Raw genomic sequence first — 57,671 nt, forward strand, 5'->3', positions numbered from 1 at the left:
ACTTGGAGGCCGACCTCGGAGTCGACTCCATTAAGCGGGTTCAGGTCCTAGGTGTGGTGCAGGAGCGCTTCCCCTCGCTGCCCAACATTGGCCCGGAGCAGCTTGGTGAGCTTCGCACGCTGGACCAGATCGCCGACTTCCTCTCCGCCGCCGCTCCAGCGGCCCCCCAGGCCGCCGCTCCCACCACGTCCGACGTCCGGACCGTCCTGATCAGCGTGGTGTCGGAGAAGACCGGCTACCCCGTGGAAATGGTCGACCCGTCGATGGACCTCGAAGCGGACCTCGGTGTGGACTCGATCAAGCGGGTTCAGGTGCTCGGTGTGGTGCAGGAGCGGTTCCCGTCCCTGCCGAGTATCGGCCCCGAGCAGCTAGGGGAGTTGCGCACGCTCAACCAGATCGCCGACTACCTGGAAAGCGCGGGTGGTGTCGCCCCAAAAGCGCCTGAGGCTGGGGCGACCGCGCCCCGGCACCGGGTCGGGCTCGTGGCGCTGCCCTCGATCGACCTGACCGACGCGCCGTATGCCGCCGAGCCGGTGGCGCTGGTGGTCGACCGCGGCGGTGTCGACGGCGACGCCGTGGTCGCGGGGCTGGAAAGTCGCGGGTGGACAGTGCGGCGGGCCGCCAGTGTCGAGGCGGCGCAGGAGGGCAGGCTCGACCTGTGCCTGGTGCTGTGCGACGCCGACCCGGACTGGGCGGTGGCCGCCGCGCGGCTGGCCGAGCCGATTCTGCTGGCCAAGCACGTGCTTCCGGCGCTGACCGCCACGGCGGCCACCGGAACTCGGGCCGCGTTCGTGACCGTGACCAGGGTCGACGGCGCGCTCGGGTTGGGCGGGCTGCGGTCGATGGCCGAGTCGCTCATCGGCGGTGTCGGCGGTGTCGTCAAGACGCTCGCCGCCGAGGCGCCGACGCTGTTCTGCCGGGCCGTCGACGTCGACCCGGGCTTGGACGGCGCGGCGTTCGCCGACGCGGTGCTGGCCGAACTGCACGACAGCGCGCGGGACACCCTGGAGGTGGGCGTCGACGCGGACGGCCGCCGCACCCTGACGCCCAGCGGGCACGCCCCGGCGGCCGAGCGGTCCACAGTGGACACCTCGGCCCCGGTCCCGGCGGTGTCGGTGACCGAGGACGACCTCCTCGTGGTCACCGGCGGCGCCCGCGGCGTCACGGCCCTGTGCGTGCGGGCCCTCGCCAGCCAGGCCGCGGCCGGGTTCCTGCTGCTGGGCCGCACCGCGCTCGCCGACGAGCCGGACTGGGCGCGGGGCGTCGCCGACGCCGACCTCAAGCCCGCGGTGATCGCCGGACTGCGCTCGACCGGTGCCAAGGTGACTCCCCGCGACGTCGAGCGCGCCTATCAGAACGTGTTGGGACAGCGGGAAATCCGCGCCACCCTCGCCGAACTGGGCGACCGCGCGACCTACCTCGCGGTCGATGTGACCGACGCGGACGCCGTGCGGGCCGCGCTGGGCGAGTACCGCGACCGGGTGACCGGCGTGGTGCACGGCGCGGGCGTGCTCGCCGACGCGCTGCTGCCCGACAAGACCGCAGCGCAGGTCGACCGCGTGTTCGGCGCGAAGCTCGGCGGGCTGCGCGCGGTGCTCGACGCCCTCGACGGGGCGCCGCTGCGGCACCTGGTGCTGTTCACCTCGGTGGCGGGCCTGCTCGGGAACCCGGGCCAGGCCGACTACGCCGCGGCGAACGAGGCGCTGTGCCGGGTCGCCGCGGCGTGGCAGGCGGCCAACCCCGGCCACCACGTCACCGCGATCGACTGGGGCGCCTGGGATGGCGGCATGGTGACCGCGGAGCTGCGCGAGCTGTTCTCCGCGCGCGGCGTGCCGCTGCTGCACCCCGACGCGGGCGCCCGCGCCTTCGTGGAGCAGTTCGACCCGGAGCGGGCTGCCGAGACCTGCGTGCTGATCGGCGCGGACGTCTCGCTGGCCGGGCACGCCACCGTGGCGACGCCCGCGTTCACCGCGCGCCGCGAACTCGGGGCGCTGGCTGAGGACCCGGTCATCCAGGCGCACCGGATCGGCGCGCACCCGGTGCTGCCCGCGACGTTCGGGCTCGGGTGGCTGATCAACGTCTTGGAGCGGGCCCACCCGGGACTGCGGGTGGTCGAGGTCCGCGACTACCAGGTGCACAAGGGCATCATCTTCGACGGGACGCCGCGCACTGGCCTGCGGGTCGAGACCGAGCCGTCCACAGTGGACGGTGACCGGCTCGTGGTCGCCGCCGCGGTCCGGTCCGACTCCGGCGGCGCGCTGCCCACCTCGCACTACGCGGCCACCTTCGTCCTCGCCCCGGCCCCGGCCGAGGCCCCGACCGCGCGGGCGCACCGCTTCGGCGCGGGCCCGGAGGACGGGCTGGAGATTTACCGGGAGGCGACCCAGTTCCACGGGCCCCGGTTGCAGGGAATGCGCCGCGTGCTGGAAAGCGGCGAGCACGGCATGGTCCTGGAGTGCGCGCTGGCCGACGCCGCGGTGGCGGGCGGAGCCTTTGCCGGGGCGCTGCACAGCCCGGTGCTCGCCGACGTGCTGCTGCAAGGCCCGCCGGTGCTGGGCAAGCGGCTGCTCGGCGCGGCGTGCCTGCCGCTGGGCATCGGGCGCGCGGAGTACTTCGCCCCGCTGCCGGACGGCGAGCCGTTCGCCCTGGTGCTGGACGACGTCCGGCGGACCGGCGGCGGCCTGACGGTGACCGCGACCGCCTGCGACGGCGCGGGACGCGTCCTGCAGCGGTTCGCCGAAGTCGCGGTGGTGTCCACGCCGGACATGGCCGCCAAGTTCCGGGAAGCGGTCGCGGGCTGGCTGGACCGGCCCGCGCCGACCATCGAGGAGACGAGCACACGATGAGCGATGTCCTGGAGTTCGTCGGCGAGCCGTTCGACGCGGCCGCGTTCACTGAGCCAGCGCCCCCACCACCACCGGCGCCTGCGCCGACCGCGCCGGTCCGGCCCCGCGGCGGCAGCGGCGGCGGAGTGGTCGAGGCGATCCGCGACCTGCGCTCGTCGCTGGTCGACGCGCACACCAGCGCCCTGGGCGCGCAGGCCGCGCTGCAACGGCTGATGCTCGCGGGCCACCGCCCCCTCGCCGCCGACCAGGCGCAGGCCACCGCCGCGACAGCGGGCTTCGGCCAGGCCGCGGCCACCGCCCCGGGAACGGGTTTCGGTCCGGGCGCGGCCGCCACCCCGGCGGCCGGTTTCGCCCCGGCGGCGGCCGCCGCCCCGGCGCTGGTCGTGGCCGCGGAAGGTGCGTTCAAACCGTTGGCGCGCACCGGAGTCACCCGCTTGGACGGCGGGCAGCTCGCCCGCCTCGCCGAGGGGGACATCGCGGGCGTGTTCGGCTCGGCCTACGACCAGGACGGCGTCAACCCGGCCGTGCGGCTCGCCGCGGGCGGCCCGCTGGCGCTCACCTCGGTCGAGGCCATCGAACTGCGCGGCGGCGCGCACGGCATGGGCCGGATCGCGGCGTCCTGCGCCGCGGCCGACCTAGTGGCCGCCACCGTGCAGGCCGCGCAGCTGTTCGCCCTGCACACCGGGCTGCACCTGTGCCTGGCGGGCGCGACGTTCACCGTGCGCGAGGCTGGCCGGGTCGACGCCCGGGGGACCGAGCGGGCGGGCACGGTCGAGGTCGAGGTCACCGGCATCGACCTGCTGCCCCGCCCCTGGGTCCGGGTCGACGCCACGTTCTCCGACGGCGGGCAGGTCCGCGACCTGGTCGTCGCGCTCCAGGAGACCCCCGGCGCCCTCGTCGGCCCCGCGCGCGGCGGCGTGCCGTCGGCGTGGCTGGGCCGCAAGAGCGCGGCGGGCGAGCGGGCCATGCTCAGCGAGTTCCACATGACCCACCTCTCCCGCGGGGACCAGGGCATCGCTCTCGGCCCGGAGTTCGCGCACTACACCGGCCGCAAGGCGACCCGGCTCCCGACCGGCGGCCTGCTGCTGGTCGACCGGGTGATCAGCGTCGATGGCACCCGGGGCAAGCTGGACGGCGCGACGTACGAGACCGAGTACGACGCGCACGCCGACTCCTGGTACTTCGCCGACACCGCGAACGCCTCCATGCCCAACTGCGTCTACATGGAGACCTCGTTGCAGGCGGCGCTGCTCATCGGCTACCACCTCGGCCCGACGCTGACCGCGCCGGAGGCCACCATGAGCCTGCGCAACCTCGGCGGCACCGCCTCCGTGCTGCGCGAGGTCGACCTGCGGGACAAGACGATCCGGCAGCGCTCCGAGCTGCTGGCGACCACGATCCTGCCCGGCTCCTCGCTGCAGAGCTTCGCCTACGAGCTGTCCGCGGACGGCGAGCCGTTCTACCGCGGCGAGACGATGTTCGGCTACTTCAGCGACGAGGCCCTGGGCAACCAGACCGGCCTCGACGCGGGCAGGCACCGGCCCACCTGGCTGGACGAGCAGTCGCCCCGGCCAGCCACCCGGCGCATCGACATCGCCGGTCGGCGCGCCGACCCGGCGGCGCGGCTGACCTCGCGCGGCACCCTCGCCCTGCTCGACCACGTGGACGTGGTCGACGGCGGCGGCCGGTACGGGCAGGGCTACCTGCACGCGGTGCGCCCCATCGACCCGGACGACTGGTTCTTCCAGCGGCACTTCCACCTCGACCCGGTGATCCCCGGCTCGCTCGGCGTGGAGTCGGTGATCCAGGCGATGCAGGAGTGGCTGCTGGCCTCCGGGCACGCCGACGCGCTCGCCGACCCGGAGTTCATCGTCCCCGCCGACCTGCCGTTCACCTGGAAGTACCGCGGCCAGTTCCTGCCGACCGACGGCGAGTCGACGCTGGAGGTGCATATCAAGGAGGTGCGGCATAGCCCCGGCCGGGTGCGGGTCGTCGGCGAGGCGAGCATGTGGAAGCCGGGCCTGCGGATCTACGAGCTTGACGACATCGCCATCGAGCTCCGCTCCGCCGAGCTTCGGGGAGTCCAGCGATGACCGCGGCGACGACGGGAGCGGCTCTGGCCCGCGACGACGACTCGATCCGGCGCGCGCTGCTGCGGCTGGACCGGCCGCTGTTCGTCGCCCGCGACGGCGCGGGCGTCGGTGTGACGACCGACGACCAGCAGGCCAGGGCGGCGCGGGTTTTGGCCGCGGTGCCCGCCCTGACCCCGGATTCCCTGGGCGACCCCGGTTTCCGGCACGCCCACGGTGTGCGGTACGCCTACATGGCGGGCGCGATGGCCAACGGGATCGCCTCCGCCCGGATGGTCGTCGCCCTGGCCCGGTCCGGTTTCCTGGCCTCGTTCGGCGCGGCCGGGGTGCTGCCGGACCGCATTGACGACGCGCTGTCGACCATCACCAGGGAAGCGCCCGGCCTGCCGTTCGCGGTCAACCTGATCCACAGCCCCAGCGAGCTGGCCCTCGAACGCGCCATCGTGGACCGCTGCCTGCGGCACGGGGTGCGGTGCGTGGAGGCGTCGGCGTTCCTCGACCTGACCCCGGAGGTGGTGCGCTACCGGCTCGCCGGGCTCGCCAAGGACGCCGAGGGCACTGTGGTGGCGCACAACCGGGTCATCGCCAAGGTGTCCCGCGCGGAGGTCGCCGAGGTGTTCCTGCGCCCGGCCCCGGAGCGGCTGGTCCGGCCCCTGGTCGAGTCGGGCGCGGTCTCCGCCGAGCAGGCCGAGTGGGCGCGGCGGATCCCGATGGCCGACGACGTCACCGCGGAGGCCGACTCCGGCGGGCACACCGACCGGCGCCCGCTGCTGGTCCTGCTGCCGGAGCTGCTGGCCGTGCGCGACCGCGTGCAGCGCGAGCTGGGCTATCAGCGGCCGGTGCGGGTCGGCGCCGCGGGCGGCATCGGCACCCCGGCGGCGGCAGCGGCGGCGTTCACCCTCGGCGCGGCCTATGTGGTCACCGGCTCGATCAACCAGTCCTCTGTGGAGGCCGACCAGTCCGACACCACCAAGCTGCTGCTCGCGGGCGCGGGTGTGGCCGACTGCGAGATGTGCCCGTCGGCGGACATGTTCGAGATGGGCGTGGACGTGCAGGTCCTCAAGCGCGGCACGCTGTTCCCCGGCCGCGCCAAGAAGCTGTACGAGACCTACCGGCGCTACGACGGGATCGAGGCGATCCCGGCCGCCGAGCGCGCGGAGCTGGAGAAGCGCGTCTTCCAGCGCCCGATGGCGGACGTCTGGCAGGACTGCCTGACCTACTTCGCCGAGCGCGACCCCGAGCAGATCCACCGGGCGCAGGACAATCCGCGCCGCCGCATGGCGCTGGTTTTCCGCTGGTACCTGGGCCTGTCCTCGGGCTGGAGCATTCGGGGCGTCCCCGAGCGGACCGGCGACTACCAGATCTGGTGCGGGCCCGCGATGGGCGCGTTCAACGCCTGGGTCGCGGGCACCTACCTGGCCGCGCCAGCCAACCGGCACGTGGCCGACATCGCCGCGCACGTGTTGCGCGGCACGGCGTTCGCGAGCCGGGCCGCCCAGTTGCGCCTCGCCGGGGCCCGCCTGCCCGCCGGGTGCTCGACGTACGTGCCCGCACCGACGCGAACCGAGGAGGAGTCATGACCGCGACCCTGCCCGACCTGACCGACCGCGCGGGCGACGTGCCCGCCTGGCTGGTCTGCGGCGGCTGCCGCGCCATGCTGTACGGCAAGCGCTTTCTGCGCGCGGGCCGGGTGTGCCCGGACTGCGGCTGGCACGCCCCGCTGACCGCGGCGCAGCGCCTCGACAGCCTGCTCGACCCGGGCTACCGGCCGCTGGAAGTCGCCGTGTCCGACAGCGACCCGCTGGGCTTCGCCGACACCCGCCCCTACCGCGACCGCCTCGCCGACGCCCGCGCCGACACCGGCCTCGCCGAGGCCGTGCTGTGCGCGCGGGGCCGCATCGAGGGCAACCCGGTCGTCGTGGTGGCGATGGACTTCCGGTTCATGGGCGGCAGCCTCGGCGCCACCGTGGGCGAGGTCGTCACTCAGGCCGCCGAGATCGCGCTGCGCGAGCGGACCCCGCTGCTGCTGGCCACCGCCTCGGGTGGCGCGCGGATGCAGGAGGGGGTGATCGCGCTGATGCAGATGGCCAAGACCAGCCAGGCCCTGGCCCAGTTGGACGAGGCGGGCGTGCTGACCGTCTCGCTGATCACCGACCCCACCTTCGGCGGAGTCGCGGCGTCGTTCGCCACCTCGACCGACGTGATCGTCATCGAGCCCGGCGCCCGGCTCGGGTTCGCCGGGCGGCGGGTGATCGAGCAGACGATCAAGCAGACCCTGCCGCCGGAGTTCCAGACCGCGCGGTTCCTCGAAGAGCACGGGGTGGTCGACATGATCCGCCCGCGCGCCGAGCTTCGCCCCACCCTGGCCAGGCTGCTCTCAATCGCGACCCGCCGCCCGGACGGCGTGCCGCACCAGGCTGGCGGCGGGCCCGCGATGGTCACCGACGCCGACCGGCTGCCGGAGCGGGAGCCGTGGGAGTGCGTGCGCGCCGCCCGCAGGCTCGGCCGTCCGACCACTGTGGACTACATCTCGCTGCTGATCGAGGACTTCGACGAGCTGCACGGCGACCGGATGTCGGCCGACTGCCCGGCGCTGGTCGCCGGTCTCGGCCGGTTCGAGGGCATCCCGGTCGTGGTGATCGGCACCCAGAAGGGCCACACGGCGCGGGAGTTGCGCGACCGCAACTACGGCATGCCCACTCCGGCCGGGTATCGCAAGGCGGCCAGGGCGATGCGGCTGGCGGCCAAGCTGGGCCTGCCGGTGATCACCCTGGTCGACACCGCGGGCGCCTACCCCGGCATGGAGGCCGAGCGGCAGGGCCAGTCCGTGGCGATCGCGGAGAACCTCAAGCTGATGGCCGGCCTCCCGGTGCCGGTGGTGGCCGTGGTGACCGGCGAGGGCGGCAGCGGCGGCGCGCTGGCGCTCGCCCTGGCCGACCGGGTGCTGATGTGCGCCAACGCGGTGTACTCGGTGATCAGCGCGGAGGGCTGCGCGGCGATCCTGTGGCGCGACCCCGCCGCCGCGCCCAAGGCCGCCGCCGCGCTGCGCGTGGACGCCCGCTCGCTGCTGAGCATGGGCGTGGTCGACGGCGTCGTGCCCGAGCCAGGCGAGGGCGCCGAGACCGACCACGTCGCCGCCGCAGCGGCCCTGCGCGCCGCCCTGGCGAGCAGCCTCGCCGAGCTGCTGCCGCTGGACCAGATGAACCTGGTTACCGCGCGGCACGCCCGGTTCCGCCAGTTCGGCACCGACACCTCGGTGCTGCTCGACTCCCAGCCCCGCGATTCCCAGCCGTCCGAACCCCGTGACCCGGCCCCCGACAGGGAGGATGCCCGATGAACGCGACCGCGAACGGCGGTGTGGCGGTGTCGGTTCCCGCACGCGACACCCGAGCCGACCAGGCTGTCCAGATCGATCAGGCGGCGCAGGCCAATGGTGGCCACCTCGACCACCTCGACCACATTGGCCAGGTCGACCAGGTCGTCACCGTGCTGCGCGAGCAGGCGCTGGCCACCTACGCCCACGCGTCCCACGCGCCGACCGTGGTGCGGGTCAGCGCCCACGACGTCGCGGTGGAGGTGCGGTGGACCGCCGAGGCCCGCCCCGCCGAGCCCCGGCAGGCCGACACCCGGGCAGCCGAGCCCCGGGCGGCCGCTCGGGCACCGGAGTCCCCCGCGCGGGCGCCGGAGGGCGGCGCGGCGGCTGAGGACACCGCGGGCCGGTTCCCGTTGTGCGCCAACACTGTTGGCGTCTTCTACCGCGCCCCCGAGCCCGGCGCTGCGCCGTTCGTGGTCGAGGGCGACGTCATCGCCCCCGGCCAGCAGGTGGCGATCGTGGAGGCGATGAAGCTGATGATCCCGGTCGAGGCCGACCGGGCGGGCCGGGTCGTGGAGTTCCTGGTGCCGGACGGCGCCCCCGTCGAGCACGGTCAGCCGGTGCTGCTGCTGGAGCCCGCCCGATGATCTCCAAGCCGATCTCCAAGGTGCTGATCGCCAACCGCGGCGAGATCGCGGTGCGGGTCGTCCGCACGTGCCGCGAGATGGGCCTGCGCACGGTCGCCGTGCACTCGTCGGTCGACCGGGACTCCGCGGTGGTCCGGCTGGCCGACGAGTCGGTCCAGATCGGCCCCGGCCCGGCCAAGGAGAGCTACCTCGACATCCCCTCGGTGATCGAGGCGGCGCGCATCCGCGGCGCGGACGCCATCCACCCCGGCTACGGCTTCCTGTCGGAGAACCCGGACTTCGCCGAGGTGTGCGAGGCCGAGGGCTTCACGTTCGTCGGCCCGCCCGCCGAGGTGATGGCCCGCCTTGGCGACAAGGCGAGCGCGCGGGCGATCATGGTGGACGCGGGCCTGCCGCTGCTCCCCGGCAGCCGCGACGCCATCGACAGCGCGGAGAAGGCCGCCGCGCTGGCCGACGAGATCGGCTACCCGGTGATCGTCAAGGCCGTCGCGGGCGGCGGCGGCCGGGGCATGGCGGTGGTGCGCTCCTCGGCCGACTTCCCCCGGGCGTGGGCGAAGACCAAGGCGACGGCGCAGGCGGTCTTCCGCGACGGCCGCCTCTACGTGGAGAAGTACCTCGACTCGGCACGGCACGTGGAGATCCAGGTCCTCGCCGACGCGCACGGCGCGTGCGTGCACCTGGGCGCGCGGGACTGCTCCCTGCAACGGCGGCACCAGAAGCTGGTGGAGGAGTCCCCGGCGCCCCGGCTGCCCGAGGACACCATCCGCGAGATGGGCGAGGTCGCCGTGCGCGGCGCGCTGGCCGCTGGCTATGTCGGCGCGGGCACGTTCGAGTTCCTGGTGGACCCGGACGGCCGGTTCTACTTCATGGAGGTCAACTGCAGGCTCCAGGTCGAGCACCCGGTCACCGAGATGGTCACCGGCATCGACCTGGTGCGCGAGCAGCTTCGGGTCGCCTCCGGCGAGCCGCTGGGCTACGGCCAGCACGACGTCGCCCCGCGCGGGGTGGCGATCGAGTGCCGGGTCAACGCCGAGGACCCGGCCCGGGACTTCGCCCCCGCTCCCGGCCTGCTGACCGAGTGCGCGCTGCCCGCCGGGCCGTTCGTCCGCGTCGACACGCACGCGGCCCCCGGGTACCGGATTCCGCCGCTGTACGACTCCCTGCTGGCCAAGGTGATCGTCTGGGCCCCCGACCGCGACCAGGCCATCGCCCGGATGCGCGGAGCCCTGGCCGAGACCAGGATCAGCGGCCCCGGTGTCGCCACCACCGCGGGCTTCCTGCGCGACGTGCTCGACCACCCGCGCTTCCGCGCCGCCGAGCACGACACCGGCCTGATCGGCGACCTCACCGCCCCCGCGGTCGCCTAAGGGCCAGTGCGCCCTCCGGCGGGCACGACCGCCGGAGGGCGCACTGCGCGTGAACCTGTTACTGGGACATCACTCCGCGGCTACTTCGGCGGCGGGGGAACCAGGCAGCTCACCGGAGCGGACTGGTTGCCCGACGCGTCCACCGCGTAGACCAGGGCGTCGCCGTTGAGGGTGATCTTCCAGTCGATGTCGCCGGTCCCCGGCTTCTGCGTGGGCTGCGCCCCGGGCGCCTGCACCAGCTTGATCTTCGTCCCGCTCGGGAACCCGCCGAACACCGCCGGGCTGGCCGAGTCGGACACGAAGACCTGCGGGTTCGGGTCGACCGCGTCCGTCGCCGAGAGCACGAAGAAGCCGTCCTCGTTGTCCGCGGGCGGGACGTTGCCGCCGCCGGGGTTGTTGGTCGGCTCGCACGTCACGGCCGGGGGAGTGGTGTCCACCCAGTCCTTGAGCACGTCGTCGCACACCGGGGTGCCCGCGGCGTTGGTGAAGCAGCCCCGGATCGAGTCGGTGCCCAGGCCGATTAGGCCCTGGGTGGCCGGGTAGGTGAAGTCCACCGAGCCGGTCGCCGCGGTGGCGCCCGCGCCCGCCGCGCCCGCGTTCGGGCCCGCCAGGATGTCGAAGGACACGCCGACGCCGCCGACCGGGTCGCCGAAGTCGTCGGTCACCGTCGCGGTGACGGTGTGCGTCTGCCCGGGGGTGCCCAGCTCGTTGACCTCGTGCTCGGGCTCGACGTCGATGAACGCCGCGCAGCCGCGCACGTTCACCGTGGGGTTCGGGAAGGGCACGGTGTGGCCCTCGGCGTCGCTGTAGGCCACGGTCGGGTTCACCGCTAGCACACCGCCGCCCGCCGCGGGAATGTGCGTGGCGAGGAAGGTCAGCGTGACGGTCTCGGTGCTCAACTCGTCAATGGTCCAGGTGAGCTGGTTGCCCGCCTGGTTGACGCTGCCCTTGGAGACCGCGGCGCCGCTGACGGTGAACTCGGGCCCCACCGTGTCGACCACCGTGACGTTCGTGGCCGCGGGCACGACGATCGCCGCGCCGATGGACTGGAACACCTGCTGGAGCTGGCCCGCGTCCGGGGCGTGGAAGTAGTGCACGCCCTCGTCCGGGTCGGTCGTCCAGTCCATGATCTCGGCTTCGTCCACGTTGTCGCCCAGCCCGATGCCGAAGATCTCGGTGCCCGCCCCGCGCGCCGCGGCGGCCGCGGCGCTCGCGTCCGGCGGCACGGTCGTCTCACCGTCCGTGAAGATGATCATCTTCTTGGCGTTGGTCGGCACCGAGCCCGCCAGTTGCGCCTGCGCGGTGGTGATCGCCTCGTGGTGGTTCGTGTCGCCCGAGGCGCTCAGGGCGTCGATCGCGGCCTTGAGCGCGGCGGCGTCCCCGGTGAGCCCGACGTTCGGCGTCGCGTCGGACGCGAAGCTGACCAGCCCGACCCGGCTGCCGTTGGCGATGACGCCGTCCAGCGTGCCGTCGGTGGCCTTGTCGATGATGTCCACGAAGGTCTTCGCGGCGTCTTTCATGGCGCCGATCGCGTTCGCCATGCTGCCGGACCGGTCCAGCACCAGTTCGATATCCACCGGGTTGCCCGCGATCCCGGTCTGCGCGTCGAGCGTCACGGTCACCGGGACCGAGCCCCCGCACGCGATATCGGTTGCCCCGAGCGACTTTCCGCCCGCTACCGTGCCGTCTGCCGCGGCCCCAGCCGATCCGGCCAGCGGCCCGGCCAGCGCGGCGACCGCCACCAGCGCGCTTGCCCCGGCTAACGCGCCCCGTCTTCGAGTTGTCCGCACGTCAATCGCACCTCCCTGTGTCGACCGACGCGCGCGGGTCCCACGCTGGGACCGCGTTGTGGTGAAGCCAGAGCCAGGCGGACAACTCATTCCCCGAGCCGCACGGCGCTTTCTCCCGTGCCATGATTCGCCCGATGGGAGCAGGCTTCCGCATCGGCAGGACGACGTTAGCCCGCTGCCGAGGCGGACCAGCGGGCTTCTGGCCGAACGGCCGCTTTTCCCGCCCGAAGGGGCGAATCCGGGACAAGACGCTAACGGCCGCCTGCCCAAGGCGCGGGGCAGGCGGCCGTTAGCGGTCCCGCTACTTCAGACCCGAACGCACGAACCCGTTCACGATGTGCCGTTGCAGCACGAGGTAGAGCAGGAACACCGGGAGGCAGGCCAGCCCGGCCAGGGCCATCAGCGGCCCCCAGTCGTTGCCCTCGGTCCCCATGAAGCTGCGCAGGCCGAGCTGGAGCACGTCGTTGCTGCGCTGGAGCACCATCGCGGGCCAGAAGTACTCGTTCCAGCCGTTGACGAACAGCAGGATCGCCAGCGCGGCCAGGGCGGGCCGCAGGTTCGGCACCACCACCGTCCACAGTGTCGTCCACGACGACCGGCCGTCCATCCGCGCCGCCTCCAGCAGCTCCTTCGGGAAGCTCTCCATGTGCTGGCGCAGCATGAGCACCGCCAACCCCGAGCACAGGGTCGGGATGATCACGCCAGCCAGCGTGTTGAGCAGGCCCATCTGGAACAGCAGCACGTAGTTGGGCAGCATCGTCACCTGGAACGGCACCAGCCAGGTGCCCACGAACGCCAGGTACAGCAGCCGCTGGAAGCGGAACCGCCACGCGGCGAACGCGTACGCGGCCAGCAGTCCCGTCAGCAGCTGCCCGAGCGCGGTCAGCAGCGCCACCAGCGTCGTGTTGGCCAGCAGGCCGACGACGTCGACCTTGGCCGCGGCGTCGGTGAAGCTCTGCGTGGACAGCGGCCAGGGCAGCGGCGACAACTCGTAGACGTCCTCCGGCCGCCGCAGCGAGGTCGCGTACAACCAGTAGATCGGGAACACGCACAGCAGGCCCAGCACGGCGAGCACGGCGTGCCCCCGGATGGTCCGCCAGCGCGCCGCCCCGCCGACGGTCTCGGTCCTGTCATCCACTTTGCCGTCAGCCTTTCAGTTGTCGTGGAAGCTCAGGCGCTCGGCGAGCCAGACCAGTCCGGCCGCGATGATGCCGAACCCGGCGAAGAGCATCATTCCGGCGGCGGCGCCCAACCCCGCGTCGTAGCTGTGGAAGCTGTAGTCCCACAGCAGGTAGTAGACGTTCGTGGTCGAGTCCGCAGGCCCGCCCTGGGTGAGGGTGTCGATCAGCGGGAACGTCCACTGGGCGGAGAGCAGCACCGTCATCAGGGTCAGGAACACCAACGTCGGCGAGAGCAGCGGCAGCGTGATCCAGCGCGTGATCTGCCAGCGCGACGCCCCGTCGAGCGAGGCGGCGTCGCCGTAGTCGCCGCTGATCCCGGCCAGGCCCGCGGACACCACCAGCACGGCGAAGCCGAGGATGTGCCAGCCGGTGATCACGATGATCGAGAGCTGCGCCGATCCGGTCTCGTAGAGCCAGTTCAGGTCGATGCCCAGCAGCCGGTTCACCGCGCCGCCGCCGGGGTCGAGCAGCCACCGCCACACCGCGGCGCTGGCCACCGGGGCGACCAGCATCGGGGCGAACACCATGGCCTGGTAGACCGCCTTGCCCCGGCCGCGGACCTGCCTGCTCAGCAGGCCGACGACCACCGGGATCAGCACCGAGAACGGCAGCAGCCCGAGGATGACGACCAGGGTCCGCAGCGTCGCCTGCCCGAGGTCGGGCAGGTCGAGGAGCCGCTCGTAGTTGGCGAACCCGACCGGCACCATCGGCGTGGTGGGCAGCAGGTTCCACGAGTGGAACGACAGCTCGGCGGTCTGCGTCAGCGGCCGGTAGGTCCAGATCACCAGCAGCGCCAGACCGGGCGCGAGGTACAGGTACGGCGGCGCGCCCCGCAGGACGCGCCGCAGCGGCGACGGCCGTTCCGCCGTCACCGGCGGGGCCTTCGGCGGCCCCGTGATCTCCATCAGCATGGCCGCCTCACCCCGCGCTCGGCGTCAGGTCGCTGATGTAGCGCACCATCGCCGCCTCGTCTTCGTCGTACACCGCTGGCGACTCGGCCAGGTCGACCGCGGTCGCCACGAACGTCCCGCCGATCAGGTCGACCCGGGTGATGCCGCTGCCCACCACGCCGCGCAGGCGCTCGCGCGGGGACAGCGAATCGACCCGGTAGGCGATCGCGGGCGAGACCCACACCGGGATGCCCGCCAGCGCGCCGCATCCGGTGTGGTGGGCGTGCCCGGTCAGGATCATCCGGACGTCGGTCCCGGCCAGCACCTCGGCCAGCCGCTCGGGTTCCCGCAGCCGCAACAGGTGCACGGTCGAGACCGGGGACGGCAGCGGCGGGTGGTGCAGCACCAGGATCGTGCCCAGCGGGGCGGGCGCGGCCAGTTCCGCGCCCAGCCATGCCAGTTGCCCGTCGTCGAGCTTCCCGTCGTGCCGACCGGGGGTCGTGCTGTCGAGCACGACCACCCGCAGCCCGCCGATCCAGTGCACCGCGTCGCACGGCGCCGTCTTGTCGCCGTCACCGTCGCCGGACTCGCCCACGAGGACCGCGCGGAACGCCGCGCGGTTGTCGTGGTTGCCCATGGCGTAGATCACCGGGCAGCCAAGGCTTTCCGCCGCTTTGTCCAAAGTGGACTTGAGCCTGCGGTACGCCGCGTCCTCGCCGTCGTTGGCGAGGTCGCCGGTGAGCAGCAGCCCGTGCACCGCCGCCCCCGACCCCGCGATCGCGTCGAGCGCGATCGCGAGGTTGGCGAGCGTGTCTACCTGGCCGTGCATCAGCTCGCCCTCGGGCTGGATGTGGGTGTCGCTGATCTGGATAAGCGTCAGGTCAGGTGCGGTCACTTGCCGCCGCCCGGCACCAGCGGCGCCGCCTGGTCCTTGGCCGCGGACAGCGTGGCCTGGGCGTCGGCGCCCTGGTACACGGCGTTCTCCACCGCGGTCATCATGCCGTCGCGGATCTGCAGGTAGTTGGTGCCGGGGAAGGAGATCCAGGGCTCCATCTTGGCCAGCTGCTCCAGGTTCGGCTTGATCAGCGGGTTCTTGTCGGCCCAGTCCTTGAGGCCAGCGGGGTCCTCGGCGAGGCCGGTGCGCAGCGGCAGGTAGCCGATCTTGGAGGAGATCGTCACGTACGCCTCTTCGCTGGTGAGGAACTTGATCAGCTCCCAGGCCGCGCGCTGCTTGGCCGGGTCGTTGGAGAACACGAACAGCGACGCGCCGGAGTTGGTCGGCACGACCGGCTTGGCGCCGAAGCTCGGCATCGTGGTCGCCCGCAGGTCCCACTTGTCCTTGGCGCCCTTGACGAAGGTCGCCTGCACCGCGCTGGTCTCCAGGATCATGCCGACGTCGCCGCGGGCGAACGCCTCGTAGCCCTGCTTCTGGCCCAGCTTCGGGCTCTCACCGGCCTTGACCATGTCCTGGGCCAGCTTCACGACCTCGACCGTGGGCTGGTCGGCGAAGGTCAGCGACTTGCGGTCCTCAGACAGCACGCGGCCGCCGTTGGAGCGCACCAGGGCCTGGAAGCACCAGTCCTTGGCTTCCTTGGTGAGGCAGTCGAGGTAGGCGCCGTCCTTGCCGGTCGCCTCCTTGATCTTCTTGGCCGCCGCGCGCACCTCGTCCCAGGTCTTGGGCGGGTTCGCCGGGTCGAGACCGGCCTGCTGGAACAGGGTGGCGTTGTAGTAGAAGACCGGCGTGGAGAACACGAACGGCACGCCGTAGGTCTTGCCGCCCCAGTCGCCCAGCGTGCGGGCGGTCGGCGCGTAGGAGTGCTTGGCGCCCTGGAAGTTCGCCTGCACCGTCTCCTTGCCGACGAGGTCGTCGAGCGGCTTCGCGCCGAGCTGGTGGATGGTGAAGTCCAGGTCGCTGAAGCCGAGCTGGGCCACGTCCGGCGGGTTGCCGGTGGCGAGCTGGCTCTGCAGGCTGGGAATCGTGTCGGTGGCCGGGTTCGCGCTGTTGCCCTGCGGCTTCTGCGGGGTCACCTTGATGTTCGGGTGCGCGGCCTGGAACTTGTCGATGAGCTGCTTGAACGTCTCGGTCCACGCGCCTGCCTGGCCGAAGTTGTAGCTCTCGAAGACGATGGACACCTGCTGGTCCGGGGCCAGCTCAGGGGCCCGGGCGACGGCGCTGGTCTGCTGGACGTCGGTGCTGCCGAGGCCGCCGCACGCGGAGGCGGTCAGCGCCAACGCCACGACCGCGAGGCCGAGGCGGGAACGGGAACGGTTCATGACGGGGTTGCTCCTAGCTGGTTGTGCTCTTTGCGAAAAATCGGGGGTGCGAATCAGGGGGCGGAGTAGTCGAGTTCGACGGCGGCGCGCTTGGCGATGGGGGACTCGTCGCGCCAGACGAGCCGCTTTCCGCTTTCGCGGTGGAACAAGTGCACGTGCTGCGGCGCGGCGGAAAGCGTGACCGCGTCGCCCGCGGCCAGGTCGAGCGGCCGAGGCCCGCGCAGGCACACCCGCGCCTCGCCGACCGCGACGTGCGCGAGTTCTTCGCTGCCCAGGTTCTCCACGAGCCGGACCACGCCGCGCAGCCCCGGGTACGCGCCGTCGACCCGCAGGTGCTCGGGCCGGATGCCCAGCACCACATCCTGGGTGTCCTGGGCGGACAGGTCGCCGGTGATGTCCAGCGCCACATCGACGTCCTCGGCGACGGCGTGCAGCCTGCCCTCGCGGCTGACCACCCGCGCGTCGAGCAGGTTCATCGCCGGGGAGCCGAGGAAGCCTGCGACGAACGCCGACGCCGGCCGGTCGTAGACCTCGGTCGGCGAGCCGACCTGTTCGAGCTTGCCGCCGTTGAGCAGGGCGATGCGGGTGGCCATGGTCATGGCCTCGACCTGGTCGTGGGTGACGTAGACGAACGTCGAGCCCAGTCTGCGGTGCAGTTCGGTCAGCTCGGCCCGGGTCGCGGTCCGCAGCTTGGCGTCCAAATTGGACAGTGGTTCGTCCATCAGGAACGCCCCCGGGTCGCGCACCAGGGCGCGGCCGAGCGCGACCCGCTGCCGCTGGCCGCCGGAAAGCTCGCGGGGCCGCCGGTCCAGCAGCGCGGACAGGTCGAGGGTCCGGGCGACCTGCTCGACCTTCTCGCGGATCTCGGTCTTGGGCCTGCGCCGGGCGCGCAGCGGGAACCCGATGTTGCGCGCGACGGACAGGTGCGGGTACAGCGCGTAGCTCTGGAACACCATCGCCAGGTCGCGGTCGCGCGGGGGTGTGTGGGTGATGTCCTTGTCGCCCAGGGTGATCCGGCCCTCGGTGAGCGGTGTGAGGCCCGCGATGGCACGCAGCAGCGTCGACTTCCCACAGCCGCTCGGGCCCAGGAGCACGAGGAACTCGCCGTGCTCGATGTCGAGGGTGACCTGGTCGACCGCGGTCACCTTGTCGAAGCGCTTGCTGGCTGCCTCGATGTGGATACGGCTCACCGAATGTGCCTCCAAGATCAGGGTGTGGTGTCGGTGTTTGTCATCTGCGCGCGAATCCCACCACCGCGCTGTGTCCGCGAGGTGAACGCCTCGGGAACGGAAAACTGGTGAATTCCCAGGTCAAGGCCGGTGTGCAGGCACGATCGGGGCGAGCGTGACCGCGATCGGAAGATCGAATGGCCGGGGATCGGAATCTCCTATCGGCCGAGTGGGATCTCCACTTGACAGGTTTTCACCAGATACCCACTCTTACGGTGAGACATATGCGCCCACGGCTCGTGCTCACGTTGGTCTGCGTGTCGACTTTCCTGGTCTACCTCGACACCAGCATCACCCCGGTGGCGATCCCGGCCATCAACACCGACCTCGGCGCGGGTCCCACCGCGGCGCAGTGGCTGCTGGACGCCTACACCCTCGGCTTCGCCTGCCTGCTGCTGACCGCGGGCTCGCTCGGCGACCGCGTCGGCCGCAAGACGGTCTTGGTTGTCGGCACCGCCGGGTTCACCCTCGCCTCGGTCGCCTGCGCGCTCGCCCCGACCCCGGAGTTCCTCATCGGAGCCCGTGCCGCCCAAGGGGTTTTCGCCGCGGCCGTCGTCCCGCTCTCGCTCGCGGTCACCGCGGGCCTGTTCGCCGACGCCCGCGCACGTGCCCGCGCGATCGGCATCTGGGGCGGCACTTCCGGCGTCGCGCTGGCCTTGGGACCGCTGCTCGGCGGCCTGCTGGTGGAGGCGGCGGGGTGGCGCAGCATGTTCTGGATCAACCTGCCGATCGGCGTGCTCGCGCTCGCCGGTCTGCTGTGGACGATGCCTGCCTCGGCCCCGACCGGCGGCAGGCGCCCCGACCTGTTCGGCCAGACCCTGTTCGTGCTCGGCGGCGCGGCGCTGACCTTCGTCCTCATCGAGGGCAACCACCACGGCTGGGCGTCCCCGCTGATCCTCAGCCTGCTCGGCGTCGGCCTGCTCGCCCTGATCGCCTTCATCGCCTGGGAAACCCGCGTCGCCGAGCCGATGCTGCCGCTGAAGCTGCTGCGCGTGCCCGCCGTGGCGATCGCCTGCGTGGTCAACTTCCTGGGCCTGTTCGGGCTGTACGGGGTGCTGTTCCTGGTGACCGTGCACCTGCAAGGCACGCTCGGACTGTCCCCCATGGCCACCGGCTTGCGCTTCCTGGCCCTGTTCGGCGCACTGGGCGTCGCCGCGATCTGCGCCTCCTGGGTGGCGGCCCGCTTCGGCACCCGCCCGACGATGGTCACGGGCCTGCTGTGCATCGCCGTCGGCCTGGCGGGCTTGACGATCCTGCAAACCGACGCGGGCTACTTCGGCTACGGCTGGGCTCTGCTGCTGCTCGGCATCGGCGTCCCCCTCTCCAGCGGCGTCGTCGCCATCCAGGCGATGATGGGCGCCGTCCCCCCGGAACTGTCGGGAACGGCGTCGGGCACCATGAACACCTTCCGCCAGTTCGGCGCGGTCTTCGGCGTCGCCCTGGCGGGCATCCTGTCCCCGTTCCAGGACGGGAAGGTCACCTCGCTGCACGTCACCTTCCTGGTCGCCGCCACCGCCGCGGCCGCCGCGGCCATCCTGACCGCCTTCGTCCTGCGCGACCGGAAATCCGCTGAGGTCGCGGTTTCGGTCCCGTCCCGGCTGTGATCGCTTCGCTTACCGGGGAACCTTGGACGTAACTATGTTGCTCTAACCGGGCCATACTTGGTCGAGGAGCCACATTCGGTCGAGCCCCGCCGCTACAACTGGTCGTGTCCTAGCGGACAAGGTCCGCGGCAGCGATGAAGGGCACGTCCATGGCCGCTCGCACCACGTCCGGTGTGCTCCTGCCGCTGGTGGCCGTCGTCGTCCTGGCAACGTACTTCGGTCTGGCTTCGGTCTGGACACGGTCACGGAAACTCGGCGAAACAGGCCGCCAACCGCGCCGCTGCCTGTGGATGGTTCGTGGCCCGAAGATGTCGCTGAGGATCAGGCAATGCTTGAGATGAACCGTCACACCTGGGCAGACACGGCCTACGACCTCGCTTGGACGCTGGCCGTCATCCGCCGTGGCGAGCGAGAAGTCGTCACCGCCTACGGCGCGTCGGATGGCGCGCTGCTCGGCGCCCTGACTTTTGACGAGGCCAACGCCGTGCGTGCGGATCACTTGGATGAGTACAGCCTGGTGCAACTCAAACACCACGAAGGCTGCTTGCTGGCTATCGAGCCGAATGGCTGGATCGGCAACACGCCGGAAGTCGCCCGCGAGTTGTCCAGTCCGGTTGGAACGTTCTTTTCCGTGTATTGGAGTGCGAACGGGCATCAGATTGTTCAAGCCAAGGACGGAAATCTCACAGCGCGGTTCGATCCGACGTTCATTGGCCTGCCCGCCGGGGCAAGCGATATGTTGCCCGGTTGGGTCGGTGACGATGATTTCCCGCTTGAGCACCTGAAATCGGCCAGCCTGGCGGCAACCGAGCGCGTGACCGGCGTCGTCTTCGACCCGGCCTGGTTCGCTGAGTCGCTGCCGACGTACCGGGTTCCGGCCTGAGTTTGGAGGAATTCGCCCGGCCCTCGAACCACAGTAGGTCCAGGTGAACGCGCAGCGTCGGGGCTGCGGTGGGATCGCGTATGCCGACGAGTACATCGGCGACAGCGACTTCGGGGCGACGGGACGGACATCCCGATCTGGTGCCGATGGAGCACGGCGTCGTGGCCTGTCGATTCCGCTATCCGCCGGACCCTCGCCGTCAGACTGGTCCGCGCCTATGCGACCACACCGTTTTGGGCCGGTGATCCGGGCGGCCAGCCGAAGCCGACCGGATTGGGGACCGGGACGGCGCCCGCGGCCATCACCAGGTCCGACAGCGGGCGGATGAGCGCGATCAGTTCCGCGCACTCGCGCTCACCGAGGGCCAGGTAAGGGAAGCGGGCCAGGCGGTCGGTCTCCTGTTCCAGTCGGTCCCGCGCTCGGGCGCCCGCGGCGGTGATCGTGCCCGCGGCGGTGAGCCAGCCGCGTGCAACCAGATTGTCGCGGGCGGTGTTCCATTGGGTGTCGGTCCACTTGTGGTAGCGCTTGGCGCTCGACTCCGGGGTTCTGCCGGTGGCCGCCGACAGGACATGCGCCGCGCAGGGGTCGATTTCGGCGGCGGTGAGGGCCGCGATGTGGCCGTCGCCGCGGTATTCGCGAAGGGTGGTGAGGGCTTGCCAGAGGGCGAGGTGGGGTTCGGCTGGGGACGGCAGGGCGGCGTTGGCGGCGCCGAGCGGGCGGCCCGCGCCGTCCACTGTGGCCGCGGCGGCGACGGCGAGGTCGGCGGCGCGCGCGGTGTCCGGGCAGGCGCAGCGGGAGCCGAGGAGGCGGCGGAGGGCGCCGTCCACCGCGGTGAGGCGGGCGTCGAGGAACTGCTCGGGAGTCGCGTGCCGCCACAGGGCGGGGACGGACCGGGCGACCATGGCCGGGGCCAGGTTGTAGAACACGGCGGTGGCCGTGGCCGCCGAGACGCTGCCCATGGGCGCGGCCCGGCAGCCGAAGTAGGTCATCCAGCCGAGCGGCAGGTCGAACCGCGCGGTGGCGGCGGCGGTCTCCGGGGCGTAGTAGAGGACCGCGTGCAGCGGTTCGGCGGTGTGCCAGGCCAACCGGGCCAAGGTCGTGGTCATCGCGGTGTACCTGTGGTCAGGCAGCGGCGCGCGGCGGGCTGGGCGCGGCGAGGCAGGGAGGTGGTCGTGGTGCGGCGCAGGTGATCGCGGCCGGGGCGGACAGGTGTGTGGCGGTTCGCGGTGGGCTGGGCCGTCATCGTGCGGTGCGGGCGCCGGTGTCGGTGATCGGCGGCCGGGTGGACGAGCGTGCCGGTGCGCGGCGGCGCAGGCTCCCGCATCCTCAGTGGATCTCGTGCCGCGGTCGCCCGCGCCGCGCCATGGCCACCAGTTCCGCCCTGCCCACGGCGGGGCGGGGCCGATACGCCCTGCCGGTCGCGGGGTGGTCGACTGCCTCCGCACTCTGGTCCTCCCACGAGACCGGCGTTCGGGCCGCGGTGACTCGGGCGTGGGATGGACAGGTGTGCTGCGGTGGCCGTGGGCTGGGCGGGGCGAATCGGGGAGGTGGTCATAGTGGGGTGCCGGTGATCGGGGGTGGCGTGGACAGGTGCGCCGCGGCGGCCATGGACTGGACAATGCGGGCCAGGACGGGGCGGGAGGTGGCGAAGGTCAGGCGCGCGTGGCCGGGGGCGCCGAAGTCCTTGCCGTCGGCGAGGGCGACGCGGGCTTCGCGGAGGAAGAAGTCGGCGGGGTCGGCGGGGAGGTCGAGGGCGCGGAAGTCCAGCCAGGCCAGGTAGGTGCCTTCGGCGGGGCGGGACCCGACCTCCGGGAGCAGGTCGGCGAGCAGGGTGGCGAGCAGGTCGCGGTTCGCGGCCAGGTGGGCGCGGGCGTCGGCCAGCCACAGCCCGCCGTGGCGGAACGCGGCCGTGCCCGCGATGACGCCAAGGGTGCTCGCGCCCCAGGTGCGCAGCTTGGGCAGGGCCGACCATGACAACCGGTCGTCGGGGTTGGACACGACGACCTGCGCGCACTTGAGGCCCGGCAGGTTCCACCCCTTCGACGCGGAGGTGACCGTGACCGTGTGCGCGGCGGCGGCGGGCGACACGCTCGCGTACGGCACGTGCCGGTGCCCGGCGTAGGTCAACGGCGCGTGCACCTCGTCGGCAACCACCCGACCGCCGTGGTGGTCGACGACCGCGCACAGCGCCGCCAACTCGCCCGCCGTCGCGACTGTCCCCAGTGGATTGTGCGGGTTGCACAGCAGCAGGGTCCGCGCGCCAGCCGCGAACGCGTCGGAGACCGCGTCGAGGTCGAGGGTCGGCCGCCCGAAGGCGGTCATGGGGACCTCGATCACCGGCCGCCCGCACTGCGCGATCACGTCGAACAGCGGCGGGTACGCCGGGGTCGGCAGGATCACCGGACTGCCAGCGGGGGAGTGCAGCGCCACCCCGAGTTCGACACCGCGCAACACGTCCGGCACCACATGCACGTCCCCGGGGTCGACCGCCCACCCGTGCGCCCGCCCCAACCACCCGGCGCAAGCCACCGCGAGGTCGGCGAGCGCCTGGTCGGCGGCGTAACCGAACAACTCCCGCTCAGTGGCCTCCCGCACCGCGTGGACGATCTCCGCCGCGACCGGATAGTCCATCTCCGCGACCCACGCGGGCAGCACGTCCTCCCCGTGCCTGGTCCACTTGACCCCACCCCGCCGCCGCAACACCTCAGGAGCCAGCGGCCTCATGCCCGAACCCCCACAAGACCCGAGCACCGGTCTCGTCCCCCACCGGCACAGAGGGCGGCCCCATCCGGGCAGGCGTGGCACGACACCGGGGACGAGGTAGGCGCGTGGTGGCCGATTGGGTAGTCGCGGCCGCGTGGTCTCACGATCGGCTCTCCCTGTGGGCAGTGAAGGTGGTGTGCTTGGCATCGGGGCGAACGGCGGTCTCGCGCGGGCGGGCGTGGCGCGCCGTCCGGGTCGAGCTGGGTGCGGGATGACCGGTCGGGCGGTCGTGCGCGCGCGGTTTCATGTGCGGTTCTCCGTGCCTGCCGCCACGGTGGTGCGCTTGGGGCCGAATGGTGGCTTCGCGCGTGTCGATGCGCTGCCTGGGATAGAAGGGCGGAATGTCCGACCGGGTGGTGCCGTCCGGAGCGGGGTGGGTGTGGGGCGCCCCGCTCGACGGCTGCGGACATGCGGTTTCCTGGGCGCTTTTCCAAGCGGGCGGCTGAAAGTGGTGTGCGCGGTGCCGGGGCGAACGGCGGGCTGGCGGGTGGTGGGCCGCCCGAAGTCCAGCGGGCACTGGGCGCGCGGCGCCCGCCCGGGGAACTTCGCGGCTGTCGTTGTCATAACCCGGTTGCCGCGAGCATTGTCCGCAGGGCCCGGCCGTCTTCCGCGACGGCCGAGGGCTCGCGCTTGTCCGGGCGGAACTCGACGCCCCGGGTCACTACCAGGGCGGGGTCGCGCAGCGCGGTGAGATCGGCGAGGGGGTCGGCGTCGACCAGCAGTAGGTCCGCGTCCTTGCCGGGGGTGAGGCTGCCGGTGCGGTCGCCGACACCGAGGGCGTCGGCGGCGTCGGCGGTGGCGGCGCGGATCACTTCGGTGGGGGTGAAACCGTAGCCCGCCATGGCGAGCAGGGCCTCGGCGTGGTCGCGGTGCGCGGTGCCCGCCACCCCGGCGTCGGTGCCGCTGATGAACCGCACGCCGCGGGCGCGCATGTCGGCGACGACTTGGCGGCGGCGCTCGGCGAACTCGGGGTGGGCGGCCAGGCGCGGGTTGAACGTGGCGCACACCGCGATGCCCGCGCGCGCGATCTGGTCGGTGAGGTCGGGGGAGTAGCCGTCGAAGCCGGTTTCGGTCTGCCAGGTGCAGTGTTCGAGGGTGTCGACGCCGCATTCGACCGCGAGGCGGATTCCGTCCACGCCGTGCGCGTGCGCGGCGACCGGGCGGCCGAGCCTGCGCGCCTCGGCGACGATCAGGCTCAGGTCCGCGCGGGAGAACTGCGTCTGCCACGACCGTGAGCCCGGTGTGCTGTTCCCGCCGGTGACCATGACCTTCACGACGTCGGTGCCCGCCGCGTCCTGGGTGCGGATGAGGCGCAGCAGGTCGTCGGGGGTGGCGCAGCCGCCGCCGAAGTGCCAGCAGTGGCCGCGGGGGCGGGTCAGCGGGCGGTTGGCGACCAGCAGTCGCGGGCCGCGCAGGGTGCCAGCGGCCACCGCGTCGCGCAGGTCGGTGGCGAGCAGGCCGAGCGAGCCGAGGTCGCGGGCGGTGGTGACCCCGGCGGAGAGCAGTTCCCGCGCGTTGCGGGCCATCAGCAGCAGTTGCCGGTTGGGCCGCTCGCGCAGGATTCGGCCGACCGGGTCGGGGCTCGCGTCGAAGCCGAGGTGGACGTGCGCGTCGATCAGGCCGGGCAGCAGCGTCCCCGACCAGGCCACGACCCGGGCCCCGGGCGCGGACAGCTCCGCCCGGGGGCCGACCGCGGTGATCTTCCCGTGCTCGACCAGCACGGCGCCGTCGTCGATGACGGCGCCGTCGCCGGTGAGCACTTGCCGTGCCGCGTAAAGCGTCGAGCTCACGCGGGGGCGCCCGGCACGGTGCGCTCGGTGATCCAGGTCGCGACCGCGGGGCCGATGACCGCGCTGTCCTTGACCCAGCCGAAGTGGTCGAGGTTGGCCACCCCGGCTCCGGCCGCGATGTGCCAGTTGGCCAGCCGCGCCGACTCCAGCCGCCCGCCCAGGAAGTCCACATTGGACTTCGGGCCGAGGATGTCGCGCTCAAGCGAGATGAGCAGCACCGGGATGTCCAGCTTCGCCAGCGCCGCGTCGTAGCGAACTTCGGTGCCCTTGGGGCGGTACCGGCTGGTGCGGGAGTGTCGCGCCCAGTCGATCATCACCCCGCCCGCCATCGCGCCGGGGATGAGCACCCCGCCGGGCCACCAGCCCTTGACCCTCGACACCAGGCCGATCCACTGGATCTTCCACAGCGCCTCGAACCACCGCTTCGGCCCGAACGCGCGCCAGAACACCGTTCCGGTGCCGATCGTGGACACCCCGGCCACCACGCCCGGGTTGGTCGCGGAGAACAGCAGCGCGAGCTGCCCGCCGAGGCTGTGCCCGAGCAGGTGCAGCGGCCGGTCGGGGAACCGCTCGGCCACCGCGGCGACGATCGCGGGCAGGTCGACCTCGATCAGCTCGCGGTAGCCGAAGTCCGGCCCCTCGCGCAGCGCCGGGGTGCTCTCGCCCTGGCCGCGCAGGTCGCAGGTGGCGACCGAGAGCCCGGCCGCGCGCAGCGCCTTGGCCAGCGGCAGGTAGAATTTCGCCTTGACCGCCATCGCGGGCAGGATGAGCACGACCGGCGCGCTCGCGTCGTCGCTGGGCAGCAGGCGCAGCGTGAAGGCCGTGCCGTCGCCGGTCTCGACGCGCAGCGCCTCCAGGGTGGTGAACTCCGACGGCGGCCGGGAACCGGCGGCGTCGCGGCCGGTCTGGCTGACGGACATCGCTTTCCCTCTCAGTTCGCCGCGATGGTGCACACGTAGTCGAAGGTGAACTTGGCGACCAGCACGTCGGCGTCGTCGTAGAGCGCGGCCTTGCCGTCGATCTCGAAGCGCTCGTTGCCGGTCGCGGCGAGGATGCGCCGCATTTCGCGCTCGTCAATGGTGGCGATGGCGCGGATGCGACCGTTGGCGGGCTTGCGGAACGCCGCGCGCGCGTCCCGCAGCACCAGCAGCTCCACAGTGGACAGCCGGGTCGCGACCGCGCCGACGAACGCCGCGGCGCCCGCGATGTCCGCGGCCAGGAACAGCGCGCCCGCGTGCACGGTGTTCATGTGGTTCTTCAGGTGCGGCTCGGCGGGCAGCTCAACGACCGCCCGGTCCGGGCCGATTTCGGTGATGTCGACGCCCGCGTGGTTGCCGAAGGGCACCAGGGCGTCGGAGATGGCGCGCAGCGCCTCGTAGTCGGGGTTTTCCCCGCCGTGGCCCGCGAAGGCGTCGGCGAAGCCGGGGTTGATCCGAATGTCGGTCGACACGTGATCAGTCCTTTGTGGTCAGACAGCGATCGGTGGCGGAACAGGTCACTGGTGCGCGCGCAGCACGCGCCGGGCGATCGACCAGCGCAGGACCTCCGAGGGGCCCTCGTAGATGCGGAAAGCCCGCGCCTCCACGAGGAATCGGGCGACCAGGTGGTCCTCGCAGACGCCGAGGCCGCCGTGCAGCTGCACCGCCCGGTCCAGCACCCGCCAGACCGCCTCGGACACGAAGGTCTTGGTCACCGACGCCGAGTGCCGGGCCGCGGAGCTCGCCGCGCCCTCGGCGTCGATGATCGCGGCGGTGCCGTGGATGAGCGCGCGGGCCGCGGTGATGTCGATCTCGTTGTCGGCGATGTGCGCCTGGGCCATGCCATGCTCGGCGATCCGCGCGCCGAACGCCTGCCTGCCGTTGATGTGCCGGGCGGCGAGCTCCTGGGCCCGCACGGCCAAACCGAGCCAGTTCATGCAGAACGTCAGCCGCGACGGCGCGAGCCGCACCGAGGCGTACTCCATGCCTTTGCCGACCGCGCCGAGCACCGCGTCGTCGCCGACGTGGCAGTCGGCGAAGGTGACCGCGCAGTGCCCGCCGGGCACGCTGTGGTCCAGCGTCGGCATCCGCCTGCCCACCCGCAGGCCCGGGTTGTCCTGGTCCACCAGGAACATCGTCGGCCCGTCGGCGGTGGCCGCGACCACGATGGTGAACGCCGCGCCGTCCGCGCCGGTGGTGAAGTGCTTTTCGCCGTTGATGACCCAGCCGTTGTCGGTCTCCTCGGCGACCGTGCGCAGCATGCTCGGGTCCGACCCGGCTCCGGGCGCGGGCTCGGTCATCGCGATCGAGGAGCGGACCTCGCCGGTGGCGAGCGGGGCCAGGTAGCGCCGCTTCTGCTCGGGGGTCGCCGCGTGCGCGAGCAGGTGGATGTTGCCGTCGTCGGGGGCCCAGCAGTTCAGCGCCAGCGGCCCGATCAGGCTGGTGCCCGCGGCCTCAAGCACGAACGCCTGCGCGCGGGTGTCGAGGCCGAGGCCGCCGTGCTCGACCGGCGACAGCGGGCCGAACACGCCCGCCGCCTTGGCTTTCTTCTGCAGTTCCAGGCGCAGGGCGTCGTCCATGGGCCTGCCGTCCACGATGATTTCCCGCTCGACGGGGTAGACGTGCTCGCGGACGAACTCCAGTGTTCGCTCGGCCAGTTCCTGGGGGCTGTGGGTCGTCCCGGTCACCGTGGCTCCTTGTTCTCCGGGCTGTGCCGTGCGGTCCAGCCCAGTCTCTTGTGGCCGCCGCGACCGCCCGCGCCTGATTGCCATTTCCAATCGGGCGAGTCGAATGCGCTGACCGGCCGCCACGGGACCGGTTCGGTCGGTGAGGCTGACAGGGTGACGCGAGGAGGGTTCACCGTGCCGACGTCAGCCGGATTGATGACCTTGCAGGTAGTCGCCAAACGCGTCGAAGCCGACGCCGTGGCGTCCTTCGTCCTCGCCGCCCCCGACGGCGCCGACCTGCCCGAATGGGCCCCTGGCGCACATGTCGACGTCGAGGTCGCGCCCGGAGTGCTGCGCCAGTACTCGCTGTGCGGGGACCCGGCGGAGCGGGCGCGCTGGCGGATCGCGGTGCTGCGGGAGGACCCCGGCCGCGGCGGCTCGCGGCGGCTGCACGACGAGGTCGAGGTGGGCGCGAACCTACCGGTCGGCTTGCCGCGCAACAACTTCCCGCTGGTGAACGCCGAGGAATATGTGTTCGTCGCCGGTGGGATCGGGATCACGCCGCTGCTGCCGATGATCCGCGCCGCGCACGCCGCTGGCGCGTCTTGGTCGCTGCACTACGGCGGCAGGCGCCGCGACCGGATGGCGTTCCTCGACGAGCTGGCCCCCTATGGCGACCGGGTCCGTGTGCTGCCCGAGGACGAGCACGGCCTGCTGCCGCTGGCCGACATCCTCGCCGCCGCGCCGGAGCGGGCCCAGGTCTACTGCTGCGGCCCCGAGCCGCTGCTCGACGCGATCGAGCGGGCCTGCGCGGCGGACCGGGCCGACGCCCTGCGCGTCGAGCGGTTCGCGCCCCGCGAGGTCGTCGCCGGGCCGGATTCGGCGTTCGAGGTGCTGGCGGCGAGTTCGGGCAAGGTGGTCGAGGTGGCCGAGGGCCAGTCGGTCCTCGACGCGTTGACCCGCGCCGGGATCGAGATGCCCTCGTCGTGCCGGGAGGGCACCTGCGCGAGCTGTGAGACCCCGGTGCTCGACGGCGAGGTCGACCACCGCGACTCGGTGCTTTCCGCCCAGGAGCGCGCCGAGGGCAAGGTGATGATGCTCTGCGTGTCCCGCGCGCGTTCTCCCCGTTTGGTCCTCGACATCTAGGTCCTGTCTCGAAGGACCAGCGGCGATAGGCGCGGCGAATCGGTCTTTCGATCTTGGCCATACGCCGCACACGTGACCGTCACTTCCCGGCATGCTCCCGGGGCCAGCGCAGGCACCGGTCCTCGGTGACCGCGCTCGCGCCCGCGGTTGTCGACAGATCGGATCCTGGCATGCAACTCACCATTCTCGGATGTCGCTCGGGGTCACCCGCCGACGGTCAGGCCAGCTCTGGCTACCTGGTGGAGACCGGGCGCACGAGACTGCTGCTGGACTGCGGGCCGGGAATCGCGACCGCGCTGTCCGGGGTGGTGGAGCCCGAGGCTCTCGACGCGGTGGTGATCAGCCACTTCCACACCGACCACTGCTACGACCTGCTGCCGATCGGCAAGGCGATGCTGTCGAAGCTGGTTCGCTTCCCCGGCGGCCCCGAGCACGCGGACCGGGAGTTCCGGCCGGTGCCGCTGTTCGTCCCGGCCGGGGCGCGGGAGCTGTTCGCCAAGTGGTCGGCGCTGTTCCCGGTGGCGAGCATGCCGTTGCTGGACCAGGCGTTCGAGGTCGCCTTCGACGTGCGCGAGTACCAGCCGGGCGACCAGTTCGAGGTCGGCGACTGCACGCTGGGCCTGCACGGTCTGCGCCACGTCCGGCCCAACTGTGGCGCCCGCGTCGAGTCCCCCGAGGGCACTCTCGCCTACACCGGTGACACCGGGGTCACCGACGCCGCGGTGAAGCTGGCCGCCGACGCCGATCTGCTGCTCGCCGAGGCGACGCTGTCGGCGACCGACCAGACCGACCACGGCCACCTCAGCGGCGGCGACGCGGGCCGTCTCGCCGCCCGCGCCAACGTCGGCGAGCTGGTGCTCACCCATTTCGCCTCCACTGAGAGCGCGTGGCTGCGCGCGCTGCACGAGGACGCGGCGTCGGCGTTCGCGGGCCCGGTCCGGCTGGCCACCCCCGGCCGCAGGCTGCCGGTCGGGAAGCGGGCCGTGGTCTGACTTGCCGGTTGGGGTGGCGGCCGGTGTGGTGTCCGGCCCCCACCCCCTCCCCCTTTTATCCGACCGGAACGGGTTCCGGCTCGGCCTGCCGCGGGACAGTCGACCGGCGGATGTCCCGGATTCCGGTGAGTGAGATCACCACGCCCAGCGCGGCGATGCCCGCCACGACCGCGAGCGCGGGCGTGTAGCTGGCCAGCAGTTCCGCGGGCGCGGTCACGGCCCCTTCGGCGCCTTCGTTGGCCGTGATCACCGCGGTGACGACGGCGAGGCCGATGGCCCCGCCGACCTGGAGCGAGGTGTTGACCAGTCCGCCCGCGAGCCCCTGCTCGTGGTCGGCGACGCCCGCGGTGGCCTGGATGTTCATCGAGGTGAAGCACAGCGCGCAGCTCACCCCGAGCAGCACCATGCACGGCAGCACCACGCCGAGCACGTTGGGGGTCACGTCGGCGTTGAGGAAGAACGCGTAGGCGACCACCAGCGAGCCGAACCCGGTCAGGATCAGCCGCGCGGTGCCGAAGCGGCTGACCACGGCGTCCATTTTGGTGGAGCTGGCCAGCACGATCACCGCGGCGGGCAGGAACGCCAGCGCGGTTTGCAGCGCGGTCCAGCCCAGCAGCCGCTGCATGTACTGCATGACCACGAACTGGAAGCCGACGTAGGAGCCGAAGAAGACCATCGCCCCCAGGTTGGCCCGGACCAGCGGCCCGGACCGGAAGATGCCCAGGCGCACCAGGGGATGGCTGGTCCGTCGCTCGATCACCACGAACGCGGCCCCCAGCGCGATCGAGAGCCCGAACCCGATCAGCGTCGCCGCCGAGGCCCACCCGACCTCAGGCGCCTGCACAATGGTGTAGACCAGTAGGAGTAGCGCGGCGGTCGAGGTGGTCGCCCCCGCGATGTCGTAGGAGCCGCCGTCGCGGGCGGGCCGCCCGTCGTTGGGCACAAGCTTGATCGCGGCGATTAGGACCACGGCCGCGACCGGCGCGGGCAGCAGCAGCGGCCAGCGCCACCCGATCTCGGTGAGCAGCCCGCTGAAGACGAGGCCGAGGGAGAACCCGCTGGCCGCGCACACCGTGAGGATGCTCAGCGCCCGGTTGCGCGATGGCCCTTCGGCGAAGGTCGTGGTGATGATGGACAGCGCGGCGGGCGCGGTGAACGCCGCCGCCACCCCCTTGACGAACCGCGCCGCGATCAGCAGCTCGGCGTTGTCCACCAGCCCACCGAGCAACGACCCGATGGCGAACACCGCCAATGCGGCCAGCAGCACCCGGCGGCGCCCCAGCAGGTCGGCGGCCCGCCCACCGAGTAGCAGCAGCCCCCCGTAGCCGAGCACATACCCGCTGACCACCCACTGGAGCGCGGACGTCGACATGCCCAGATCGTCCCGAATGGACGGAAGGGCGACGCCGACCATGGAAATGTCGAGAGCGTCGAGGAACAACGCGCCACACAGCACGATCAGCGTGCCCCACAGCCGTGGCCCCCAGCGCTGGTCGGAAGTTGAGGTTGTTGACGAAGAGTCGGTCACGGGAGCACTGTTGCATGCGTCTGCATCTAATGCAAGCGAATCTAATTCGTTTGCATACATTTTGGGACGTTGGTAGGATCGCCGCCATGGTCGCCGAGGACGCTGACCTCCCCCTGGTCCAAGGCTGGCGGGAGCTGATGACAGTGCACGCCCGCACCTGGGGAGCACTGGACCGCGAACTGGCGCGCCACGGGTTGAGCGCCAGTGAGTTCGAGATCCTGGACCGCTTGGTGGAGGCGGAAGGCGCGGACGCCCGCGTCCAGGATTTGGCGGCCGCCGCCCACCTAAGCCAGAGCGCGGTCTCCCGCCTCATCAGCAGACTGGAACGCGACGGCTTGGTGGTCCGCACCATGTGCGCACAGGACCGCCGGGGGATCGAGGTCTGCCTAACCCCAGCAGGCCACACCCGCCACGCCGAAGCCCTCTCCACCCACCGGGCAGTCCTAGCGGAAATGATGACGACCCCAGATCCGTCACCTCCCCAGTAACGCCCCCCAACCTCATTGGCGGGTGCGCCGAAAGCGGAACTGCGCCCGCCATCCCAACCCATTCCGCCAGCCTGAGACGCCACGCCTTTCCTGCCGGACCGACAGCAGTCCAGTAGGTTGCGTTCAACCTGGTCCGCGCCGCCTGCCTCATCCGGCTCCAAGCCGAACCGCGAACGCACTGCCGCCCAAGCAAACTTGGCGATCGACTCGTTCAGGCAGAGTCGGTGTCGGTGTCAGGAGTAGGGCTGCGATTGGCGATGTGTTCGCGCCACCGGGCCAGGTTGTGGCGGGTGGTGAGGGTGTGGGGATGGTCGGGGCCCAACACTCGCGATCGGTCGGTGAGCAGGGCCTCGAACTCGATTGCCGCCGCGACTGGGTCACCCGCCGTACCCCGCCACCGGGCCAGGTTGTGGCGGGTGGTGAGGGTGTGGGGATGGTCGGGGCCCAACACTCGCGATCGGTCGGTGAGCAGGGCCTCGAACTCGGTTACCGCCGCGACTGGGTCACCTGCCGTACCCCGCCAATCGGCCAAATTGCTGCGGGTGGTGAGGGTGTCGGGGTGGTCGGGGCCCAACAGCCGTGTGTAGTCGGTGAGCAGGGCCTCGAACTCGGTTACCGCCACAGCAGGGTTACCCGCCTCCCCGCGCCAGTAGGCCAGGTTGTTGCGGGTGGTGAGGGTGTCAGGGTGGTCTGGGCCGAGGTGAGTGGTGATGGTGGTGTGTAGATCGTCGTAATAGGTGATGGCGGCAGTGACCTGTCCGGTCTCGCCCAGGCTGTTGCCTGCGCGGAACAGCAGTGGATGTGCGTAGGAACGTAACAGGTGTGCGCTTGCGATGTTGGCCAATGTGGTTGTGTTGACCCGTAGTGCAGTCGCCAGTGTCGTGTCGCGTTCCACGTTCGGCCACACGCTCAGCAGTGCGTCGGCGGCCACGTGTGCCAGGACCGGCCACCGGGTTTCGGTGATGCGGTCGCGGGTGGCGTGCTGGACCAACGCGTGCACCCGCACCGCCGCATGCGCCCTGCCTGGGGCGGTGTCCAGGGTGATCAGGCTCAACCGGTGCAGGCAACTCAACGCACCCCGCACCTGCTCAACCCCCACCGGTTCACCCGAGCCCGCGCTCAGGTACTCCAGAACCGGAGGCGAGGTGAACACCGACATCGGGACACCGTTGGGGTCCAACACCGACGCCACCGCCAACACCGGCCCCGCCAACCCCACCGGCGCCATACTGTCGGCCAGATCCACTGACATAGCCCACGTCGTGGCCACCGTGTCCGCTCGCCCATCGGGCAACGCGCTCTCGGACGGGAACATCTCCGCCAACTTGCGGCGCTGCCCCCGCCACCGCTCCACATACTCCGCGCAGGTGATGCACTGGTCCACCACATACGCCCCCGCCTGACCCAACGCCAGCGGAAGAAATCCCATCAGCCTTGCCAACTCGGCAGCGCCCTCGAGCATATCTGGCTGATCGGCCAGTATGTCGCCTAGATACGCCAAAGACTCCTCTTCGGAGAACACCTCCAACGTCACCAACCGCCGATCCGCCGCCCGTAGCGATGCATCCCGCCGCCGCGTGGTCACCACTACCCGCCCCGCACTACCTGAGGGCCACAAACCTGCTAGATCAGCAGGGTCCTGTACGTCATCCAGCACCACCAACCACCGTCGGGTGGTCGTGGCGCACCAGGCCAGAAAACGCCGCACCCCCTCCGCGGGGTCCTCATCGGTCACCCCCGACACGACCGCCGCCAACCGCGCGAACTCGTCCACCACCCGCTCGCGTGACGACGCGGTCACCCACCCCGCCAACTCCACCTCGCCCGCGCGCCACACTCGATCCAGGTAATCGGCAGCGGCTTGCGTCTTCCCCAGACCGCCTAGCCCGGACAGCACGACCGCGCCTACGTCCAGAGCGTCCAGCTCCGGCACCACTCGCCGCTGAAACCCCAACGTCTGCACAGGCACCCCCCCCGACCGATAGGGCAACGACACACCCGGCAACTGGGACCCCGCCCGTACGTAAGCGCCTCTCTCTATGTGGTTGGCCTGAACAAACAGTCCAGTCGCGTCCGACTGCGGAGGGATTTCAGGGCTGGAAGCGTTGTGCACCAGGTCGACTAGCAACCCTCGCTCGGGGTCCGGCATGTCCAAGTTCCGGTCCAGGAACGCGTATTCCGGAGATGGTCTCTCAGTAACATCGGTCGGCAGGGGAAGGGACGTATCGGCCTCATTAGGTCGCACTGTGTGCACAGCGACACCTGGATATTGCGTTGAACCGGCCGATACTGATCTCATTGATCTGGCCTTTGTCCAACCAGAGGCTGCGCGCGGATGTTCAAACGCCTCGGGCGTTTTCCTTTCGGTTCTTTCTAGTGCCCCGCGGACGTCGGCAGTACTGTCATGCGTTGCGCTCCCGTATGGCGCTAGATCGTCCGGGATCGGTAGGTTCCCAGCGGGGTCCGCTGCGATCGCGATAGAATGTTGATGCGCTGGAGCTCGATTGAGATAAGTGGTCACGGCGTCATGGATCGTCCAGTAGTCCAGCGCGGACACGTGGTGTCGGAGATGGTTGGCCACGCCTTGGTGAAAGTGCAGGGTGAGTTCACTGGTATCGACTCTGCGGACCAGCCCGCTCAGGAGTACTTCCGCGAGGTCGGCGGTGGTAGATTCCGGCAGGAGCGTGGACTGGATCAAACGCATAATCCCGAGTGGGAGTGAACTCTGTGTTGAGTAGAGCGTTGCCAGGCGCCATGCAAACGGTGAGGCTGTCATCCGAAACGAGCGGACGACCGCAGCGGGTTCGATCTCGTTCGGTGGGTCGGGTGCTTGGTCGTCCTCGAGCGAAGGAGCGGGTTGTCCTTCGGCGATGAGAATGCCGTCGCACCCGGTCGAGGTGCCAATCATGATCGTGCGAGCCCAGGTTCCAAGTCCGGCGGGCGACAGACCGACCACTGGGACAGCACGCCACGCGTGTGTCCGGTTGACGCGAAAGGGAATGAACCGCATCTCGGTGTTCGGGGTTCTAGGGCGGGTCCCGTACAGCCGGGCCGCAGGGTGCCGGAGACCGGTAGATCTCCACAGCTTCGGCGGGAGCGGGTTGAGCACCACTGTCGGGGTTGAGGAGGCCCACCCTCGGACGAGACTCCACATGGACGGGGAGTGCCATGCCTCGGCGACGCAATCGGTGAAAACGATTACCAGGCCGCGTTGCCGGGAATCGTGGAGGTGTTTGGGCGAGACGATCTTTCCGGTCGGGGTGCGCATCGTCGCCCCCTCAGGGTCCAGGTGCCACTGCTCGACTCGATTGAAGGCGCCGATCTGGCGCAGCAGTGCGACCAGTTCCCCGGCTGGATCTGTCCAAACAGCCATGGATGGAGACCGGTCAACGACCAATGTGACGGTGAACCACCGCTCCATGGCTGGGGTGAACACCGGAGTGATTTCACCTGTGCGCGCGTACGCGTCGACCATGGCCTCTGGGTCAAGCACCAGTTGGGATGGCACGGGGAAGCGACGCTTGAATGGTCGGAGTTCCCTAGACAGCTCCAACGTGTTCGGTAGCGAACGTCCGGAGGCGACGCGCGTTCGCGCCCCACGTCTGCTTCCGGTGTCGCTGTCGGGTGAAACACCGAACAACCCGGTTCCGTGCAGCGAGCCGCCAGTCGAAGGTGATGGCCAACCGTCAGTCTGCTCAGTGGGTGGTGTGGATTCGCCGGTGTTTTGGGGTTGGTTGGGCAGAGTGTTCTGACCAGGTCCAGTCGATTGGTCTTGGTCCTTAGAAGGTGCGACGCGGGCATCACGCGGAGGCATGTCGGCATCCATGGACGAGGTGGTGCGGATGTGGTTAGCGAGCCACAACATATCTGCCATGGCCACGGCGTCCACGTCGAAGTCATCGGAACTGCCGCGTATAAACCCGATCAGTCGCTCGAGCATGACTAGGTGGTGGACAGAGGTGTGAGAAGCAATTGGATGAGTTGTTCCCTACTCTGGTCGGCTAGCGCTACGCGGGTCGTGAGAAATATTGCGTTCAGCAATTGGTCGATTGCCAGGTTTGATCCGTTCTGAATCTCCCGTGCGAACGATTCGATGACGTCGGTCGCGTCCCGAGTGGCGTCTTGGCCGAGATGTGCCCGGACGATGTCAGCCAGCGTCGACGCATTGGGTACAGGCATCTCGGTCCTCACGCATCGGCGCAAGAATGGGGCTGGGAATTCTCGCTCACCGTTGCTGGTCATCACGATAATTGGAAACGTCGTGCACTGTATATGCCCTCGGGTAACAGTGACTGTATCCTCGCTCTCCCATAGACGCGCAGTAGCCTTTGGGTCTCTATGGCGGGCAAGCTCCTTGACGGTAAAATCACCGCGTTCGAGAACGTTGAGCAGGTCGCTGGGCAGGTCGATATCGCTCTTGTCGATCTCATCGATCAGTAGGACGCGAGGCTTCTCGGAGGGAACCAGAGCGGTGCCTAGGGGGCCTAATTCAATGAACTGCCCGATGTCATCCGTCCCGCCGCGTCGACTTTCGTCCAGCCGACCGAGCGCGTCGTAGCGGTAGAGCGCGTCAACAAGGTTGCTGCGCGATGTGATGTGCCAGCGGAGAACTTTTCCAAGGTTCAGCTCAGTGGTGATCGAGTCCGCAATCGACGATTTTCCAGAACCGGGCAATCCAGTGATCAAAAGAGGACGACGCAGTGAGATCGCCGCATTAACTGCTTCTACCAACTCCTTTGGAGGCTGGAATGTAGCGGCGACGTGTGCCTCCGAAGTCGGAAACGTGCGCCATGGAGGTGGATCGGGCAATATCACCTCCCGTCTCTGTCCATCGCCTTGGTAGTAGGGGTTCCATGGCATCATTGATCTCCTGACTATCCCAGGTTAATCCGCGTCGGGCGGACGTTTCGGCAGAAAATGAGCCAGTCGCGGTCTTCCCATAGCAACCGGGTCATCCCAAGGGCGGGCACAGTGTCGGCCCGGCGAAGTCGGCGAATACGTTCTCGGTGAGCCATCGCGAACGCGTCTAGCGGGCCGGGCCAGATGTTGGCCATTTCACCCACGATGTCACTCCACGAGCAGTTTTCGTCAATCGGAAGCAAAAGGACTGGGGAGTAAGTCAGGATGACCTCGATCAGTTCATCGTGACCGAGTGGGCAGAACCGGAGGCCAAATCCGCCAGCGTAATCGCCGGACTGAAATCCGTTGGCTACCTCAACCGGGTTGTCAGCCGTGTCGAGCCAGGTAAATCCATTTACGCCGTTTTCAAGCACGCTTTCCCAACGAAGTTCGGCCTCGAAGATCGGATCCACGTGAGTGGGCGATTCCATGCGCCCACTCCATCGGAGCACTACATCGTGGTGAACCGCGAGTTTACTGCCGACACGTACCTCCTCTGGGCGCCAGTGAGCAAGAAGTGGGGCTGGGACCGCGATCTCCACGCGGGTTAACGGCGGGCCAGGCCATTCGCGCGCGCGATTTACCAAGCTCGCGATAGCCTGTTCCACTGCTTGTTCTTCCGGTCGGCAATTCTCGATATCTGTGGCCAATAATTCCTGGTCATCTATCAGCCACGATGATACGCTTTCCGGCCAACCGCCGGTCAGTGACCCACGAATTGCAAGAATCAACCGACGCTGACTGGATGAATGACGGCGGGTAACCAAGGCGATCTGTTCGTTCGCTGCCACAATATCGGTGACGGACTCAGCCCAGTGCAGGAACCGGCCATCGTGCAAGTCGAGTCCTGCTTGATGCCCCAGCGATGCGGCGAACAGCACAAGCATCGCCCCAGCGTTCGGCGCGGTCATCGGCCTACACAGGGCCACGTGCTCGACGAAATCGCCAAGCTGCGCGTGATCATGCCGCAGTAGTGAGACGCCACAATCTAACAGAGCGCGAGATAGTCGTTCCCGAGTCAACTTGGGGCGCATCCACGTGTGGAGGAAGCGCGTCGTCAGTAGGGCGAGTCGGAGATCGTTTAGTAGCGTTCGCGCGCGAACCTGGTCATCTGGCAGTCCGGAGAGAAGAGCGATGATCCTCGACAAATCCCATGGTTCGGACGAGCCTGGCAGTTCACCAATGCCACGGAACGAGGATTTGACGGCTAATCGGGCCGCTACTCCAACTATTGGCTCAAATGCTTCTCCAATCTCGTGGGTCGTGCCGGAAGTCGGTGCTTGTCTCACCGGCGGTTCTGCCATTTTCGGCTGTCCGAGTGGCGGGGGCGACACCATCGCGGACGTAGTCGGTTGCAAGTTGTAGTTGATGATCTGAGTGTTACCGTCTCCGACCTGGAAGCCTCGGCTGTTGCTTACCTCATGCACCGATGCGGCCTGCGCCTCGGTCGGCATGGGGGGCTTGGGCTTCGCAGGGTTGTCGGCGGTCACGGGGCTCAGTTGTTGAGGTTGAGAGTCTGGGTGTTGTGGTCACCCACCTGCACGCCCTGGTTGTCCTGGAGTGTCAAACGATATTTCCCCGCCTCGTTCGCAGCGGGGGTCGTCAACTCGAGCAGCCTGCGCGCTGCCGCCACCAACCCGGCATCCGATCCGCCGATCCCTGCCGTCAGTGCGGCCACCAGTTCCTGCCGCTGTTCACTTGTGCCGACCAAGTCGGCTTCCACAGCCTCCACTACGGGTGTCCGCGCCGACTCGTCATGGCGTAGCACTCGCAGAACCAGCGACTTCAACCCCTGGTACGCGTCCTGAACCGCTTTGGATGCAGTCTCACTCGCACCGGCTGCCGCACCAGCAGCCAACGCCGTCACTACCAATTCCACCGACTCGATCATGCTAACCCTTCGATAACAGGACGTGGCCACCACTCACCAAAGGTATCGACCACACCACCCCCACCGCTACCTTGGGTGGCTGACTGCCAGCTCAGCGCACTCCCTTTCGTGGGACTGCGAAACGTCTGGCTGTCCTCTGAACTTACGGAGCCTGGTTCGCCGGGCATCCCCGCACGCATCCCCCCATGATCCCCCACAACCGACTCAGCCCTTAACACCCACGCCCGCGTACACGCCCTCAGTGCTGTCGACAGGCGCGTCCGGATCCGGGTGCCACTGCGGCGCGCTGACCAGACCCGGTTCCACAAGGTCGAAGCCTTCGAACAGGGAAAGCACCGCGTCGTACGGCCGGAAGTACATGGGATCGCGGCTGTTCTTCATCGCCTCGACCACCCCGGCCATCTCCGTGGGCTTGTGGTCGGCGGTCAGGTGGGACAGGGCGAGCAGGCTGCCCGGGGGCAGGGCGTCGCGGTAGCGGGCGACGATGTCCGCCGGGTGGCGCTCGTCGGGGACGAAGTGGAAGACCGCGACCATCAGCAGGCCGATCGGCTGGGTGAAGTCCAGGAACTCGGTCACCGCGGGCCCCAGCACGGTCTCCGGCGAGCAGAGGTCCGCGGCGACGACAATGGCGTTGTCGTTGTCTTGGAGGATCAGCTTGCCGTGCGCCACGGCCACCTCGTCGTAATCGACATAGACCACGCGGCAGGCGGGGTCGGCGGCGTGGGCGATCTCGTGGACGTTGCCCGTGGTGGGGATGCCCGAGCCGAGGTCGAGGAACTGGCGCACGCCCTGGCCGATCATGTGCTGCACGGCCCGCCGCAGGAAGGCGCGGTTGGAGTTGGCGACTTTCCGCCCGTCCGGCAGCACTTGCAGCACGCGTTCGCCGACCGCGCGGTCGACCGGAAAGTTGTGGTAGCCGCCGAGCAGCCAGTCATACACCCGGGCCGCGCTCGGCACTTCGGTGTTGACGTCCGCCGGGACCCAGGGCGCTTGCTCGGCCATCGCTCAACTCCACGTTCGACCCTTGACTCAGGGCGAGAGCCTAACGCGCTCAGGGCTGGGCCGTGATGGCGTCTTCCCGCCAGATGCGCTTGATCTCCTCGATCACCGTCTGGCGCAGCACTTCGACCACCTTGGGGATGAAGTTGCCCTCGGCGGTGTCGGTCACCCACGGGTCCATGGTGGTGGAGATGATGTAGTCGATGGACTGCGCCGGGTCGTTCTCGACGCCGAGGCGGGCGCGGAGCCTGCCCATGTACTCGTCCTTGTAGACGCGGGGGTCGAAGGTGGACCCGGTGACGATCATCGGCGGCACGGGTTTGCCGTTGGGCGGGTTGATCGAGTCGGCGGGGGCCATGCTCAAAGTGGCGAAGATCCGCGAGTTGAGCTTGTTCATCTTGGCGATGCTGGTGTTGAGCCGGGTCTTCTTCTCGTCGGCGTAGAAGTTGAACGCGTAGGCGATGATCACCTGGTCCGACCCCAGGTCCCGGAAGAACACGCAGAACTTGCGCTGCTTCGGGTCGTCCAGCTTCGCGTAGATTTCTTCGTTGGTGGCGCCGATGATCTCGTCGCGGATGTATTGCAAGTCGTTGTGGATGGCCACTTTGTCGCCGGGGTGCTTCTTCTCCGCGGGCAGCCGCTGGCAGGGGACGACGATGAACGGGTCGTCCGGCTGCGCCATCGTGACCACCTGGGCGTAGAGGCGCTTGCTGTTGAACAGCGTCTGCCCCAGAATCCGCCCGTAGCCGCGTTGGTCGGGGGCGATCACCCGGTGGCTCAGGTACACCCCGGCCGCCGCCGCGCCCGGCTTGGAGCCTTCCACGCCGTAGAAGCCGACGCTGGTGTCGACTTCCTCGTCGTGCGCGACATACGGCGCGCTGAACGCCACCAGGTTCCGCTGCGCCTTGTTGCGGTAGCAGAGACCGCCTGCGGGGTAAGGGATGTAGCCCGCCTTGTGCGGGTCGATCGTGATGGAGTCGGTCTCTCCCAACGCGTTGTACTGTTCGTTGACGTACGGGCTCATCGACAGGTCCGGGGTGAACCGGATCTGCCCCGCCGTCGCGGGAATGGCGCTTTCCCGTTTGATGGAAGCGAAGTAGCCGCCCCAGGCGGCGTCGGCGTGGATGACGTAGGAGAAGTTGCGGCGCCGGTACTCCGCGCGCATCGCGATCATCTTCGCCAGCGGGTCGACTGAGCTCTGCTCGGTGTTGCCCAGGACGGCGACGGCCATCAGCACCGGCCGCCGCTCGGCTTCGCAAGTGTCCAACCAGGACCGAAGGTGGCTGGCTTTGGCGCGGGCGTCGAGGTCGACCTCGATCGGAATGAGGTTGTGCTGGCCGATGCCGAGCAGCGCGGCGGCTTTGGGCCACGAGTAGTGCATGGTGATCGGCGCGAACACCGCGGGTTCGCTGATGTCGCCGCCGAGGTGTTCGCGGGCGAACTTCTCGTAGCCCAGTTTCTGCAACGAGTGCTCGTTGATGGCCGCCAGCGCCTCGACCGGCACGCCGTAATCCTCCACTATGCGCGAGGGCAGCGCGAGCGCGTCGTCCACCGTCAGGTTCAGCAGTTCCCACGGTGTCAGCTGCGAGATCCGCTTACTGGTGACGCCATCGGCGAGGGTGACGGTGAGGTTGCGGGCTTTGGCCAGCGCGGGCTCGTGCTCCAAGGCCGCGGCGACGGCGATCGGGTAGTACTTGAGGTTGCGCGCCGACCACAGCGCCTCGATGTTGGCGACCGAGCCGTCGCAGGTGATGTGGCCCCACGGCCGCGGCGTGGTCTCGGAGAGGATGTCGTAGCCGAGCATCCGGCACAGGTCGTCGCCGACGGCCTTCTCCAGCAGGGTTGTCACCGGCGAGGCTTCCGCGGCGACGTTGTTCGGGTTGTAGAGCATCCCGGCGAAGTAGCCCACGATCGCGGGCAGCGTCACGTCCCAGTTCATGTGGGACTGGTAGCGGTAGCTGAAGAAGGGGACCGAGCCGCGCAGGGCGTTCAGCAGCTTGTCGGTCTCCTCGGAGAGCACTTCGACGCTGTTCTTGTATTCCTGGGAGTTCTTGATGTCCGGGGTGACGTAGGCGGGATCGCCGGGATAGAAGGACTTCCGGTCCTTGCAGTGCGATTCCAGCGCCCGGGTCAGCAGTTGCGCGAACAGCTCCTGGTTCTCCGCGAGCGGCCCGAGGAACCAGGCGCCGAGCGTGTCGCTGCCTTCGGCGGTCTCCAGGTCGAAGTCGCCGTAGAGGTCGATGAGCCGGTCGCGGTATTCGGGGGCCTTGCTGCTGCTCTCGTCCGCCCGGCCGGTGATTTCGTCCATCATCGCGTTTCTCCTTGGGGAAGGATGGAAAGCGCTCGCGGCGACCTCGTTCGGCGAACGTAACAGCGGGCCGCTTCCGGTGACCAGGGCACGGCCGCGCTACCGCACCATCGGGTGGTTCGCACGGCGAACGGGTGACAGGGCCCCGGCTTCCGGTCAGTAGATCGAGACTCGGGCGCCGATGGTGAGTTGGGCGAAGGTCTCGTCCACGCTCCGGTCGGTCATCCGCACGCAGCCGTTGCTGTCCGGGAACGCGCGCACCGGTTCGCCGCCGTGGAAGGCGATGCCCTCGTAGCCGACGTAGGACGGCCGCCACATCGGACCCAGCGGAGCGTGTCGCCAGCCGTCTATCTTCCGGGTGACGGTGAACTCGCCGGTCGGGGTGTGCTTGCCGGGGGCGTCGCGGCCGGTGGAGACGTCATAGACGCGGGCGACGACGCCGTCGTGAACGAAGTACGCGACCTGGCGGGCGAGGTCGACCTCGACGTGGAAGCCCGGCGCCGCGCCGCGGGCGGCCGGTGTGACGGGGGCGCGCAGCGCGGCCAGGGTGGCGGCGTCGGCGACGCCGGTGCGGGGGAGGCCGTGCACCTTCTGGAACGCGATGACGCCGTGCGCGGTCTCGTCGTCGTAGGCGCCGGGGGTGCCGATCTGGTAGCCGAGCCCGCGCAGGGCGGCTTGCAGCGCGACGACCCGCACCCCGGTCGCCCCGGCCTGAAGCGGCGCCGCGGGCTCCGACGCCAGCACTGCGGTCGGCGGGTGAGTGCTCGGTGGAGCTTGGACCAGGGCGGCGGCGGCCATGGCGCCGGGAATCGACGTCTCGGCGGGCGGGCGCAGTTGGCCGAACGCCGTCGCGCCGCTCGCGCCGATCGCGACCGCGCTGAGCCCGGCGACGACCGCGCGTCTGCTCCGCATACCCCCGCGCACCCTCAAGTTCCGTTCCCGATGATCCTGTTTTCCCTGGCGAACCACCAGTTTACGGCCGGTCTCAGGTCCATGGTGTCACCGGGGCGCGGCGAGGACGCCGTCGAGCAGCCCCGGGAACAGGGCGTTCAGGTCGTCGCGGCGCAGCGTGGTGATCCGGCTGGTGCCTTCCGGGCGGATGCGGACCACACCTGCCTCCCGCAGGATGCGCAGGTGGTGGGTGCGGGTGGACTTGCTGATGGGCAGCTCGATGGAGCCGCAGGCCACCCCGGTGCCGAGTTGGGCCAGCTCGCGGACCATGCGCAGCCGCATCGGGTCGGCGAGGGCGGCCAGCACCGCCTCGATGCGGATGTCCGCGCGTTCCGGGTGCGGGAGTTCTGCTTGGCCCATCGTCACATAGTAAGAGCTTGACTGGTTCGACAACCATCGTAGTACGGTAACCGTCGTACTACGGTTCGCATGCCAACTGTCTGAGGGGGACGGCATGTCATCACGCACCTACCTGCTCGCCGCGGGCGCGTTCACGGTGGGCACCAGCGGCTACATCATCTCCGGCGTGCTGCCCGCCGTGAGCCAGGAGCTGGACGTCTCGACCGCGACCGCGGGCCAGTTGGTCACCGCGTTCGCCATCGCCTACGCCATCGCGTCCCCGCTGCTGGCCGCGGCCACCGGGCGGTGGGAGCGCAGGCGGCTGCTGGTGGTGGCGCTGCTGGTCAGCGCCCTGGGCAACGCCCTGGCGGCGGTGGCCCCGACCTACGAGCTGCTGCTGGTCGCCCGGGTGCTCAGCGCGCTGGGCGCCGCGGTGTTCACCCCGGTGGCGACCGGCGTGGCCGCGCTGCTGAGCCCGCCGGAGCGGCGCGGCCGGGCGGTCGCGGTGGTCTTTGGCGGTCTGACCGTCGCGCTGATCCTCGGTGTCCCCGCGGGCAACCTGCTCGGCGGCCGGATCGGCTACCAGGGGGTGTTCGCGCTGGTCGCGGCCCTGTCCGCGGTGGCGGCGGCGGCCGTGTGGGCGGGTGTGCCGACCGTGGCGGCGCCCCCGGCGGCCACCGTCCGCGAGCGGGTCGCGGTGCTGGCCGACCGGCAGGTGCGGCTGGTCCTCGGGATGACGGTGCTGGGCGTGCTCGCCGCGTTCAGCGTGTTCACCTACATCGCCCCGTTGCTCTCGGCCACCGCGTCGGTGAGCGGCACGACCCTGAGCCTGCTGCTGGTCGTCTACGGCGTCGGCGGCGCGGTCGGCAACTCGGTCGGCGGCCGGGCCACCGACCGGTACGGCAGCCGCAAGCCGATGCTGGTCACCTTCAGCATGTGCGTCGTGGTTCTGGCGACGCTGCCGCTGACGACGGGCACCGTGGGCGGCGCGGCTGTCGCGCTGTTCGCCTGGGGCCTGCTGACCTGGTCGGTCAACCCGCCGATCCAGAAGTGGCTGATCGACATCGCCCCGGCCAACAGCAATCTGCTGCTGTCCCTCAACGCCTCGGCGATCTACCTCGGCGTCGGGCTCTCCGGCGTCTTCGGCGGCCTGGTGATCAACCTCTGGGGCATCCTGGCGCTGGCCCCGGTCGCGGCGGCGGTCGGCGCGATCGCCCTGGCGATGCTGGTGACCTCGGGCAGGCCGCCGGAGCAGGCCGCGGCGGCCGAGCCCGCGACGGCGCTCGCGGCGAAGGGGTAGTCGTCGGGCCCTGCCGCTAGAGTCCCCGACTGATCATCGTGGTGGTCCTGGGGAGGTCGGAGTTGGCGTTCGAGATCGTGACCGCGAGCGTGGCGGACATGGCCCGGCTGGTCGAGTGGGCCGACGAGGAGGGCTGGAACCCCGGGACCGCGGACCCGCAGGCGTTCTTCCCCGCCGACCCGGGCGGGTTCCTGTTCGGCGTCCTCGACGGCGTGCCGGTGGCGTCGATCTCCGCCGTGCGCTACGGGTCCGACTTCGGCTTCATCGGGTTCTACCTGGCGCGGCCGGAGGTGCGCGGGCAGGGCTACGGGATTCAGCTGTGGCGGGCGGGCATGGCCCGGCTCGCCGGGCGCGTCGTGGGCTTGGACGGCGTGGTCGACCAGCAGGACAACTACCGCAAGTCCGGTTTCCGCAAGGCGTGGAACAACGTGCGCTACCAGGGCGTGCCGTCCGCTGAGCCGGTGTCGGACGGCGTCACCCTGGTCGACGCCCGCACGATCCCGTTCGACGTGCTCGCCGCCTACGACCGCCGGTTCTTCCCCGCCCCGCGCGACGCCTTCCTGGCCGCCTGGCTCGGCCTGCCCGGCCGCACGGCGCTGGCCGCGGTGGCCGACGGCGAACTCCAGGGCCTCGCCGTCCTGCGCGCCGCCAGCGTGGCCGCGCGCGTCGGCCCGCTCTACGCCGTGTCGGAGGACGTCGCCGCGGCCCTGGTGACCGGCTTGGCCGAGACCGTCCCCGGCGCCCCGATCGCGGTCGACGTGCCCGACGTCAACGAGCCTTCGGTGCGCCTGATGGAGCGGCTTGGCCTGGCGCCGTCGTTCGAGGCCGCCCGGATGTACACCGGACCGGCCCCGGAGGTCGATCTGTCGCGCGTGTTCGCTGTGACGAGCCTCGAACTCGGTTAGCGCTAAACCGCTCGACTAACCCTGCCCCCGCGCGGAAGATGGACGTCGGAAACCAGGGGGGTCTGGGGAAATGAAGAAGCACTTCGCGTTCATCGCGCTGCCCGCGTCCGGCCACATCAACCCGACGCTGCCGCTTGTCGAGGAGTTGCGGGGCAGGGGACACCGCGTCAGCTATGCCGTCAACGCGGACTTTGTCGACGCGGTCGAGGCCGTGGGCGCCGAACCGTTCGTCGTGGACTGGCGGCTGCCGCCCGTTTCCGCGGACGCCGGGCAGACCACCGAGCAGTTGGCCGAGATGCTGATGGGGCTCCTCACCGCCGTCAAGCGTGTCCTGCCCGAATTGGACCGCTGGGTGGCCGAGGACATTCCGGATGCCATCTGCTACGACATGATGACCTTGCCCGGCAGGCTGCTCGCGAGCCGGTACGGGGTGCCCGAGGTGGCCACGGTGGCCAACTTCGCGGGCAACGAGTCGTTCGACCTGGGGTCCCTGCTGACCCCGAAGGACTTCGATCCCACCCACCCGAAGTTCGCCGAATATCTGGCCGAGATCGCCAAGATCATGGCCGACTACGGCCTGTCCTTCGGGGAGAGCAAGGTCGCGGGCGGCTTGGTCGCCCCGCTGAACCTGGTCTTCATCCCGCGTGAGTTCCAGATCCAGGGCGACACCTTCGATGACCGCTTCCGCTTCATCGGCCCCTCGGTCGGCTCCCGCGCGTCCGAGTCGCGGTGGCGCCCGCCCGAGGACGGCTCCCCGGTGCTGTTCGTCTCCTTGGGCACCGTGTTCAACGACCGCGCCGACTTCTTCGCTTTGTGCGCCAAGGCTTTCGCGGGCACCGCGTGGCACGTGGCGATGGCCGTGGGCGACCGGGTGGACCCAGCGGCACTCGGCGAGATCCCGCCGAACTTCGACGTCCGCGCCCGCTTCCCGCAGCCCGCGGTGCTCCGGCACGCCACGGTGTTCCTGTCCCACACCGGCATGAACTCCACTATGGAGGCCCTGCTCAACCAGGTCCCCCTGGCCGCCGTCCCGCAGACCCCGGAGCAGACCGCGAACGCCCGCCGGGTCGAGGAACTGGGCCTGGGCAGGCTCATCGACACCGAAAACCTGACCCCGGCCCAACTCCGCGCGGCTGTGGCGGACATCGCTGAAGACCAGAGCATCCGGGCGGCCCTGGCGACCATGGCCGACCACCTGCACGCCGCGGGCGGCCCCGCCGCCGGAGCCGACGCCTTGGAGGCCTACCTGGCGACCGCGCGATGACCGGCCCCCGGCGCCACCACCGCGGTGGCGCCGGGCAGGCGGGAGGTCAGGACGCGCTCGGCGTCAACAGCGTGTCCAGCACGCCGCCCTTCACGTCGTCGATGAGGTCGGACAACTGCCCCAGGCTCATCTGGATGCGCTGTCCGAAGTCGTCGGTGATCACCACGCGCTTCTCCTCGGGAGCGTCCGGGTCGATCCACAGCTCAGGGCAACCGCAGTCGCACGAACCGCAGAACGTGGCGATGTGCCGCATGCCGTTGGTGTCCATCACGCTGACCATCCCAGGGGTGAGAAGTGTCGATCGGGTCCACCACAGGGTCGCCTCGCGCTTCCGAAAAGTTCCCAGCCCTCACCGGACAAACCGAACAGCGGGCAAGCGACCGGCCAACCGGGACACCGCGGACTCCAACGGCGGCACCACGAACGGTCCCACCACGGCGGTCCCCATCGCGGCGCCCACTCCCGCCCACGCCACCGGTCCCAGCGGGGTGCACCCGAAGAACTGGCTCAGCCCAGGCGTCTGCACCACGGCGAACAACGCCGCCGCCGACCCCACCGTCGTCGCCAGCACCAGCGGGCTCCGCTGCCGCCCTATCAGCGTCTGCACCAACTGCGACCCGACCAGGCCGCACAACGCCATGGTGCTCGTCCGCCGCGCGGTTCCCGGCGTGCAGTTCCCCAACAGCCACGCCGTGCTCGCCCCGAGCCCGGTGGTGATGCCGCGTTGGCGGATCTGCCGGGTGAGCGGCCCGTCGAGCACGGACGTGCCGACCGGGGCGCGGTCGTCGCCGTTGGCGGCCGAGGCGGGCGTGACCGCCACAGCCATGGCGGGGAACATGTCGGTGAGCAGGTTGACGAGCAGCAGTTGCCGCGTCGAGAACGGCGAGCCGCCCGCCAGCAGGCTGCCCAGCACCGTGAACCCGACCTCGCCCGCGTTGCCGCCGATCAGGATGCTGATGGCGTCGGCCACGCTGCGCCACAGCGCGCGGCCTTCCTCAATGGCCCCGACCAGCGCCGTGAGGTCTTCGTCGGTCAGCACCACGTCGGCGGCGTTGCGCGCCGCGGCCGACCCGCGCGCCGCGATGCCGACGCCCACGTCGGCGGCGCGGATGGCGGCCGCGTCGTTGGCGCCGTCGCCGACCATGGCGACCACCCGGCCCGAGGCCCGCAGCGCCTCCACGACCTGGAGTTTCTGTTCGGGGGCGACCCGGGCGACGACCCCGGCGTCGTGCAGCAGCCGCGCGCCGCCCTCGCGGTCGAGGGAGGCCAGTTCGTCGCCGGTGACGACCAGGGTGTCCTCTGGCCAGCCGAGGCCGATGGCGATGGCGCGCGCGGTCTCCGGGTGGTCGCCGGTGAGCACGACCGGGTTCACCCCGGCCGCGCGCAGCCGCCGCACCAGGGGCGCGGCGCTGGGCCGGGCGGTGTCGGCGAGGGCGATCAGCCCCTGGTAGGCCAGCTCGCCCAGCGGCTCGTCCACCGCGTCGGCCACACTGTCCGGATCCACATCGCGGCGGGCGATCGCCAGCACCCGCAGCCCGTCCGAGGCCAGGTCCGCGACCAGGTCGGCGAGGTCGGCTGGCGCGTCGGCGCAGGCCGGGAGCACGACCTCCGGCGCGCCCTTGACCGCGAGCAGCGCGGTGTCGCCGTCGAACCCGGCCGCGGCGGCGTAGCCGCGGCTGGCCTCGAACGGCAGCCCAGCGACCAGCGTCCAGTCCGGGTCGGGCGGCGCGGCGCGCAGGGTGGCCTCGTCGGTGGCGTGCGCGTGCTTGCCCACCTCGGTTGGCTGCTGCGGGCAGGCGCGGGCCGCCAGGGTCAGGACATCGGCCACTTCGGACTGGTCGGCGGCGAAGACCTCGCCATCGGCGGTCACCGCGCGGATCACGGTGAGCTTGTTCTCGGTGAGCGTGCCGGTCTTGTCGAAGCACATCGTGTCGACCCGGCCCAGCGCCTCCAGCGTCCGCGCCGTGCGGACCAGGATGCCGTGCCTGCTCAGCCGCCGCGCCGCGGCCATCTGCGCGACGGTGGCCACCAGCGGCAGCCCCTCGGGCACCGCGGCGACGGTGACCGCGACGCCGCCGCTGATGGCCTCCTGGATCGGCCGCCCGTGCAGCAGCGCCAGCCCGGTCACCGCGGCGCCGCCGACGATGGTCAGCGGCAGCGCCTTGCGGGTCAGCTCGCCCAGCCGCGCCTGCACCCCGGCCGAGGGCGGGGTCCGCGAGGCCAGCGCCACCGCGCGCCCGGTCTCGGTGTCCTTGCCGGTGTCGACCACCACGGCCCGCGCGGTCCCGGCGACCACGGTGGTGCCCTCGAACACCATGCAGTGCCGGTCGGCGATCGTGGCCGCCGAGGTCGCGACGAGTTCCTTGGTCACCGGCAGCGACTCCCCGGTCAGCGCGGACTCGTCCACCTCAAGGTCGTGCAGCGCCAGCAGCCGCGCGTCGGCCGGGACGACGTCGCCGCCGCGCAGTTCGATCATCTGCCCGGGGACCAGTTCGTCGGCGTCGATCACTGCCACGGTCTCGTTCCCGCCGGGTCGGCGCACCACGCGCGCCTGCTGCCGCTGGCCCGCGGCGAGCGCGGCGAGGGCGTGCTCGGCGCGCAGCCGCTGCGCGCCGCCGACGAACGCGTTGACCCCCACGACCCCGATCACCAGTATCGCGTCCACAGTGGACCCAAGGACGGCTGAGGCGGCCGCGCCGACCGCGAGCACCGGGGTGAGCGGGTCGCTGAGTTCGGTGCGCACCGCGTCGGCCAGCCGCAGCGTGACGATCACCGGCTTGGCCCCGGGCAGCCGCGCCAGCCGGGCGCCAAGGTGGCGGCTCTGCGCGGCCAGCCCGGTCGCGGCCCGCCGGTGCCGCCAGGTCTGCTCGCGCACCCGGGTCAGCACCTCGTCGGCGGCCAGCGCGTGCCAGGGCACCCGGGGCCGGGGGATGGGCGCGGTCTGCGCGCCGACACTCGCCGCCAGCCCCCACCCGGACAGCAGCGCGACGCCCGCGGCGAGGTCGACCGGGCTGACCCTGGCCAGCGGGGCGAACAGCCTGCCCCAGCGCCGCTGCTGGCTGGTGACGACCAGCAGGCCCGACAGCGCGGCCCCCGCCTTGGCCAGGGTGACCGCGTGCTCGCCTGCGGCCCGCGCCGCCGGGATCGCCCGCAGCAGCCGCCACACCCCGACGAGCCCGTCCGCGCACAGCAGGTCGGCCGACCAGAGCACGGCGTTGTCCTGGTCGGCCAGGCACACCGACAGGTCGCCGCCCAGCACCCCGTCCACCTCGTCCGCGTCGAGCCCCGGATGCCCGTCCGCCCGCTGCCCGGCGTCCCCGTCCCCGTTGCCGCTGCCGTTGCCGTTGCCGTTGCCGTTCTGGATGCCGCCCGGCCGGGCGAGGGTGAGCACGACGTGGCCTTCGGCGCGCAGCGCGTCGAGGACCTCGACCATCGACCGGTCCGCGCCGATCGTCTCGTCGGCGGCCCCGACGCACGCTCCGGCGACCCCGTTCTCCATGACCACGACCCGCAGCCCGGCCTGGCCAGCGGCGTCGAGGACCGCGTCGGCGACCGGGTCGGGCTCGTGCCCGACCAGGACCGTGCCGACCTCGCGCCCATCGGCCGAGGCGATCATCAGCCCGGTCGTCTCCTCGGCGTTGTCGGCCACCGGGCGCAACTCGACACCGGCGTCCGCGTGCCCGGCCAGCGCGGCTTCGGCCGCCTGCCACAGCCTGCCGTCCGCCCAGTCCGGCTCGTGCGGGTTGGCCTCGCACACCATGCGCCGGTCCAGGTGCAGCGCGCCCGCGTGCGCCAGGAGCGTGTCCACGGTTTGCAGCGTCCGCAGCCGGTCGGGGGAGCGCACCAGCACGCCGTCGTGGGCCAGGACCTGCCCCAGCGCGGAGGCGAAGGCGGTCCAGCCGAACCGGGCTGGGCGCGGCGACCCGGCGAGGATCGCGTCGGCCGCCTCGGTCACGTTCCGGTTGAACACCCCGGTGGCGACCGCGCCCACCACGCCGCCCGCGGACGCCTTGGCCGCGTAGTCGGTCACCGGGTCCGACGGTGCGGGCCGGGGGACCGCGCGGGGCTCGACGCTTTCCCGCTCGGGCACGCACAGCGTCTCCTGCGCCCGCTCGAACGCGCGCGCTCTGGCCACCGCGTCCAGGAGCTGGCCCACTCGCAGCGTGGTGTCGAGCAGCACGTCCGATGGCGACTGGCCGAACCCGTTCACCGCGGCGCTCGCCGCGGCCAGGACGACCTCGGTGGCCCCCGCGCCGAGCTGGTCGCACAGCAGCCCCCGCAGCCGGGGGTCTTCCCGCAGGACGGTCAGCGCGGCCGCCGCCGGGCGCGGCGGGCGGCGCAGCCAGAACAGCCTGCCGGTCAGCGCGGCGGTCAGCCCGGCTGCGGCCAGCGCGAGGGCGATGGCCGCCGTCCTGACCTCGGCGAGGTCGCCGGGATGGGTTTCCGGCTCGGGGTCGTCGATCTCCAGTCCGTGCCGCTGCGCGATCTCCGACACCTCGTCGGTCACCCGGTCGGCCGCCACGTCCTCGGCGACCCGGATGACCAGCCGGGCCAGCCCGCCGTCCCAGTAGGCGCTGAGGACGTCCGGGTGGTCGAGCACCGCGGCGACGGCCCGCGCGATCGGCTCCCGCGCCCGCTCCCTCGGCTGGTCGGGCAGGCTCAGCGGCAGGTGCACCAGGTTGCCCGTCTGCCACCGCCGGTCGCGCCGGGTCAGCGCGTCGCGCACCAGGCGCCCGGTGACCGCCGCGGCTTCTCGGCCCGCTCTGGTCCCGGTGACGGCGACCCGCCGCCCGAGGCCCACGGCTTCGTCGGCGACGCTGAGCGCGGTGCTCGTCGCCTCCCCGGCCGCCCGCAGGGCGCGGGCGGGCGCCGCCAGCGCCAGTCCCGCTCCGATCAACGGCAGTCCCCATCCGCTGGTGCGCACCATCCGACCTTTCACCTGCTCGAACCCGGCTTCGTCCTCTGAGGGCGGGTCATACCCAGTGCGGCGGCGACTCTCCCGGACTGGCCCCTGATTCACTCAAAGGAGACGGAGAAGGCACTCACAGTTAACCTCCCGTCCGTTGTCCTCGCTCCCCGCGGCGGGTGATCCTCGGCTTGCCCGGATGGTCCGCTGTGGTTCTGAGCAGGACTGTGAGAACAGACGATGTTCGAGTTGATCCGCGAGCAGACCGATCACGGCGGGACGCGCCCGGTGCTCTTGGTGCACACCCAGCCTCTGCTGCGGCTGCTGGCCCCGGTTCTGCGCCACGCCGAGCCGGTGCTGTCCGCGGCGGTCGGCGGGTCGGTCCCGGCGCAGGTCGCGGTCAAGATCCTGTTCTTGAGCGTCCGGGTCTGAGCGCTACTCCTGGGCGGACTTCAGGAGGGTGACGGTGCCGCGGGCGCCGTCGACCCGCACCCAGTCGCCGGTGGCGAGCCTGCTGGTGGCGTCGCCACAGCCCACCACGGCGGGAATGCCGAGTTCGCGGGCGACGATCGCGGCGTGGGAGAGCGGGGCGCCGACGTCGGTGACCACGGCGGCGGCGCGGGGGAACAGCGGCGTCCAGCCGATGTTCGTCACGGCGGTCACCAGGATCTCCCCGGGCAACAGTGCCGCGCCCTCGGCCGCGCTCGACACGACCCGGGCCGCGCCTTCGACCACGCCCGCCGCGCCCGGCGAGCCGGTGATGTCCGCGCTGTCGTTCCCCAGGGGCGGGTGCTCGCCGGTCTCGTCGTAGAGGTCCGTGCGCCGGTTCGGGTTCGCCGCCCAGGTTTCCGGGTCGAACCGGCCGCGGATCAGCGTCGGGTACGCGGGCAGCGCGCTGTAGCGCCGGTAGGCCGCGCGCCGGGCGGGGACCGCGGCCAGCGGGGCGGTGTCGCCGTCGAGGACGGCCACGATCTCGTCCATGCCCAGGAAGAACATGTCGTCCCCGTGCCCGGTCAGCTCGCCCGCGCGCACCGCGAACGCCCGCAGCACCCAGAACGTGCGGACCATCTCCGAGCGGGCCAGCTCCCGCCGACGCGCGGCGGCCGCGGCCCGGTCGACGCGGCGGCGCAGCCGGTTCGCCGCGCGCGGGTGGGCTTCCCGCAGCCGCTGCCACGCTTGCGCCCGGACAGCGGCCTGCTTGCGCAGCAGGTCTTCCGGGTCCGGCCCCGGGGCGGCCAGCTCCCGGCCGAGCCAGGCTGGGTCCTCCCCGGGCCGGGGCGCGGACAGCTCGAACTCGTCGGCGCAGCGGTGCCCCCAGGCACGCGCGTAGGCGTCCCGGTCAATCTCGCCGCGCCGCAGCCGGGCGAGCCCGAGGACCGGGCCCAGGCTTTCCAACGCCGCCCTGGACCGCTCGTGCAGGCCGGTCATGAGCGTGGTCGCGTCGGCTTCCCCGGCCGCCCGCGTCAGCGCGGCCCGCACCCGTTCCGGCCCGCCCTGTCGCGCGCCCGACTCCAGAATCCGGCACGACACCCACAGCAGGTCGGCTACGTCCGACCGCCACAGCGCGGCCAGGGCGGCGGGCGACTCGGCCGCCCCGATGCGTTCGCGCAGGTCCTGGCACCGGCCCGGGGTCTCGGCCAGCAGCGCGGGCAGCCGCAGCCGGTAGGGCACCGCCTGCCGCAGCGCCAGCGCGCCCAGCGACACCGCCGACCGCAGCAGCGCGAGCCGCGACATCGGCAGCGGCGGAACTGCCACGCTGTCGGGGATGCCGCCGAAAATCTGCTCGCCCTGCCGCCGCGCGAACCCGCCGAGGCCGAGCGCGTTCGCCACGCCCAGGGACACGCTCAGGTTCAGGTAGAACCGGCCGCCGATGTTGCCCGAGACCGGGTGCCCGCCCACCGCGGGCATCGCCAGCGCCCGCGCGACCGACCAGGTGGCGGGCGTCATCACGCTGGGGATCGCCTCGCCGAGGTTCGCGCACGTCCACAGGTAGTCCCCGGCGAGGCTGTCGTTCCACACCTCCGCGGTGTCCTCCTCGGCCAGGTTCGTGATGGGCCGCGCCTGCACGATGGCGAACTCGCCCGCGCTCAAGGTCCACTCGACGTCCATCGGCCCGCCGTAGAGGTCGTGGATTCGCTCCCCGAGTTCGGCCAGTTCCGCCGCCCGCGCCTGGTCGAGCACAGGTTCCCGGCGCAGCCGCTCGGGCGTCGCCTCGGTGGCGGTGCCCTCGGCGGCGCGCACGGTCATGACCTTCTTGTCGCCGATCTCGCGGCGCTTCTCCGTCCGGCTGCCGTGGGCCAGGACGTAGGTGTCGGGGGTGACCTCCCCGCCCACGACGGCCTCGCCGAGTCCCCAGGCGGCATTGATCACCGTCTCGCCGCGCGCGCCGGTGAGGGGGTTCGCGGTGAACAGCACCCCGGCCGCGTCCGCGGGCACGAGCCGCTGCACGACCACGGCCAGCGCCACGTCCTCGGGCGCGATGCCGTTGCGGGCCCGGTAGCCGATCGCCCGCGCGGTCCACAGCGACGCCCAGCACCGCTTCACCGCCGCCAGCAGGGCATCCCCGCCGGTGACGCCGAGAAACGTGTCGTGCTGCCCGGCGAACGACAGGTCGGGTAGGTCCTCCGCGGTCGCCGACGAGCGCACCGCGACCGCGCCGCCGCCCAGCGCCGCGTAGGCGGCCAGCACGGCGTCGGCGGTGTCGGCGGGCAGGTCCCGGCGCGCGAACCCCTCGGCGATCGCCGCAGCGGCGTCCGCGTCGTTTTCCCGCAGCGCGGCGGCGATCTCCTGGTCCAGACCGGCGGAGACGAAGGCGCGGTAGGCGCGGGTGGTGACGTGGAACCCGGGCGGGACCGGCAGCCCGGCGCGGGCCAGCCGCGCCAGCGACGCCCCCTTGCCGCCGACCGCGGCGATCCCCGTGTCGGCGTTGAGCGGGAGCACCAGCGCGGTGTCGTTCATGGAACGAGTGTTCCACATTCGGCCGCCGCCCGTCTGGGCTTCGCTCGTGCCGCTTCTGGGGGAGCGGCACGGCGAACGAACCCCGATGTCCCCGCCCGGATCGCCGCACTCACCCGATCGTGGGACCCCCGCGCGATGGCTGTGGCCGCCGAACCCCCGGTGCTACGTTCGGTTCGCGCGCGCATACGCAGTGCGACAAGGGTTTCGCGCTTTCTGATCCTGACGACGAGAGACAGGACACTCATGCCCGAAGAACCTGGCGCCTACGCCACCGCCAATGGCATCCGCCTCTGGTATCGCGACGAGGGCGACCCGGACGGCGAGCCGCTGCTGCTGATCATGGGCCTGAACTCCCAGCTGATCGCCTGGCCGGACGACTTCGTCGCCGCCCTCGGCGACCGCGGCTACCGGGTGATCCGCTTCGACAACCGCGACAGCGGCCTGTCGGACAAGATCGAGTCGGCCGCCGCCGACGCCGAGCCGCTGGCCCCCGCCTACTACCTCCGGGACCTCGCCGACGACGCGGTCGGCCTGCTCGACTTCCTGGAGATCGGCCAAGCGCACGTGGTCGGCGCGTCGATGGGCGGGATGATCGCCCAGTTGGTCGCCATCAACCACCCGGACCGGGTGCGCAGCCTGTGCTCGATCATGAGCACCACCGGCGCGCCCCTGGTCGGCCTGCCGACCTTCGAGGCCGCCCTGGCGGTGCTGACCCCCGCGCCGACGGAGCCGGAGGCGGCCATCGAGCACATCGCCAAGGTGTACGACGTCATCGGCTCGCGCACCCACCGGGAAACCGAGTCGGACCGCCGCCGCCAGTTGGCGCGGGCTTCCTACGAGCGGATGAACTACCCGCCCGGCGCGCGGCGGCAGGTCGCCGCGATCGCGCACGCCCGTGACCGCACCGACGATCTGGGGAAGCTGACCGTGCCCACCCTGGTCGTCCACGGCGTGGAGGACAGCCTGATCACCGTCAGCGGCGGCCGGGCGACGAGCAAGGCCATCTCGCACTCCACTTACCTTGAACTCGACACCATGGGCCACGACCTCCCGAGCCCGCTGCGCGCCGAGGTCGTCGCCGCGATCGACGCCAACGCCAAGAAAGCCGCGGCGGCGCCTGCCGCCGTCTGACCACAAAGGACCGACGCGGCCTTCTCCCCTCAGGAAGGCCGCGTCGTCAAGTTTCGGCGAAGTCGCCCCGGTTGGTCTCGACCCACTCCCGGAACGTGCGGGGCGGGTGGCCGGTGACGCGTTCGACGGTGTTGTTGACCGGCGCGGGCACTCCCACGGCGGCGGCCTCGGTGTCCAGCAGCGCGCGCAGGACCGGCTCCGGCAGCCACGGCGGACGCCGCGCCACGGCCTGTTCCGGGGTCAGCGGCTCGATCCCGATGGGCCTGCCGAGCACGTCGGCGACGACGGTGACGAGATCGCGCAGCCGCACCGATTCCGGGCCGGTCAGCACCTGCATCCGGGCGCGGTGGGTGTCCCGGGTCAGCACGTCCGCCGCCACTTCGGCGATGTCGTCCAGGTGGATGGGCGTGACCCGCGCGTCCGGGTGGACGAGGCCGACGCGGCCGTGGTTGCGGATCTGCGCCGCCCAGTCGCGGCGGGCGTTGCTGGCGAGCCAACCGGGGTAGAGCACGGTGTGCGGCAGGCCGGATTCCGCGACGGCCCGCTCCACCGCGCGGTGCATGAGCCCGATCGGCCCGTCGTGCTCGCCGCGCTCGTAGGACGCTGGCGAGGACAGCAGCACTATGTGCCCCACGCCCGCTTTCCGGGCTGCCGCAAGGAAATCGCCCGCATCCTCCCGGGTGGGATACAGGAACACCGCATCGACGCCGCGCAGCGCGCTTTCGGCGTCGCGTGGCGCGGCGATGTCCAGTTCGACGGCCTCCACCCCTGGGGGCAGGCCGGTGATCTCGCCGCGCCCCGAGGCACGCACCGGGTGCCCGCCCGCGGCCAGCGCGGCGACGACACGGCTGCCGATGCCGCCACGGGCGCCGGTCACCAGGATTGTCATGTCTCTCCGGTACTTTGCGTCAAAGTTGCTTTGGTCGGCAATTAGCTTTGATGTCAAAGGTATCTGGAGGGTGTGCGGGTGTCAACGAGACGAGCGGGTGATCTCGGGGTCGATGACGCCGTCCGGGCGCTGCTGCTGCTCATGCCCCGCGTGGTCGGGCGGGTGAAGCGGATTCCCGTGCCTGAGGAACTGCGGTCCCTGGCGTTGGGTCCGCGCCACCTGTCCCTGCTGTCCTACCTGCTGTTCGACGGCCCCATGACGGTGAACGACTTGGCCGCCCGCCTGGAAATCGCCCCGACGACCGCGAGCCTGCTGGTCGGCGACCTCAACCGCAAAGGCGTCCTGCGGCGCCACGAGGACGAGAACGACCGCCGCAGGCGGATCATCAGCATCGATGAGCGGGCCCGGCCCGCGATCGACCGCTGGCTCTCCCACGGCGTGACGGCCTGGCGGCAGGCTCTTGATCCGTTGACCCCCGCGCAGCGGCGGCTGTTCGTGGACACCCTGCGGGCCTATGAGGCGGCATACGACACGGGTCCCCGGGACTGATCCCGGGGACCCGTGTTGGTTGTTCGCTTGGTCAGCGGTCGAGTTCGCCTGACTTGGCCGCGGTGAGCAGTGGGGCCAAGGCGAGGCGCAGTGTCGGTCCGGTGGGGTTCTTCGAGTCGCGCACGGCGTCGAAGGTGTGCGCCAGTTCCACGCAGCCGTTCGCGTTGGCACCACTGCGGGTGGACTTGCGCCACCTGGTCTGTTCGGTCACGGTCCGTTCTCCAGTTTCCTTACTTCGGCAGCGAGCAGAGTCTTGGTTTCCGCTGGTGTAAGTGCCAAGTCAACTATCTCGTCGAACATCGCTTGGAATCGCTCGACGTCGTTTTCATCTTCCACCCACACACCGCCCGCCACATGCTCCAAATAGACCACGGGTGAGTCATCGTCGGCGTATCCGATAATACTGAACGCCCCGGACATAGTCCCATATGATCCGGCTCCGAACGGCACGACCTGGATGACCACGTTGTCACGGGTGCCCATCTCAAGCAGGTGATTGAACTGTTCGATCATCACAGACAGGTCGCCGACGACACGCCGGATCGCCGACTCGTCCACGAGCGTGTGTAGGCGCAGCGGCGATGCGTCGGTGAGTCGGGCTTTCCTGTTCATCCGTGCGGACACGTAGCGTTCCGGCTGATCCGAGACATGGAACTGCTTGCCGGAAGCGTTGACCGCCCGAGCGTAGGCGAGAGTCTGGAGCAGGCCGGGGACGAGCACCGGTGACAGGGCGAGTTCAGTGGCCGCTTCGGCTTCGGCTCGCATATAGGCGCGAAAAGCGCGTGAACTACCCGCTGGAGTGATTACCCGAGCGGTTGGCTCGCCCGCGTCGTCCCACAGTTGCGCGGCTTCCGCGCGTTGGTCGGTGGTGGCGCCGTACATCGACAGCAGCGCCTGGAGGGCCGCCCATCCGGGAC

44 protein-coding genes and 1 pseudogene (2 of these 45 cut by a window edge) are annotated in these 57,671 nt (G+C 71.0%); 17 read left to right on the top strand and 28 right to left on the bottom strand.

Features of this window, described 5'->3' with window-relative positions; translation table 11 throughout:
• The 6 genes in view from ACZ6SD_RS03875 to accC are tightly spaced (each overlapping or abutting the next) and all read left to right on the top strand, a layout consistent with a single transcriptional unit that may run on beyond the window.
• Positions 1-2,846 carry the 3' end of an SDR family NAD(P)-dependent oxidoreductase gene (locus tag ACZ6SD_RS03875; protein WP_465315373.1) on the top strand. 4,702 nt of this gene lie to the left of the window's left edge, so the window shows 2,846 of its 7,548 coding nt (coding positions 4,703-7,548); the start codon falls outside the window, past its left edge; it ends in the stop codon at positions 2,844-2,846.
• Positions 2,843-4,939 (top strand): beta-hydroxydecanoyl-ACP dehydratase, encoded by a 2,097-nt coding sequence (locus tag ACZ6SD_RS03880; RefSeq protein ID WP_465315374.1) that lies wholly within the window; start codon positions 2,843-2,845, stop codon positions 4,937-4,939. The genes ACZ6SD_RS03875 and ACZ6SD_RS03880 overlap by 4 nt, the downstream gene beginning before the upstream one ends.
• Positions 4,936-6,516: a PfaD family polyunsaturated fatty acid/polyketide biosynthesis protein gene (locus ACZ6SD_RS03885; protein WP_465315375.1), complete on the top strand. Its 1,581-nt coding sequence runs from the start codon at positions 4,936-4,938 to the stop codon at positions 6,514-6,516. The genes ACZ6SD_RS03880 and ACZ6SD_RS03885 overlap by 4 nt, the downstream gene beginning before the upstream one ends.
• The gene (gene accA, locus ACZ6SD_RS03890; protein WP_465315376.1) at positions 6,513-8,273 is read left to right on the top strand and encodes a carboxyltransferase subunit alpha; all 1,761 of its coding nucleotides are present in this window, start codon (positions 6,513-6,515) and stop codon (positions 8,271-8,273) included. The genes ACZ6SD_RS03885 and accA overlap by 4 nt, the downstream gene beginning before the upstream one ends.
• Positions 8,270-8,896 (top strand): acetyl-CoA carboxylase biotin carboxyl carrier protein, encoded by a 627-nt coding sequence (locus ACZ6SD_RS03895; protein WP_465315377.1) that lies wholly within the window; start codon positions 8,270-8,272, stop codon positions 8,894-8,896. Before accA ends, ACZ6SD_RS03895 begins: the two co-directional genes overlap by 4 nt.
• Complete coding sequence (gene accC / locus ACZ6SD_RS03900; RefSeq protein WP_465315378.1) at positions 8,893-10,263, top strand: acetyl-CoA carboxylase biotin carboxylase subunit; 1,371 nt, start codon at positions 8,893-8,895, stop codon at positions 10,261-10,263. The genes ACZ6SD_RS03895 and accC overlap by 4 nt, the downstream gene beginning before the upstream one ends.
• A gap of 80 nt (positions 10,264-10,343) precedes the next feature.
• Here accC and ACZ6SD_RS03905 read toward each other — a convergent pair whose 3' ends face one another.
• From ACZ6SD_RS03905 to ACZ6SD_RS03930, 6 genes are all read right to left on the bottom strand, one after another.
• Positions 10,344-12,053 carry a VWA domain-containing protein gene (locus ACZ6SD_RS03905; RefSeq protein ID WP_465315379.1) on the bottom strand — a complete coding sequence of 570 codons (1,710 nt, stop codon included), beginning with the start codon at positions 12,051-12,053 and terminating at the stop codon, positions 10,344-10,346.
• Between the two features lie 301 nt (positions 12,054-12,354).
• Positions 12,355-13,191, bottom strand: a complete 837-nt coding sequence (locus tag ACZ6SD_RS03910; protein WP_465315380.1) for a carbohydrate ABC transporter permease — start codon at positions 13,189-13,191, stop codon at positions 12,355-12,357.
• A gap of 15 nt (positions 13,192-13,206) precedes the next feature.
• A complete protein-coding gene (locus ACZ6SD_RS03915; protein ID WP_465315381.1) occupies positions 13,207-14,145 on the bottom strand; it encodes a carbohydrate ABC transporter permease in 939 nt (312 codons plus the stop codon).
• Positions 14,146-14,152: 7 nt separating this feature from the next.
• On the bottom strand, positions 14,153-15,019 hold the full coding sequence (locus ACZ6SD_RS03920; RefSeq protein WP_465315382.1) for a metallophosphoesterase: 867 nt from the start codon (positions 15,017-15,019) through the stop codon (positions 14,153-14,155).
• On the bottom strand, positions 15,016-16,398 hold the full coding sequence (locus ACZ6SD_RS03925; RefSeq protein ID WP_465315383.1) for an ABC transporter substrate-binding protein: 1,383 nt from the start codon (positions 16,396-16,398) through the stop codon (positions 15,016-15,018). The genes ACZ6SD_RS03920 and ACZ6SD_RS03925 overlap by 4 nt, the downstream gene beginning before the upstream one ends.
• Before the next feature lie 53 nt (positions 16,399-16,451).
• The gene (locus ACZ6SD_RS03930; RefSeq protein WP_465315384.1) at positions 16,452-17,588 is read right to left on the bottom strand and encodes an ABC transporter ATP-binding protein; all 1,137 of its coding nucleotides are present in this window, start codon (positions 17,586-17,588) and stop codon (positions 16,452-16,454) included.
• Between the two features lie 263 nt (positions 17,589-17,851).
• Between ACZ6SD_RS03930 and ACZ6SD_RS03935 the strand changes: the two genes are divergently transcribed.
• Entirely contained in the window at positions 17,852-19,231 is a 1,380-nt protein-coding gene (locus tag ACZ6SD_RS03935; RefSeq protein WP_465315385.1) for an MFS transporter, read from the top strand.
• A 328-nt stretch (positions 19,232-19,559) separates the two neighbouring features.
• A complete protein-coding gene (locus ACZ6SD_RS03940; RefSeq protein ID WP_465315386.1) occupies positions 19,560-20,114 on the top strand; it encodes a hypothetical protein in 555 nt (184 codons plus the stop codon).
• A 215-nt stretch (positions 20,115-20,329) separates the two neighbouring features.
• On the opposite strand, the gene ACZ6SD_RS03945 is transcribed toward ACZ6SD_RS03940, so the two are convergent.
• From ACZ6SD_RS03945 to ACZ6SD_RS03970, 6 genes are all read right to left on the bottom strand, one after another.
• Entirely contained in the window at positions 20,330-21,220 is an 891-nt protein-coding gene (locus ACZ6SD_RS03945; protein WP_465315387.1) for an SCO6745 family protein, read from the bottom strand.
• Between the two features lie 445 nt (positions 21,221-21,665).
• Entirely contained in the window at positions 21,666-22,838 is a 1,173-nt protein-coding gene (locus ACZ6SD_RS03950; protein ID WP_465315388.1) for a MalY/PatB family protein, read from the bottom strand.
• Positions 22,839-23,437: 599 nt separating this feature from the next.
• Positions 23,438-24,667: an amidohydrolase family protein gene (locus ACZ6SD_RS03955; RefSeq protein ID WP_465315389.1), complete on the bottom strand. Its 1,230-nt coding sequence runs from the start codon at positions 24,665-24,667 to the stop codon at positions 23,438-23,440.
• Positions 24,664-25,587 (bottom strand): alpha/beta hydrolase family protein, encoded by a 924-nt coding sequence (locus ACZ6SD_RS03960; protein ID WP_465315390.1) that lies wholly within the window; start codon positions 25,585-25,587, stop codon positions 24,664-24,666. Before ACZ6SD_RS03960 ends, ACZ6SD_RS03955 begins: the two co-directional genes overlap by 4 nt.
• Before the next feature lie 11 nt (positions 25,588-25,598).
• Positions 25,599-26,117, bottom strand: coding sequence for a PaaI family thioesterase (locus ACZ6SD_RS03965; RefSeq protein ID WP_465315391.1), 519 nt, complete (start codon positions 26,115-26,117; stop codon positions 25,599-25,601).
• A 45-nt stretch (positions 26,118-26,162) separates the two neighbouring features.
• A complete protein-coding gene (locus tag ACZ6SD_RS03970; protein ID WP_465315392.1) occupies positions 26,163-27,332 on the bottom strand; it encodes an acyl-CoA dehydrogenase family protein in 1,170 nt (389 codons plus the stop codon).
• A 174-nt stretch (positions 27,333-27,506) separates the two neighbouring features.
• Between ACZ6SD_RS03970 and ACZ6SD_RS03975 the strand changes: the two genes are divergently transcribed.
• Positions 27,507-28,457: a PDR/VanB family oxidoreductase gene (locus ACZ6SD_RS03975; protein WP_465315393.1), complete on the top strand. Its 951-nt coding sequence runs from the start codon at positions 27,507-27,509 to the stop codon at positions 28,455-28,457.
• 170 nt (positions 28,458-28,627) lie between these two features.
• Positions 28,628-29,449 carry an MBL fold metallo-hydrolase gene (locus ACZ6SD_RS03980; RefSeq protein ID WP_465315394.1) on the top strand — a complete coding sequence of 274 codons (822 nt, stop codon included), beginning with the start codon at positions 28,628-28,630 and terminating at the stop codon, positions 29,447-29,449.
• 55 nt (positions 29,450-29,504) lie between these two features.
• On the opposite strand, the gene ACZ6SD_RS03985 is transcribed toward ACZ6SD_RS03980, so the two are convergent.
• Positions 29,505-30,911: an MFS transporter gene (locus ACZ6SD_RS03985; protein ID WP_465315490.1), complete on the bottom strand. Its 1,407-nt coding sequence runs from the start codon at positions 30,909-30,911 to the stop codon at positions 29,505-29,507.
• A gap of 152 nt (positions 30,912-31,063) precedes the next feature.
• On the opposite strand from ACZ6SD_RS03985, the gene ACZ6SD_RS03990 reads away from it, so the two are divergent.
• Positions 31,064-31,465 (top strand): MarR family winged helix-turn-helix transcriptional regulator, encoded by a 402-nt coding sequence (locus ACZ6SD_RS03990; protein ID WP_465315395.1) that lies wholly within the window; start codon positions 31,064-31,066, stop codon positions 31,463-31,465.
• Between the two features lie 211 nt (positions 31,466-31,676).
• Here the strand turns inward: ACZ6SD_RS03990 and ACZ6SD_RS03995 are convergent, their stop codons facing one another.
• The 9 genes and pseudogenes from ACZ6SD_RS03995 to ACZ6SD_RS04035 form a co-directional block, all read right to left on the bottom strand.
• On the bottom strand, positions 31,677-33,398 hold the full coding sequence (locus ACZ6SD_RS03995) for a tetratricopeptide repeat protein (RefSeq protein ID WP_465315491.1): 1,722 nt from the start codon (positions 33,396-33,398) through the stop codon (positions 31,677-31,679).
• Positions 33,399-33,977: 579 nt separating this feature from the next.
• A pseudogene (locus tag ACZ6SD_RS04000) lies at positions 33,978-35,405 on the bottom strand (SAV_2336 N-terminal domain-related protein); the annotation flags it as partial.
• A 2-nt stretch (positions 35,406-35,407) separates the two neighbouring features.
• Positions 35,408-36,325, bottom strand: coding sequence for an AAA family ATPase (locus ACZ6SD_RS04005; RefSeq protein ID WP_465315396.1), 918 nt, complete (start codon positions 36,323-36,325; stop codon positions 35,408-35,410).
• 14 nt (positions 36,326-36,339) lie between these two features.
• Positions 36,340-37,818, bottom strand: coding sequence for a vWA-MoxR associated conflict system protein (locus ACZ6SD_RS04010; protein ID WP_465315492.1), 1,479 nt, complete (start codon positions 37,816-37,818; stop codon positions 36,340-36,342).
• A gap of 41 nt (positions 37,819-37,859) precedes the next feature.
• The gene (locus tag ACZ6SD_RS04015; protein ID WP_465315397.1) at positions 37,860-38,255 is read right to left on the bottom strand and encodes a hypothetical protein; all 396 of its coding nucleotides are present in this window, start codon (positions 38,253-38,255) and stop codon (positions 37,860-37,862) included.
• A gap of 204 nt (positions 38,256-38,459) precedes the next feature.
• On the bottom strand, positions 38,460-39,257 hold the full coding sequence (locus ACZ6SD_RS04020; protein ID WP_465315398.1) for an SAM-dependent methyltransferase: 798 nt from the start codon (positions 39,255-39,257) through the stop codon (positions 38,460-38,462).
• 49 nt (positions 39,258-39,306) lie between these two features.
• Positions 39,307-41,565 carry a pyridoxal phosphate-dependent decarboxylase family protein gene (locus ACZ6SD_RS04025; protein ID WP_465315399.1) on the bottom strand — a complete coding sequence of 753 codons (2,259 nt, stop codon included), beginning with the start codon at positions 41,563-41,565 and terminating at the stop codon, positions 39,307-39,309.
• Positions 41,566-41,718: 153 nt separating this feature from the next.
• Positions 41,719-42,474, bottom strand: coding sequence for a L,D-transpeptidase family protein (locus tag ACZ6SD_RS04030; RefSeq protein ID WP_465315400.1), 756 nt, complete (start codon positions 42,472-42,474; stop codon positions 41,719-41,721).
• A gap of 87 nt (positions 42,475-42,561) precedes the next feature.
• Positions 42,562-42,873: an ArsR/SmtB family transcription factor gene (locus ACZ6SD_RS04035; RefSeq protein WP_465315401.1), complete on the bottom strand. Its 312-nt coding sequence runs from the start codon at positions 42,871-42,873 to the stop codon at positions 42,562-42,564.
• Between the two features lie 94 nt (positions 42,874-42,967).
• Here ACZ6SD_RS04035 and ACZ6SD_RS04040 point away from each other — a divergent pair, with 94 nt between their 5' ends.
• From ACZ6SD_RS04040 to ACZ6SD_RS04050, 3 genes are all read left to right on the top strand, one after another.
• The gene (locus tag ACZ6SD_RS04040; RefSeq protein WP_465315402.1) at positions 42,968-44,152 is read left to right on the top strand and encodes an MFS transporter; all 1,185 of its coding nucleotides are present in this window, start codon (positions 42,968-42,970) and stop codon (positions 44,150-44,152) included.
• 62 nt (positions 44,153-44,214) lie between these two features.
• Positions 44,215-45,057 carry a GNAT family N-acetyltransferase gene (locus ACZ6SD_RS04045; RefSeq protein WP_465315403.1) on the top strand — a complete coding sequence of 281 codons (843 nt, stop codon included), beginning with the start codon at positions 44,215-44,217 and terminating at the stop codon, positions 45,055-45,057.
• Positions 45,058-45,127: 70 nt separating this feature from the next.
• Positions 45,128-46,321 carry a macrolide family glycosyltransferase gene (locus ACZ6SD_RS04050; RefSeq protein WP_465315404.1) on the top strand — a complete coding sequence of 398 codons (1,194 nt, stop codon included), beginning with the start codon at positions 45,128-45,130 and terminating at the stop codon, positions 46,319-46,321.
• Between the two features lie 46 nt (positions 46,322-46,367).
• Here the strand turns inward: ACZ6SD_RS04050 and ACZ6SD_RS04055 are convergent, their stop codons facing one another.
• Together ACZ6SD_RS04055 and ACZ6SD_RS04060 are read right to left on the bottom strand one after the other, a co-directional pair.
• Positions 46,368-46,589 (bottom strand): hypothetical protein, encoded by a 222-nt coding sequence (locus ACZ6SD_RS04055; RefSeq protein WP_465315405.1) that lies wholly within the window; start codon positions 46,587-46,589, stop codon positions 46,368-46,370.
• 81 nt (positions 46,590-46,670) lie between these two features.
• Complete coding sequence (locus ACZ6SD_RS04060; RefSeq protein WP_465315406.1) at positions 46,671-51,245, bottom strand: HAD-IC family P-type ATPase; 4,575 nt, start codon at positions 51,243-51,245, stop codon at positions 46,671-46,673.
• Positions 51,246-51,467: 222 nt separating this feature from the next.
• On the opposite strand from ACZ6SD_RS04060, the gene ACZ6SD_RS04065 reads away from it, so the two are divergent.
• Positions 51,468-51,659 (top strand): hypothetical protein, encoded by a 192-nt coding sequence (locus ACZ6SD_RS04065; protein ID WP_465315407.1) that lies wholly within the window; start codon positions 51,468-51,470, stop codon positions 51,657-51,659.
• A 3-nt stretch (positions 51,660-51,662) separates the two neighbouring features.
• Here ACZ6SD_RS04065 and ACZ6SD_RS04070 read toward each other — a convergent pair whose 3' ends face one another.
• Complete coding sequence (locus tag ACZ6SD_RS04070) at positions 51,663-54,185, bottom strand: PEP/pyruvate-binding domain-containing protein (protein ID WP_465315408.1); 2,523 nt, start codon at positions 54,183-54,185, stop codon at positions 51,663-51,665.
• Positions 54,186-54,428: 243 nt separating this feature from the next.
• Here ACZ6SD_RS04070 and ACZ6SD_RS04075 point away from each other — a divergent pair, with 243 nt between their 5' ends.
• On the top strand, positions 54,429-55,316 hold the full coding sequence (locus ACZ6SD_RS04075; protein WP_465315409.1) for an alpha/beta fold hydrolase: 888 nt from the start codon (positions 54,429-54,431) through the stop codon (positions 55,314-55,316).
• A 46-nt stretch (positions 55,317-55,362) separates the two neighbouring features.
• Here ACZ6SD_RS04075 and ACZ6SD_RS04080 read toward each other — a convergent pair whose 3' ends face one another.
• A complete protein-coding gene (locus ACZ6SD_RS04080; RefSeq protein WP_465315411.1) occupies positions 55,363-56,205 on the bottom strand; it encodes an NAD(P)H-binding protein in 843 nt (280 codons plus the stop codon).
• 141 nt (positions 56,206-56,346) lie between these two features.
• Between ACZ6SD_RS04080 and ACZ6SD_RS04085 the strand changes: the two genes are divergently transcribed.
• Positions 56,347-56,754 carry a MarR family winged helix-turn-helix transcriptional regulator gene (locus ACZ6SD_RS04085; protein WP_465315493.1) on the top strand — a complete coding sequence of 136 codons (408 nt, stop codon included), beginning with the start codon at positions 56,347-56,349 and terminating at the stop codon, positions 56,752-56,754.
• Positions 56,755-56,785: 31 nt separating this feature from the next.
• On the opposite strand, the gene ACZ6SD_RS04090 is transcribed toward ACZ6SD_RS04085, so the two are convergent.
• Together ACZ6SD_RS04090 and ACZ6SD_RS04095 are read right to left on the bottom strand one after the other, a co-directional pair.
• On the bottom strand, positions 56,786-56,965 hold the full coding sequence (locus ACZ6SD_RS04090) for a DUF397 domain-containing protein (RefSeq protein ID WP_465315412.1): 180 nt from the start codon (positions 56,963-56,965) through the stop codon (positions 56,786-56,788).
• Positions 56,962-57,671, bottom strand: the 3' portion of a protein-coding gene (locus tag ACZ6SD_RS04095; RefSeq protein WP_465315413.1) for a helix-turn-helix domain-containing protein. Its footprint extends 148 nt past the window's final position; only the last 710 of its 858 coding nucleotides appear in the window; its start codon lies off the right edge, out of view; the stop codon is at positions 56,962-56,964. Before ACZ6SD_RS04095 ends, ACZ6SD_RS04090 begins: the two co-directional genes overlap by 4 nt.

The organism is Actinokineospora sp. NPDC051303 (assembly GCF_055586285.1).

Coding starts and splice junctions, on each gene's coding strand:
- ACZ6SD_RS03880 (WP_465315374.1), top strand. CDS start 2,843: ATGAGCGATGTCCTGGAGTTCGTCGGCGAGCCGTTCGACGCGGCCGCG.
- ACZ6SD_RS03885 (WP_465315375.1), top strand. CDS start 4,936: ATGACCGCGGCGACGACGGGAGCGGCTCTGGCCCGCGACGACGACTCG.
- accA (WP_465315376.1), top strand. CDS start 6,513: ATGACCGCGACCCTGCCCGACCTGACCGACCGCGCGGGCGACGTGCCC.
- ACZ6SD_RS03895 (WP_465315377.1), top strand. CDS start 8,270: ATGAACGCGACCGCGAACGGCGGTGTGGCGGTGTCGGTTCCCGCACGC.
- accC (WP_465315378.1), top strand. CDS start 8,893: ATGATCTCCAAGCCGATCTCCAAGGTGCTGATCGCCAACCGCGGCGAG.
- ACZ6SD_RS03915 (WP_465315381.1), bottom strand. CDS start 14,145: ATGCTGATGGAGATCACGGGGCCGCCGAAGGCCCCGCCGGTGACGGCG.
- ACZ6SD_RS03925 (WP_465315383.1), bottom strand. CDS start 16,398: ATGAACCGTTCCCGTTCCCGCCTCGGCCTCGCGGTCGTGGCGTTGGCG.
- ACZ6SD_RS03935 (WP_465315385.1), top strand. CDS start 17,852: ATGCGCCCACGGCTCGTGCTCACGTTGGTCTGCGTGTCGACTTTCCTG.
- ACZ6SD_RS03940 (WP_465315386.1), top strand. CDS start 19,560: ATGCTTGAGATGAACCGTCACACCTGGGCAGACACGGCCTACGACCTC.
- ACZ6SD_RS03945 (WP_465315387.1), bottom strand. CDS start 21,220: ATGACCACGACCTTGGCCCGGTTGGCCTGGCACACCGCCGAACCGCTG.
- ACZ6SD_RS03950 (WP_465315388.1), bottom strand. CDS start 22,838: ATGAGGCCGCTGGCTCCTGAGGTGTTGCGGCGGCGGGGTGGGGTCAAG.
- ACZ6SD_RS03960 (WP_465315390.1), bottom strand. CDS start 25,587: ATGTCCGTCAGCCAGACCGGCCGCGACGCCGCCGGTTCCCGGCCGCCG.
- ACZ6SD_RS03980 (WP_465315394.1), top strand. CDS start 28,628: ATGCAACTCACCATTCTCGGATGTCGCTCGGGGTCACCCGCCGACGGT.
- ACZ6SD_RS03990 (WP_465315395.1), top strand. CDS start 31,064: ATGGTCGCCGAGGACGCTGACCTCCCCCTGGTCCAAGGCTGGCGGGAG.
- ACZ6SD_RS04005 (WP_465315396.1), bottom strand. CDS start 36,325: ATGCCATGGAACCCCTACTACCAAGGCGATGGACAGAGACGGGAGGTG.
- ACZ6SD_RS04010 (WP_465315492.1), bottom strand. CDS start 37,818: ATGCCGACCGAGGCGCAGGCCGCATCGGTGCATGAGGTAAGCAACAGC.
- ACZ6SD_RS04015 (WP_465315397.1), bottom strand. CDS start 38,255: ATGATCGAGTCGGTGGAATTGGTAGTGACGGCGTTGGCTGCTGGTGCG.
- ACZ6SD_RS04020 (WP_465315398.1), bottom strand. CDS start 39,257: ATGGCCGAGCAAGCGCCCTGGGTCCCGGCGGACGTCAACACCGAAGTG.
- ACZ6SD_RS04025 (WP_465315399.1), bottom strand. CDS start 41,565: ATGATGGACGAAATCACCGGCCGGGCGGACGAGAGCAGCAGCAAGGCC.
- ACZ6SD_RS04030 (WP_465315400.1), bottom strand. CDS start 42,474: ATGCGGAGCAGACGCGCGGTCGTCGCCGGGCTCAGCGCGGTCGCGATC.
- ACZ6SD_RS04035 (WP_465315401.1), bottom strand. CDS start 42,873: ATGGGCCAAGCAGAACTCCCGCACCCGGAACGCGCGGACATCCGCATC.
- ACZ6SD_RS04040 (WP_465315402.1), top strand. CDS start 42,968: ATGTCATCACGCACCTACCTGCTCGCCGCGGGCGCGTTCACGGTGGGC.
- ACZ6SD_RS04050 (WP_465315404.1), top strand. CDS start 45,128: ATGAAGAAGCACTTCGCGTTCATCGCGCTGCCCGCGTCCGGCCACATC.
- ACZ6SD_RS04055 (WP_465315405.1), bottom strand. CDS start 46,589: ATGGACACCAACGGCATGCGGCACATCGCCACGTTCTGCGGTTCGTGC.
- ACZ6SD_RS04065 (WP_465315407.1), top strand. CDS start 51,468: ATGTTCGAGTTGATCCGCGAGCAGACCGATCACGGCGGGACGCGCCCG.
- ACZ6SD_RS04070 (WP_465315408.1), bottom strand. CDS start 54,185: ATGAACGACACCGCGCTGGTGCTCCCGCTCAACGCCGACACGGGGATC.
- ACZ6SD_RS04075 (WP_465315409.1), top strand. CDS start 54,429: ATGCCCGAAGAACCTGGCGCCTACGCCACCGCCAATGGCATCCGCCTC.
- ACZ6SD_RS04080 (WP_465315411.1), bottom strand. CDS start 56,205: ATGACAATCCTGGTGACCGGCGCCCGTGGCGGCATCGGCAGCCGTGTC.
- ACZ6SD_RS04085 (WP_465315493.1), top strand. CDS start 56,347: ATGCCCCGCGTGGTCGGGCGGGTGAAGCGGATTCCCGTGCCTGAGGAA.